This is a genomic window from Nesterenkonia haasae (assembly GCF_010119385.1).
Taxonomy (GTDB): domain Bacteria; phylum Actinomycetota; class Actinomycetes; order Actinomycetales; family Micrococcaceae; genus Nesterenkonia; species Nesterenkonia haasae.
In genome coordinates this window covers 176282-233096 of the sequence record NZ_VFIE01000020.1, presented here as the reverse complement: position 1 = coordinate 233096, position 56815 = coordinate 176282, and the positions used below count along the sequence as shown (strand labels likewise).

Annotated in this window: 58 protein-coding genes (2 of these 58 cut by a window edge); 30 read left to right on the top strand and 28 right to left on the bottom strand. The window is 59.9% G+C overall.

Annotation, left to right across the window (positions count from 1 at the left end):
- The 5 genes from gyrB to dnaA all read right to left on the bottom strand — a co-directional run.
- A protein-coding gene (gene gyrB, locus FH975_RS09665; protein WP_328821849.1) for a DNA topoisomerase (ATP-hydrolyzing) subunit B crosses the window boundary here: on the bottom strand, nt 1-1494 show its 5' portion. The gene continues 591 nt to the left of window position 1, outside the view; 1494 of the gene's 2085 nt are visible here — the first part of the coding sequence; the start codon lies at nt 1492-1494; the stop codon falls past the left edge of the window.
- 244 nt (nt 1495-1738) lie between these two features.
- Complete coding sequence (locus tag FH975_RS16320; RefSeq protein WP_194251027.1) at nt 1739-2287, bottom strand: DUF721 domain-containing protein; 549 nt, start codon at nt 2285-2287, stop codon at nt 1739-1741.
- Nucleotides 2280-3509 carry a DNA replication/repair protein RecF gene (gene recF / locus FH975_RS09655; protein ID WP_162321178.1) on the bottom strand — a complete coding sequence of 410 codons (1230 nt, stop codon included), beginning with the start codon at nt 3507-3509 and terminating at the stop codon, nt 2280-2282. The genes FH975_RS16320 and recF overlap by 8 nt, the downstream gene beginning before the upstream one ends.
- Before the next feature lie 19 nt (nt 3510-3528).
- A complete protein-coding gene (gene dnaN / locus FH975_RS09650) occupies nt 3529-4656 on the bottom strand; it encodes a DNA polymerase III subunit beta (RefSeq protein WP_153077781.1) in 1128 nt (375 codons plus the stop codon).
- A 562-nt stretch (nt 4657-5218) separates the two neighbouring features.
- Nucleotides 5219-6742 carry a chromosomal replication initiator protein DnaA gene (gene dnaA / locus FH975_RS09645; protein WP_153077782.1) on the bottom strand — a complete coding sequence of 508 codons (1524 nt, stop codon included), beginning with the start codon at nt 6740-6742 and terminating at the stop codon, nt 5219-5221.
- A 261-nt stretch (nt 6743-7003) separates the two neighbouring features.
- On the opposite strand from dnaA, the gene rpmH reads away from it, so the two are divergent.
- From rpmH to FH975_RS09605, 8 genes are all read left to right on the top strand, one after another.
- Nucleotides 7004-7141: a 50S ribosomal protein L34 gene (gene rpmH, locus FH975_RS16620; RefSeq protein ID WP_138253553.1), complete on the top strand. Its 138-nt coding sequence runs from the start codon at nt 7004-7006 to the stop codon at nt 7139-7141.
- A gap of 82 nt (nt 7142-7223) precedes the next feature.
- Nucleotides 7224-7598, top strand: coding sequence for a ribonuclease P protein component (gene rnpA / locus FH975_RS09635; protein WP_162321177.1), 375 nt, complete (start codon nt 7224-7226; stop codon nt 7596-7598).
- A gap of 56 nt (nt 7599-7654) precedes the next feature.
- The gene (gene yidD, locus FH975_RS09630; protein ID WP_162321199.1) at nt 7655-8038 is read left to right on the top strand and encodes a membrane protein insertion efficiency factor YidD; all 384 of its coding nucleotides are present in this window, start codon (nt 7655-7657) and stop codon (nt 8036-8038) included.
- 86 nt (nt 8039-8124) lie between these two features.
- Nucleotides 8125-9138, top strand: coding sequence for a membrane protein insertase YidC (gene yidC, locus FH975_RS09625; RefSeq protein ID WP_153077784.1), 1014 nt, complete (start codon nt 8125-8127; stop codon nt 9136-9138).
- Nucleotides 9135-9680 (top strand): Jag family protein, encoded by a 546-nt coding sequence (locus FH975_RS09620; protein WP_153077785.1) that lies wholly within the window; start codon nt 9135-9137, stop codon nt 9678-9680. Before yidC ends, FH975_RS09620 begins: the two co-directional genes overlap by 4 nt.
- A 14-nt stretch (nt 9681-9694) precedes the next feature.
- Nucleotides 9695-10369: a 16S rRNA (guanine(527)-N(7))-methyltransferase RsmG gene (gene rsmG / locus FH975_RS09615; protein ID WP_162321176.1), complete on the top strand. Its 675-nt coding sequence runs from the start codon at nt 9695-9697 to the stop codon at nt 10367-10369.
- Between the two features lie 88 nt (nt 10370-10457).
- Nucleotides 10458-11348: a ParA family protein gene (locus tag FH975_RS09610; RefSeq protein WP_162321175.1), complete on the top strand. Its 891-nt coding sequence runs from the start codon at nt 10458-10460 to the stop codon at nt 11346-11348.
- A gap of 219 nt (nt 11349-11567) precedes the next feature.
- Nucleotides 11568-12824, top strand: a complete 1257-nt coding sequence (locus FH975_RS09605) for a ParB/RepB/Spo0J family partition protein (protein ID WP_162321174.1) — start codon at nt 11568-11570, stop codon at nt 12822-12824.
- Nucleotides 12825-12925: 101 nt separating this feature from the next.
- On the opposite strand, the gene trxA is transcribed toward FH975_RS09605, so the two are convergent.
- From trxA to FH975_RS09580, 5 genes are all read right to left on the bottom strand, one after another.
- Complete coding sequence (gene trxA, locus FH975_RS09600; RefSeq protein ID WP_153077789.1) at nt 12926-13249, bottom strand: thioredoxin; 324 nt, start codon at nt 13247-13249, stop codon at nt 12926-12928.
- A 37-nt stretch (nt 13250-13286) separates the two neighbouring features.
- Nucleotides 13287-14288 carry a thioredoxin-disulfide reductase gene (gene trxB, locus FH975_RS09595; protein ID WP_162321173.1) on the bottom strand — a complete coding sequence of 334 codons (1002 nt, stop codon included), beginning with the start codon at nt 14286-14288 and terminating at the stop codon, nt 13287-13289.
- Nucleotides 14289-14358: 70 nt separating this feature from the next.
- Complete coding sequence (locus tag FH975_RS09590) at nt 14359-15618, bottom strand: hypothetical protein (protein ID WP_162321172.1); 1260 nt, start codon at nt 15616-15618, stop codon at nt 14359-14361.
- A gap of 77 nt (nt 15619-15695) precedes the next feature.
- A complete protein-coding gene (murJ, locus tag FH975_RS09585; protein WP_162321171.1) occupies nt 15696-17495 on the bottom strand; it encodes a murein biosynthesis integral membrane protein MurJ in 1800 nt (599 codons plus the stop codon).
- Nucleotides 17496-17517: 22 nt separating this feature from the next.
- On the bottom strand, nt 17518-18012 hold the full coding sequence (locus tag FH975_RS09580) for an NUDIX hydrolase (protein ID WP_153077937.1): 495 nt from the start codon (nt 18010-18012) through the stop codon (nt 17518-17520).
- A gap of 93 nt (nt 18013-18105) precedes the next feature.
- Here FH975_RS09580 and FH975_RS09575 point away from each other — a divergent pair, with 93 nt between their 5' ends.
- Nucleotides 18106-19530 (top strand): CCA tRNA nucleotidyltransferase, encoded by a 1425-nt coding sequence (locus tag FH975_RS09575; RefSeq protein WP_162321198.1) that lies wholly within the window; start codon nt 18106-18108, stop codon nt 19528-19530.
- 115 nt (nt 19531-19645) lie between these two features.
- Nucleotides 19646-19969, top strand: coding sequence for a DUF4333 domain-containing protein (locus FH975_RS09570; RefSeq protein ID WP_162321170.1), 324 nt, complete (start codon nt 19646-19648; stop codon nt 19967-19969).
- Here FH975_RS09570 and FH975_RS09565 read toward each other — a convergent pair.
- On the bottom strand, nt 19939-21297 hold the full coding sequence (locus FH975_RS09565; protein ID WP_235928646.1) for a glycosyltransferase family 87 protein: 1359 nt from the start codon (nt 21295-21297) through the stop codon (nt 19939-19941). The genes FH975_RS09570 and FH975_RS09565 overlap by 31 nt on opposite strands.
- A 101-nt stretch (nt 21298-21398) precedes the next feature.
- On the opposite strand from FH975_RS09565, the gene FH975_RS09560 reads away from it, so the two are divergent.
- The 11 genes from FH975_RS09560 (at nt 21399) to rplI (ending at nt 31052) form a co-directional block, all read left to right on the top strand.
- Entirely contained in the window at nt 21399-22484 is a 1086-nt protein-coding gene (locus tag FH975_RS09560) for an inositol-3-phosphate synthase (protein WP_162321168.1), read from the top strand.
- An 11-nt stretch (nt 22485-22495) separates the two neighbouring features.
- Nucleotides 22496-23665 carry a DUF418 domain-containing protein gene (locus FH975_RS16950; RefSeq protein WP_162321167.1) on the top strand — a complete coding sequence of 390 codons (1170 nt, stop codon included), beginning with the start codon at nt 22496-22498 and terminating at the stop codon, nt 23663-23665.
- A gap of 110 nt (nt 23666-23775) precedes the next feature.
- Complete coding sequence (locus FH975_RS09550) at nt 23776-24699, top strand: ABC transporter ATP-binding protein (protein WP_162321166.1); 924 nt, start codon at nt 23776-23778, stop codon at nt 24697-24699.
- Entirely contained in the window at nt 24696-25565 is an 870-nt protein-coding gene (locus FH975_RS09545) for an ABC transporter permease subunit (protein WP_162321165.1), read from the top strand. The genes FH975_RS09550 and FH975_RS09545 overlap by 4 nt, the downstream gene beginning before the upstream one ends.
- A 12-nt stretch (nt 25566-25577) precedes the next feature.
- Nucleotides 25578-27038 carry a sensor histidine kinase gene (locus tag FH975_RS09540; protein ID WP_162321164.1) on the top strand — a complete coding sequence of 487 codons (1461 nt, stop codon included), beginning with the start codon at nt 25578-25580 and terminating at the stop codon, nt 27036-27038.
- A complete protein-coding gene (locus FH975_RS09535) occupies nt 27035-27859 on the top strand; it encodes a response regulator transcription factor (protein ID WP_162321163.1) in 825 nt (274 codons plus the stop codon). The genes FH975_RS09540 and FH975_RS09535 overlap by 4 nt, the downstream gene beginning before the upstream one ends.
- Before the next feature lie 22 nt (nt 27860-27881).
- On the top strand, nt 27882-29195 hold the full coding sequence (locus FH975_RS09530) for a M18 family aminopeptidase (protein WP_407938630.1): 1314 nt from the start codon (nt 27882-27884) through the stop codon (nt 29193-29195).
- Between the two features lie 138 nt (nt 29196-29333).
- Complete coding sequence (gene rpsF, locus FH975_RS09525; RefSeq protein WP_138253535.1) at nt 29334-29633, top strand: 30S ribosomal protein S6; 300 nt, start codon at nt 29334-29336, stop codon at nt 29631-29633.
- 58 nt (nt 29634-29691) lie between these two features.
- Nucleotides 29692-30255 carry a single-stranded DNA-binding protein gene (locus FH975_RS09520; protein WP_153077802.1) on the top strand — a complete coding sequence of 188 codons (564 nt, stop codon included), beginning with the start codon at nt 29692-29694 and terminating at the stop codon, nt 30253-30255.
- 73 nt (nt 30256-30328) lie between these two features.
- Entirely contained in the window at nt 30329-30571 is a 243-nt protein-coding gene (gene rpsR, locus FH975_RS09515) for a 30S ribosomal protein S18 (RefSeq protein WP_119901469.1), read from the top strand.
- A 28-nt stretch (nt 30572-30599) separates the two neighbouring features.
- A complete protein-coding gene (gene rplI / locus FH975_RS09510; protein WP_153077803.1) occupies nt 30600-31052 on the top strand; it encodes a 50S ribosomal protein L9 in 453 nt (150 codons plus the stop codon).
- Between the two features lie 213 nt (nt 31053-31265).
- Here rplI and FH975_RS09505 read toward each other — a convergent pair whose 3' ends face one another.
- Together FH975_RS09505 and FH975_RS09500 are read right to left on the bottom strand one after the other, a co-directional pair.
- Nucleotides 31266-32399, bottom strand: a complete 1134-nt coding sequence (locus FH975_RS09505; protein ID WP_162321162.1) for an LLM class flavin-dependent oxidoreductase — start codon at nt 32397-32399, stop codon at nt 31266-31268.
- Nucleotides 32400-33174: 775 nt separating this feature from the next.
- A complete protein-coding gene (locus FH975_RS09500) occupies nt 33175-33978 on the bottom strand; it encodes an alpha/beta fold hydrolase (protein ID WP_328821848.1) in 804 nt (267 codons plus the stop codon).
- Nucleotides 33979-34089: 111 nt separating this feature from the next.
- Here FH975_RS09500 and FH975_RS09495 point away from each other — a divergent pair, with 111 nt between their 5' ends.
- Together FH975_RS09495 and dnaB are read left to right on the top strand one after the other, a co-directional pair.
- Nucleotides 34090-35466 carry a condensation domain-containing protein gene (locus tag FH975_RS09495; RefSeq protein ID WP_153077805.1) on the top strand — a complete coding sequence of 459 codons (1377 nt, stop codon included), beginning with the start codon at nt 34090-34092 and terminating at the stop codon, nt 35464-35466.
- Between the two features lie 93 nt (nt 35467-35559).
- Nucleotides 35560-36924: a replicative DNA helicase gene (gene dnaB, locus FH975_RS09490; protein ID WP_407938629.1), complete on the top strand. Its 1365-nt coding sequence runs from the start codon at nt 35560-35562 to the stop codon at nt 36922-36924.
- Between the two features lie 55 nt (nt 36925-36979).
- On the opposite strand, the gene FH975_RS09485 is transcribed toward dnaB, so the two are convergent.
- The 3 genes from FH975_RS09485 to FH975_RS09475 all read right to left on the bottom strand — a co-directional run bounded on the left by FH975_RS09485 (nt 36980) and on the right by FH975_RS09475 (nt 38501).
- On the bottom strand, nt 36980-37426 hold the full coding sequence (locus tag FH975_RS09485; protein ID WP_162321161.1) for a hypothetical protein: 447 nt from the start codon (nt 37424-37426) through the stop codon (nt 36980-36982).
- A 55-nt stretch (nt 37427-37481) separates the two neighbouring features.
- The gene (locus FH975_RS09480) at nt 37482-37691 is read right to left on the bottom strand and encodes a hypothetical protein (protein ID WP_162321160.1); all 210 of its coding nucleotides are present in this window, start codon (nt 37689-37691) and stop codon (nt 37482-37484) included.
- Between the two features lie 132 nt (nt 37692-37823).
- Nucleotides 37824-38501 (bottom strand): pyroglutamyl-peptidase I family protein, encoded by a 678-nt coding sequence (locus tag FH975_RS09475; protein WP_162321159.1) that lies wholly within the window; start codon nt 38499-38501, stop codon nt 37824-37826.
- 124 nt (nt 38502-38625) lie between these two features.
- Between FH975_RS09475 and FH975_RS09470 the strand changes: the two genes are divergently transcribed.
- Entirely contained in the window at nt 38626-39438 is an 813-nt protein-coding gene (locus tag FH975_RS09470; RefSeq protein WP_162321158.1) for a transglutaminase-like domain-containing protein, read from the top strand.
- Between the two features lie 24 nt (nt 39439-39462).
- Here FH975_RS09470 and FH975_RS09465 read toward each other — a convergent pair whose 3' ends face one another.
- A complete protein-coding gene (locus FH975_RS09465) occupies nt 39463-40794 on the bottom strand; it encodes a galactokinase (protein WP_162321157.1) in 1332 nt (443 codons plus the stop codon).
- Nucleotides 40795-40944: 150 nt separating this feature from the next.
- Here FH975_RS09465 and FH975_RS09460 point away from each other — a divergent pair, with 150 nt between their 5' ends.
- Both FH975_RS09460 and FH975_RS09455 read left to right on the top strand, forming a co-directional pair.
- Nucleotides 40945-41373 carry an organic hydroperoxide resistance protein gene (locus tag FH975_RS09460; RefSeq protein WP_162321156.1) on the top strand — a complete coding sequence of 143 codons (429 nt, stop codon included), beginning with the start codon at nt 40945-40947 and terminating at the stop codon, nt 41371-41373.
- Between the two features lie 88 nt (nt 41374-41461).
- Complete coding sequence (locus FH975_RS09455) at nt 41462-42715, top strand: pirin family protein (protein ID WP_162321155.1); 1254 nt, start codon at nt 41462-41464, stop codon at nt 42713-42715.
- 29 nt (nt 42716-42744) lie between these two features.
- Here the strand turns inward: FH975_RS09455 and pcaC are convergent, their stop codons facing one another.
- The 6 genes from pcaC to FH975_RS09425 form a co-directional block, all read right to left on the bottom strand.
- Nucleotides 42745-43149 (bottom strand): 4-carboxymuconolactone decarboxylase, encoded by a 405-nt coding sequence (pcaC, locus tag FH975_RS09450; RefSeq protein ID WP_162321154.1) that lies wholly within the window; start codon nt 43147-43149, stop codon nt 42745-42747.
- On the bottom strand, nt 43142-43969 hold the full coding sequence (locus FH975_RS09445) for an alpha/beta fold hydrolase (RefSeq protein ID WP_162321153.1): 828 nt from the start codon (nt 43967-43969) through the stop codon (nt 43142-43144). Before FH975_RS09445 ends, pcaC begins: the two co-directional genes overlap by 8 nt.
- Nucleotides 43966-45381 (bottom strand): lyase family protein, encoded by a 1416-nt coding sequence (locus FH975_RS09440; protein WP_162321152.1) that lies wholly within the window; start codon nt 45379-45381, stop codon nt 43966-43968. The genes FH975_RS09445 and FH975_RS09440 overlap by 4 nt, the downstream gene beginning before the upstream one ends.
- A 36-nt stretch (nt 45382-45417) precedes the next feature.
- A complete protein-coding gene (gene pcaG, locus FH975_RS09435; protein WP_235928627.1) occupies nt 45418-46002 on the bottom strand; it encodes a protocatechuate 3,4-dioxygenase subunit alpha in 585 nt (194 codons plus the stop codon).
- Between the two features lie 2 nt (nt 46003-46004).
- A complete protein-coding gene (gene pcaH, locus FH975_RS09430) occupies nt 46005-46790 on the bottom strand; it encodes a protocatechuate 3,4-dioxygenase subunit beta (protein WP_202923155.1) in 786 nt (261 codons plus the stop codon).
- A 164-nt stretch (nt 46791-46954) separates the two neighbouring features.
- A complete protein-coding gene (locus FH975_RS09425; protein WP_162321149.1) occupies nt 46955-47692 on the bottom strand; it encodes an IclR family transcriptional regulator in 738 nt (245 codons plus the stop codon).
- An 83-nt stretch (nt 47693-47775) separates the two neighbouring features.
- Between FH975_RS09425 and FH975_RS09420 the strand changes: the two genes are divergently transcribed.
- Both FH975_RS09420 and FH975_RS09415 read left to right on the top strand, forming a co-directional pair.
- Entirely contained in the window at nt 47776-48534 is a 759-nt protein-coding gene (locus tag FH975_RS09420) for an IclR family transcriptional regulator (protein ID WP_162321148.1), read from the top strand.
- A gap of 95 nt (nt 48535-48629) precedes the next feature.
- Complete coding sequence (locus tag FH975_RS09415; RefSeq protein ID WP_235928626.1) at nt 48630-49856, top strand: 4-hydroxybenzoate 3-monooxygenase; 1227 nt, start codon at nt 48630-48632, stop codon at nt 49854-49856.
- Here the strand turns inward: FH975_RS09415 and FH975_RS09410 are convergent.
- The 5 genes from FH975_RS09410 to FH975_RS09390 all read right to left on the bottom strand — a co-directional run bounded on the left by FH975_RS09410 (nt 49851) and on the right by FH975_RS09390 (nt 54551).
- Nucleotides 49851-50777: an alpha/beta hydrolase gene (locus FH975_RS09410; protein WP_268896710.1), complete on the bottom strand. Its 927-nt coding sequence runs from the start codon at nt 50775-50777 to the stop codon at nt 49851-49853. The two genes, FH975_RS09415 and FH975_RS09410, sit on opposite strands and share 6 nt — an antisense overlap.
- Nucleotides 50756-52018: an amidohydrolase family protein gene (locus FH975_RS09405; RefSeq protein WP_162321145.1), complete on the bottom strand. Its 1263-nt coding sequence runs from the start codon at nt 52016-52018 to the stop codon at nt 50756-50758. Before FH975_RS09405 ends, FH975_RS09410 begins: the two co-directional genes overlap by 22 nt.
- A 6-nt stretch (nt 52019-52024) precedes the next feature.
- Nucleotides 52025-52393, bottom strand: coding sequence for a Rieske (2Fe-2S) protein (locus tag FH975_RS09400; RefSeq protein WP_162321144.1), 369 nt, complete (start codon nt 52391-52393; stop codon nt 52025-52027).
- Nucleotides 52390-53523, bottom strand: coding sequence for an amidohydrolase family protein (locus FH975_RS09395; protein ID WP_162321143.1), 1134 nt, complete (start codon nt 53521-53523; stop codon nt 52390-52392). Before FH975_RS09395 ends, FH975_RS09400 begins: the two co-directional genes overlap by 4 nt.
- A gap of 74 nt (nt 53524-53597) precedes the next feature.
- Complete coding sequence (locus FH975_RS09390) at nt 53598-54551, bottom strand: PDR/VanB family oxidoreductase (RefSeq protein ID WP_162321142.1); 954 nt, start codon at nt 54549-54551, stop codon at nt 53598-53600.
- Nucleotides 54552-54836: 285 nt separating this feature from the next.
- On the opposite strand from FH975_RS09390, the gene FH975_RS09385 reads away from it, so the two are divergent.
- On the top strand, nt 54837-55754 hold the full coding sequence (locus FH975_RS09385) for a LysR family transcriptional regulator (RefSeq protein WP_162321141.1): 918 nt from the start codon (nt 54837-54839) through the stop codon (nt 55752-55754).
- Between the two features lie 306 nt (nt 55755-56060).
- A protein-coding gene (locus FH975_RS09380) for an ABC transporter substrate-binding protein (RefSeq protein WP_162321140.1) crosses the window boundary here: on the top strand, nt 56061-56815 show its start. 904 nt of this gene lie beyond the right edge of the window; only the first 755 of its 1659 coding nucleotides appear in the window; it begins with the start codon at nt 56061-56063; its stop codon lies beyond the right edge, outside the window.

Sequence of the window (56815 nt, the reverse complement as noted above, 5' to 3'; positions counted from 1 at the left end):
CAGGATGGCCTGCGTACGCGGGTTGCGGCCCCGTTTGGCGGAGCCGCCGGCGGAGTCACCCTCCACCAGATAGACCTCTGACTCACTGGGGTCCTTCGACGAGCAGTCGGCGAGCTTCCCAGGCATCCCGAAGGTCTCAAGCGGAGATTTACGGCGGGCCTGCTCCCGTGCTTTACGGGCCGCCAGCCGCGCTTGGGCAGCTGACTGGGCTTTGCGAATAATGTCCCGCGCTGGACCTGGGTTGCGTTCGAGCCAATCCCCGAGCTGGGTGTGAACAACACCCTGGACGAAGCCGCGAGCCTCGGAGTTGCCCAATTTTGTCTTGGTCTGACCTTCGAACTGTGGTTCAGAAAGTTTCACCGAGATGACCGCAGTAAGCCCTTCGCGGATGTCCTCACCGGTGAGATTGTCTTCCTTTTCCTTGATGTAGTTCTTTTCCCGGGCGTAGCGATTGACCAGTGTTGTCATCGCTGACCGGAAGCCCTCCTCATGAGTGCCACCTTCATGAGTGTTAATCGTGTTGGCGTAGGTGTGCACCGACTCCGAGTAGGTCAGTGTCCACTGCATCGCAATTTCAGCAGCGATCCCGCGTTCGGTGTCTTCAGACTCGAAGGCGATGACATCTTCATGGACGGTTTCGGTCTTCTTGGCAGAATTGAGGTGCTTGACGTAGTCCAGCAGGCCGTCGTCGTATTGGTAGACGACGACTCGGCCCTTGGGCGTTTCCGCGAAAGCCTCTTCGTGCTCTCCCGGTTCAGCAGGTGAGGGCTCTTCGCCCTCGGAGAGTGGTTCTTCCGGGGCGCGGTGCTGCTCGACAATTTCATCGGCGACGATGACATTGCCATCGATTTCTCGCTCGTCCCGGAGTGTGATGCGCAGGCCCTTGTTGAGGAACGCCATCTGCTGGAAACGTGCCCGCAGGGTTTCAAAGCTGAACTCGACGCTGTCAAAGATTCCCGCATCTGGATAGAAGACTTGAGTGGTCCCGGTTTCCGAAGCTTCCTTGCCGCGACTCAGCGGCACGATCGTATCGCCGCCTCCGCCGAAGACAATGGACCATTCATAGCCTTGGCGGCGGACAGTGGTCTCTACCTTGGAGGACAGCGCATTGACCACTGAGATGCCAACTCCGTGAAGACCCCCGGAGACGGCGTAACCTCCACCGCCGAACTTTCCTCCGGCATGCAGCACGGTCATGACGACCTCTACGGTGGGCTTACCCTCCGTGGGGTGCATATCCACAGGGATGCCGCGTCCGTCATCTTCGACTCGTACGCCGCCATCGTTTTGCAGAGTGATCTCTATGTGAGAGCAGTATCCGGCCAATGCCTCATCGACGGAGTTGTCGACCACCTCGTAGACTAAGTGGTGCAGGCCTCGCTCTCCAGTGGAGCCGATGTACATACCTGGACGCTTGCGAACTGCCTCGAGCCCTTCCAGGACAGTAATGTCAGATGCGCCGTAATTCCCGTAGGGGATGTCCTGTTCACTCACTTGCAACATTCTACCGCGAAACATGCTGATTCCCGCATTTCTGTCCCGGTTTCGCGGCACCAATATGCCGCTAGGAGACTCTCGAGGGCCTCTGGAACCGGAGGTGGGATGCTCGCACGGGGCCGTGGTCGTCTCTTAGGCGTCGATGCGGCATATCGTCATAGAGGCGTTTTTCTCTGCTACGGCTAGGTCCATATCCTCGCAAAGGCTGGGAAAGCCCTCTCCGCAGCGGGCTCAGATCGTGTCATCCGTAGGTGTCGCGGGGCCCTCTGCCGCGGACTGAATACCGGCCCTTCTTCCAGCTTGGTGCCTGCGGGCCACGGATATCGATCTCGGTGACAATTCCCTGACCGAGCTCACTTTCAAAGACATCCATAATCTTGGGCTTCATCAGTTTCAAGTTGGTCGCCCACGCTGTGGAGTCACAGCTGACGGTCACCACCCCGTCTTCGAAGGTCTCCGGGCGGCAGTGTTCGGCAATCGCCGCACCCACCAACTGATCCCACCTGCTGATCACCGAACCGACCGCCACTGGCGCTGTCCATCCGCGGCTTCTCACTAGTGTGGTCAGTGCTTCACCCAACAGTTTCGGATCCCGCAGGTCGGCACGCTGTTGAGGGGACTGACGATCAGTCCCGCTCGCAGCAGCTCGTGATACTGCTCTGGGATCCGAATTGAGCGAGAGATTCTTAGGCGGTCTGCGGAGCCGCTGCTGGCCACGATCCTCGGCCGCTTTGCGGAACCTATTGAAGAGGGTGGTGGCTGCATCCGGAACCTGTTCCTCTTCACTCATGGTCAACCTGTTCAGCTTCGGTGCGGGTTGTATGGCTGATTTGGTCAACAGATGTGACTCGATACGCATTGCTGAGCAGAGATTCAGGAACGTCGTCGTCCACGGCTGCGGTGACTATGACTTGTTCGGCACCTGTGGTGAGGTCCGCCAATCGGCGCCTGCGCCGGGCATCGAGTTCGGCGAATACGTCATCCAAAATCAGGATCGGTTCTGCACCGGGCTGCGGGTCATCGTCGATCATCACGCGGTAGCTTGCTAGACGCAGACTCAGGGCGTACGACCATGTTTCGCCATGGGATGCATACCCCTTGACCGGTGTCGCATCGAGGCTGAAGTGAATGTCATCACGGTGGGGGCCAATCAGAGTGATGCCTCGTTCCCGCTCTTTTTTCCGCACGGATTGCAGGCCCTCAAGGATCTGCTGCATGAGCTGCTCCGCAGAGGCATTTTCAAGCGCGGAGATATCAGTTTCTGGGTGTGAAGAGTGTGCTGCGGCGCGTTCTTCACTGTCTTCGTCATGCCCAGTCAGGGACGATAGGTATCGCATACGTGCGGTGCGGACTGAGTGGGAAAGATCCTCATAGGCCTGGCTCAGATGAGGCCTAAGGGCGGCGATCACGTCAAGGCGGGCTCGCAACAGACGTCCGCCCACCTGGGCCAGTTGGGTGTCCCACACGTCCAGAGTGGATTCATGGGTGGGTGTAAACCCCTGGTGTCGAATGGACTTCAATAACGCGTTGCGCTGCCGCAGCACTTTTCCATAATCCTGACCGATTTGGCCCAATGATGGGTGCAGCTGAACGGCCAAGCTGTCGAAGAGTCGACGCCGGACTGTTGGCGACCCCTTCACCACCTCAAGATCCTCGGGGGCAAAGAGGACCGTGCGGAGAATCCCTAAGGCTTCGGTGGCCCGCACTGGAGATCCGCGGTTGATCCTTGCTCGATTGGTCTTCCCTGGATTGATCTCGACTTCCAGGAATGCCTCCCGCGAGCCGCGATGAGCTTGAGCTCGAATGATGGCCTGGGCCTCACCGTGGCGAATCAAGGGAGCATCGTGACTCACGCGGTGGGAGGAATGGCTCGCTAGGTATCCGACAGCTTCCGCGATATTGGTTTTTCCTACCCCGTTGAACCCCAAGAGCACGTTGGGGCCCGGGTGCAGGGTCAGGTCAGTGTCCGCGTAGCTGCGGAAATTGTGCAGAATGAGTTGAGAAAGCCGCACAGCGCCAGTGACTCGTCGATCAGCGGTCCTGCAGGCGTACCGGCATCAGCAGGTAGCGGAAATCTGTTGAGTTCTCACCCTCACCGTCCTGCTGACCGGTAATCATGGCGGGCTTAGGAGCTGAGACGAAGCTGAAGCGCAGGAATTCAGTGTCAAAGACACCAAGTCCTTCGTTGAGATAACTCGGATTGAACCCTACGGTGATGGGCTCTCCGCTGAGGTGGGCCCCCACAGCTTCCGAGGCTGACGCGTTGTCATCGACTCCTGCGTCCAATGTCACCTGGTTGTCCTCGGTGAACTGGAGCCGGATGTACCCGTTGCGTTCTGAGACCAGGGAGACTCGGCGGGCCGCTTCAATGAGTTCAGCGGTGTTGACGACAGCATGGATGGGGGTTTCTTCCGGGAAGAGCTGCCGAATCTTCGGATAGTCTCCGTCGACCAGAGTGCTGGTGGTGCGGCGGCCCCCTGAGGAAAAGCCAACAAGGGCGTCGTCGTCAGAAATGGCCAGTGCCAGGTCTCCCGCTCCGGCCAAGGACTTCGCTACTTCATTGAGCGTCTTCGCCTTGATCTGCAAGGAGGTGGAGATGGAGGGGTCAGTCGGACGCCAGGTGATCTCACGCATCGCCAGACGATATCTGTCCGTGGCGAAGAAGGTGATGGTTTCACCCTCGATTTCGAGTTTGACGGCTGTCAGCAGCGGCAAGGTGTCGTCTCTGGCAGCTGCAGTGATCACTTGAGAGACCGCCCGGGCGAAAGCTGAGCCGTCAACGACCCCTGCAACCTCAGGTTGAGCAGGAAGATCAGGGTATTCATCCACCGGCATTGTGGTCAGCGTGAACGTTGAGGACTTACACGTCACAATCACTTTGGTCTCTTCCAGGGAGACCGTGACTGAAGCATGAGGCAGGGACTTCACAATGTCGTTCAGAAGCCGACCGGAGACCAGGACTGTGCCCTCATCCGAAACATCGGCGTCGATGCTCAGCTGAGCTGAGACCTCGTAGTCGAAGCTGGAAATGACAACCTGTTGTTCCTTCGCTGTGATGAGCAATCCCGAGAGCACAGGAGCCGGCGGCCTCGGTGAGAGTGAACGGGCAGCCCAAGACACCGCCTCGGACAGTACGTCTCGGTCTACGGTGAACTGCACTGTGGTGCTCCCTCACAAGTCAAGCATTCGGCCAGGTGTGTCTGAGGGACGAGCTTACAGTCTCTACCAGATATGCCGAAAGTCTAGGTTTTCACCACAACATCTAGGACCCGGCGGCAGAACAGTTGCTTGTTGAAGGAATTTTTAAGTTTAAAGATCAGAGGTGGTAGTAACTGTTGTGGATTCTGTGGATAACCGGCTCTCACGGCCTGCTGGGCCTGATCGGCCTGTGCACTGCATCGTGTGGTGTTTGGGTCTGGTGTGTGAACTACACGGGGAGGATTTACTGGGCCCAAAAGGCCTCCTCCCCAGATGAAGTGCCGTTATCCACAGTTTTGCCGGATTGGTCCACCGAATCTCCACTGGGTTATCCACAGCTGTGCAGCCAAAGGCCCCAACACTCCACCTACACCTGTGGATATGTGAGGAAAACTGTGGAATACGATTCTGTCAATTGGAGCTGGGGCCGCTCATCCTGCGGAACTACACGAGTGTGAGATGTGCACGACGCCGAACTCGACACCTGTGACTCACGCTGGGTCCTGCTCCTTAGAGCGAGCGTTTATCTACCGTGTTTGATTTTGTTGGTGAGCTCAGTCACCTGGTTGAAAACAGCCCGGCGCTCAGCCATCAGCTCGCGAATCTTGCGCTCTGCGTATATGACTGTCGTATGGTCACGGCCGCCCAACTCCTGGCCGATCTTTGGCAGCGACATCTCTGTCAGCTCACGCAACAGGTACATGGCGATCTGCCGGGCGGTGACGAGGTTGCGGCTGCGGGACTTGGACATGAGGTCTTCTACAGTGAAGGTGTAGTACTCAGCGGTGGCGTTGATGATCTGCTGGGCAGTGATCTCTTTGGCGTGATCGTCAGAAATCAGGTCTCGCATCACCTGTTCGGCCAAAGACAGATCCACCTCCTGTTTGTTCAGCGCGGAGTATGCCGTGACGCGAATCAGAGCGCCCTCGAGTTCACGGATATTGGTCGAGATTTTCGAACCGATGTATTCGAGTACATCGTCAGGACACGAGAAGTTCTCAGCATTGGCCTTCTTGCGCAGGATCGCAATGCGGGTTTCGAGGTCCGGGGGCTGAATGTCGGTGATCAGTCCCCATTCAAACCGAGACCGCAGACGCTCTTCGAATCCAGAGAGCCGCTTCGGCGGCTCATCGGAGGTGATGACGACTTGCTTATTGTTGTTGTAGAGCGTGTTGAAGGTGTGGAAGAACTCTTCAACAGTGCGCTCTTTGTCCGCGAGAAACTGGATGTCATCGAGGAGCAGGATGTCCACATTTCGGTACAGATGCTTGAAGCTGGCGCCTTCATCATCACGGATCGAGTTGATGAAGTCGTTGGTGAATTCCTCTGAGTTCACGTACCGAACGCGGATCCCAGAGTAGAGACGCTGGGCGTAGTGGCCGATGGCATGCAATAGGTGAGTCTTTCCCAGTCCTGAGTCACCGTATATAAACAATGGGTTGTACGCCTTGGCCGGTGCCTCTGCCACCGCGTTCGCCGCAGCATGGGCGAATCTGTTCGAAGATCCGATGACGAACGTGTCGAAGGTATAGCGCGGGTTCAATCGAGACGTCTCGTAGCTGCCCGTATAGGCCGTGTCTGCGGGCGCAGGAACCGGCCGCGAGTGTGCAGCTGTTTCTGGTGTTCCTGCCGTATAGGCTCTCTGCGACCGTTCCGGGGGACGGAAGGGAGCAGTCTCGGACCGAGAGACCGGCCGGTGTGCCGGTGGCGAGTCCCCGTGGGGTGTTGCTGCGATGGGGGCGGGATCTTCTTTTTCTCGCTGCGCCTTGGCGAGTTCAGGGTCAATCACATAGGCGCAGAGAATGTCTTTCCCAAACACCGTGTGCAGCGCATTGGAGAGCTCAGCCTGGAGCGTGGAGTGCAGCAACTGGCGCACTCGTTCATGGGGAACTGCAAGAAGCAGGGTATCTCCGATGAGCTGGTCGGACTGCGGCACTGCGCGGGCAACATCGGCGAGCTTCAACCCGGTGATGCCGTGACTCTCTCGAAGTTCTGTGAGAACTTGCTGCCATTGCGAGGATACGGAGGACTTGGAGTCGGCGGACACGCTACTCCCTCATAACTGACTTGTGGTCGGGCAATCCTGTTCCGGATAGTATTCCACAAGAACTGTGGATAACATCCGGTATCTGTGGAATCGGCGTCACAGGGTCTCTTCGACGGCGCCTGGGCGTGGACGGCTGGGCAATTTGACGACAGGAGCCCTGGCCCCCTACTGTTGACAGATCACCCTGGACTATTTGCGCGCTCTTGCGTAGTCGTTTCGGGGACTGCAAAGACTTCACGTCCATCACATTGGGAGTACAGAGTGACCAAGCGGACTTTCCAGCCGAGCAATCGCCGTCGCAGCCGCAAACACGGCTTCCGGTCCCGTATGCGGACCCGCGCCGGCCGTTCCATCATATCGGCTCGCCGGCGTAGCGGCCGCCAGAAGCTCTCGGCATAAGCGCATAAGAACAGCACGACGACGGCCCATCCCAGTTTCTTGGGGTGGGCCGTTGTCATGTCCATCGGAGTATCTTAGATCTATGCTTCCTGCACCTCATCGACTGACCTCACCGGAGGATTTTTCTGCGGTGATGCGTCGGGGAAGCAGGGCGGGCAGCTCAACCGTCGTGGTGTCTGCCCAGATACAGAAGAAGCCCACTGGCCCGCGGTGGCGGTGCGGGTTCATCGTGTCGAAAGCTGTCGGCAACGCAGTGGTGAGGCACCGCACTACGCGGAGACTGCGGCATATCGTGGCGGAGCTGATGCGGAGTCCGCAGATGGCGCTGCCTGACGACTTAGGCGTTGACTTTGCGATCAGAGCTTTGGCAGATGCTGCTGTGACCGAACATGGGAAGCTGCGCGCTGATGTGGAGTCCAGCCTTCGTCGGGCACTGACAAAGGCTCAGCAACAGTGACGTGGATTCGGCACAGTGACTTTTACGGAGAGGCTCACACCATCTCTGACGCGGAAATGATTCTCTCTCAGCAGCGAGAGGGGTCAGCGCCGCCGGTTCCGACTGAGGAGGAGATCGAGCGCCACTACTGGCGCCGGTGGCGACGTGCCGCGGCGTACCCGGCGATCGTGTTCATCATGATCTGGCGAAAACTGGTTTCTCCGCTCTACGGACAGGTCTGCGGCTTCTATCCGAGCTGTTCAGCCTACGGACTGGAAGCAGTGACCGTGCACGGACTGTTTCGAGGCAGCGCTCTTACTGCATGGAGAATCCTTCGGTGTAATCCATTCACTGGCGGTGGGATCAATCATGTGCCGGCCTCGCCGAGGGTGTGGCCCGAAGAAGAGCTTCCGGAGATTGTCCGACTCAATCACCCACCGATTCCTCGAGATCCAGACTGATCAAGTAGTCTGAAGGTTGGTTTTCTCGCCCCCACGTGTTCGGCTCACAACAGTGCTGCCGCCGAACCTGACACCCTGAGAGAGTAATGGCTTTCCTAGACACTATTATGTGGCCCTTCAGCTGGGCAGTGTCCTTCATCCTGAGTACCTGGCACAGCCTGCTGACAATGGTGGGCTTGCCGGAAGGTTCGGGTTGGAACTGGGCACTGTCGATTCTGCTGCTGGTGCTCGTCATCCGTATCATTTTGATCCCCCTGTTTGTGCGGCAGATCAAGTCGCAGCGCGGGATGCAGATCATTCAGCCTGAGTTGCAGAAGCTCCAGGCCAAGTACAAGGGCAAGAAGGATCCGGTCTCTCGCCAAGCCCAAGTCGCCGAACAGCAGGCACTGTTTAAGCGGAACAAGGTCAATCCGTTTATGACATGTCTGCCGATTCTGGCGCAGATGCCGATCTTCCTGGCACTCTTCTGGTGCCTGAACCGCATCGGTGGGTCTGGACGGATGGGCACAAGCGATGTCGATTACCAGGAAGAAGGCTATTACGCCCTTTCCAGCAGTGAGGTGACAAGCTTCGCCAATTCTCGGATCTTCGAGGTGGGCATGCCTGACACGTTCTTGGGCGCTGTTCAGGGAGACCCAGCCCTCATGGGCGGGACTGTGGCAGTGATCGTGCTGACGACGGTCATGATTGTCATGATGGTCAGCACGCAGTTCTTTACGCAGAAACAGCTCATGCAGAAGAACATGTCCGAAGCAGCGCTGACGGGACAGTTTGCCCAGACCCAGAAGATCATGCTGTATGCGCTTCCTCTGGTATTCATCTTCGGCGGTGTCTACTTCCCGGTCGGCGTCCTCATCTACTGGACCGCTACGAACTTCTGGACCATGGGTCAGCAGTGGTGGGTCATTCGCAACAACCCCACACCCGGTTCTCTTGCCGAGAAGGAACTCAACCTGCGCCGAGCGACCAAAGGACTCCCACCAGTCGGTGAAGATGCCCGCAAGGCACGCGAAGAGGCTGAGAAGCCAAAGGGCCAGCATAAGGGCCCCACGGCCCAGCCTAAGAAGAAGAAAAAGAAGAAGAAAAAGGGACAGCGATGAGCGAACAGACCACCCAAGACCAGCACGTGGACGAAGGTTCGGAGTCAAAGGCCCCTGATGCTGCCGTGACCAGCCAGCAAACTGTCGCTGATGAGGGGGATGTGGCTGCGGACTACCTGGAGGAACTCCTAGACATCGTGGATCTCGATGGTGACATCGAGATCGAAATACGGGGTGAGCGCACCTTCATTTCTATCCAGGCTGAAGATGGCGGCGAAGAGCTGCAAGACTTAGTGGGCAATAAAGGGGAAACCCTTGACGCGCTCCAGGAATTGACTCGCTTGGCTGTACTGACAGCGACAGGCGAGCGCACGCGACTGGTACTGGACATCAATGGTCACCGTGCGGCCCGTAACGACGAGCTGAAGCAGCTCGCTGAAAAGGCAGTCAGCGACGTGAGATCAGGAGCTGCCCAGTCACACATGGAACCAATGAGCGCCTACGAGCGAAAAATAGTTCATGACTTCATTGCGGATGCCGGAATGGTTTCCGAATCCGAAGGCGAAGGCAAACGACGTCACGTCGTTGTCACCGCTGAATAAGAGACCCCGTCCCTATGACTGAACCGATCTCAGAACCTGCAGCAGAGCTAGAACCTGTTCCGGCCCTGACAGCGCGGGAACGTGAGGCCGCAGAGGCGCTCTTCGGAGAACGCCTAGCAGGGGCTGAACGGTATGTTGAGCACTTGTGCACAACGGGAATCTCCCATGGCCTTCTGGGCCCACGGGAAGTACCTCGAATGTGGGGGCGGCACGTCCTGAATTGTGCTGTGCTTGGTTCTGAACTCCCTGAGTCCGGCACCGTTGCTGATGTCGGATCAGGAGCCGGGCTTCCGGGTATTGCCTTAGCCCTGGTTCGTCCGGAGGTGGAGTTCACGCTGATTGAACCTATGGAACGCCGTGTCGATTGGCTGGACATGGTGATCAAAGACTTGAGTTTAGACAATGTGCAGGTTATCCGGGCCCGGGCTGAGGAGGTTGCTGACGAGGTTATGGCAGATGTTGTCACCGCCCGGGCTGTGTCAGCACTGAAGAAACTGATACCTATGACGGTTCCACTTCTGGATGATAAGGGTCAGCTCATTTTCCTCAAAGGACGTTCTGCGGAGGCGGAGATTGAAGCTGCGCAGAAGGCACTGAAGCGGTTCAGGCTTCGCGCTCCAGAGATTCACGTGCTTGGGCGAGACATGTTGGAAGAGCCCACGACGGTTGTGCGTACCAGCCGACGCTAGTGGGGCAGTCGGAGTTGTCTTTCGACTAGCTGTTGTCGGCTGGTAGTCAACTCTTCAGGGCCCTGCTGAAGGCGATAGTCTTGTTCTCATGACCGAATCGCTGTCCGACTCCCCGCTTGCTGCCCAGTTGAAAGACGAACAGGACCGCCGGAGAAAATTGTCAGGACTCGCCTTGGAAAGACCAACAGAGACTCGGATCCTCACTGTGTCGAACCAGAAGGGCGGAGTGGGAAAGACAACATCTACTGTCAACCTTGCGGCCGCCCTGGCGGATCAAGGGTTCAATGTCTTGGTCATCGATATTGACCCCCAAGGCAACGCCTCCACGGCATTGGGCATCCCCCATTCGGCTGACACGGACTCCATTTACGATGTACTCATCGACGACCTGTCCTTGGCGGATGTGGTTGCGGAGTGTCCGGACCTTGATCGATTGTCAGTCGTACCGGCGACGATTCATCTTGCCGGGGCTGAGATTGAACTCGTTTCATTGGTCGCCAGGGAGCAACGGCTGCAACGCGCCTTGGAAGAGTACTTCCGCCACCGGGAGAGCCAAGGCCAAGAGAGATTGGACTATGTGTTCATCGATTGTCCGCCTAGCCTGGGTCTGCTGACAGTAAATGCATTCGTGGCAGCTCAAGAAGTTCTCATACCTATCCAGTGTGAGTACTACGCGCTGGAGGGACTGAGCCAGCTGCTGAACAATATTCACATGATCCAAAAGCATTTGAACCCTGTCTTGCGGGTCTCCACGATACTCCTTACGATGTACGACGGCCGTACTAATTTGGCCTCTCAAGTCGTGAGTGAGGTCAAAGAGCATTTCGCGGATGAGGTACTGTCATCCAAAATTCCACGCAGTGTCCGAATCGCTGAAGCCCCTAGCTATCAGCAGTCAGTCATCTCTTACGATCGGTCATCGACTGGGGCTTTGGCGTACCTTGAGGCTGCCGCCGAGATCGTTGAACGCAGTAAGTAGTGTTCTGCACCTAGGCAACGTTTCACGTGAAACGCCTCCCCTTCCTCTCTCACATCAACCCGACATCAACTATGCGCGTGATCTCTGATCGGCGGGGTGAAAAGCCGTCGTCGTCGTTCTGCTCCGCACAGAATGTTTCACGTGAAACGGCTGATTCAGCTCTGATAGTCCGTTGAGCGCCTCTACAATTGAGGAGATTAATACACGGAGTTGGAGGACATGGTGGCTGAGCGAAAAAAGCGCGGACTGGGACGTGGTCTTGGAGCGCTGATTAATAGTGATGGTGAGAACAATGGAGGTGTCTCGGGTGCCGCAGTTCATGCCGTGCCTGCCCTGGAACCGGAGATTCAACCGGAACCACTCGACACCTCCGAGGTCCCCCGGACCAATGGTGCACCTGAACGTCCCATTGACGTCTTCTTTTCAGCCAAGTCTCACCTAGAGACTCAGCGCGTTTCACGTGAAACTCCATCGGAGTCGCCCAGGCGGTCCCAGTCTTCACCGCGGAACCTCACAACCCCGCGCCGCAAGCAGGGCACCAAGCGTGCAGAGATGCCCGATGTATTAGGAACGCATCCACCGGCAAGTAGCATCGATCACGGAGTCGCCGAACCAGAGCCGGTTGTTGTTTCACGTGAAACGGAACCGGACACCACTGCGGAAGCCATCTTCATGGATGTCAGTGTGGAACGCATCCGTCCCAATCCCCGCCAACCACGTGAAGTGTTCGATGAAGAAGACATGGCGGAACTGATTCATTCGGTTCGAGAAGTCGGTGTGCTGCAACCGATTGTCGTCCGACCGGTAGAGGATGGTCATTTTGAACTGATTATGGGTGAGCGCCGTTGGCGTGCCTCGCAGTCAGCCGGTAAGGAGACTATTCCGGCGGTCGTGCGGCAGACGGCTGATGAAGATCTGCTGCGGGATGCTCTGTTGGAGAATATTCACCGCTCAGAGTTGAATCCCCTGGAGGAAGCGGCTGCTTACCGGCAGCTTCTCGATGACTTCAACATTAGTCAGGAGGAGCTGTCACGGAGGATTGGACGCTCTCGGCCGCAGATATCCAATACCCTCCGGCTCATGAGGCTTCCAGCAGGCGTTCAACGCAGAGTTGCAGCAGGTGTGCTGTCCTCCGGACATGCGAGGGCGCTCTTGAGCCTGGAAGACGATGACCATATGGAAGAGCTCGCCCAGCGGATCGTCTCCGAGGGGCTGTCCGTCCGCAGTGCAGAGGAGGAGGCTCTTCTTGTAAAGGGACGTCGGGAGAGGGGTGACGTTTCACGTGAAACACACCGACTCCCCACAGCAACGCGCGTCCAAGAACTGGATGAGTACGCAGAAGCCCTTACTGATCGGTTGGACACTCAAGTGAAGATCAGCTTGGGAGCGAAGAAGGGGCGCATTGCTATCGACTTTGCTTCTCTTGACGATCTCGAGCGGATTCTGCAGCACATGGGAGCTTACGTTCAGCGGTAGACAGGACAGAGAGTACTTTTCGATACAGAAACGCCCCCCTGACGCATACTCAGGGGGGCGTTTCACGTGAAACGGCTACAGCCGTTGATCAGGGCGTGCGACTAGAGCCACTCGGCGAACTCCTGCTCAAGGGCTGGCTTTGGTTTAGCGCCGATGGAGGCGTGCACCTTCTCCCCTTCGTTGAAAGCGAAGACCGCAGGAATAGAGGTGATGCCGTACTTGGCGGCAGTTCCTGGATTCTCATCGACGTTCAGTTTGACCACCTCGATCTTTGAGGCGTGCTCATCAGCGAGCTTCTCAAGCTCGGGTCCCAGGGCGCGGCACGGACCGCACCATTCAGCCCAGAAGTCGACCAGGATAGTCTTGTCGGCCTTGAGCACATCGTCCTCAAAGCTAGCGTCGGTAACGGCTTTGATCTCAGCCATGATGTTGTCCTTTCATTCAGGGGTCATTAATTCAGGCTCAGCCGGCGGCGACATTAACCTTGTGTGACTGGTCTGCTTCTGCGGCGTCGGTGTCGGCGGTGTCAGCCAGATATTCTTCAACATCCAGGGCAGCTACGCAGCCTGAGCCAGCTGCGGTGATGGCTTGACGGTAGTGGGGATCGAGGACATCGCCTGCGGCGAAGACTCCGGGCAATGACGTCCGTGAGGTTCGTCCGTCTACTTGGACAGTGCCTTCTGGGGTGAGGTCGACTTGGTCTGCGAACAACTGGACTCGTGGGTCATGACCAATTGCAACAAAGAGACCTGTCACGTCAAGCGTTGACTCTTGACGGGTGACAAGGTTGCGTACCCCGAGTTGGTTGACCTTACCGTCTCCGCGAACCTCGGTGACTTCGGTGTCCCAGATGAATTCGATCTTTTCATTGGCCTTCGCCCGATCGGCCATGATTTGGGAGGCCCGGAGAGAGTCTCTGCGGTGGATGACGTACACCTTGGAGGCGAACTTGGTGAGGAAGAGAGCTTCCTCCATCGCCGAATCTCCACCCCCGACGACGGCAATCACCTGATCACGGAAGAAGAACCCATCACAGGTCGCGCACCAACTAACCCCGTGGCCTGAAAGTTGCTTCTCTCCCGGAACGCCGAGCTCTCGGTAGGCGGAACCTGTCGCGAGAATGACAGAGCGTGCGTGGAGGGTTCCTCCGGAGCCAAGTGTGATCTCCTTGATAGGAGCGTCCAGCCGCAGTGCAGTGGCGTCTTCGTGGCGGATGTCGGCTCCGAATCGGCGGGCCTGGGCTTCCATGTTCATCATGAGGTCAGGCCCCATGACTCCCTCAGGGAAACCGGGGAAGTTCTCCACATCGGTGGTATTCATGAGCTCACCGCCAGCTGTGACTGAGCCAGCCAGCATGATGGGGCTCAGATTGGCACGGGCCGTGTAGACAGCAGCAGTGTATCCGGCGGGCCCTGAGCCAATAATGATGACGTCGTGTACCTGGTCGGGGGTTTGGTGAGTCACAATAAGTACGTCCTTGATGTATCGAAAGGTGTCGATGTAGCCAACAGGTGTCTGCGGCGGGATATTCCAATCAGCTCGTGAGAGTTATGAACACGATGATGGCAGCTACCAGGATAAGAATGCCAAGAACCCCGGCGGCGATCCAGCGGCTGAGCTGTGGGGAGGTCTGCTCATCCCTCTGAGCGTCTGTCTTTGAACCAGCTGAGGGAAACGCTGTGGGGGAGTTTGTCCTCACGGCACTGATCAGACTTGTGAAGCTTGCCGGATCCTGCGAAGCCCCTGCGCCTTCTGTGGGGTCCATGGAACCGGAAGGTCCGGTTCTCGAGTTCTCCGCAGCGCTCGTCTGGGTGAGCCGGTCAAGGTTGTGCCGGTCATACTCTTCAAGTGGCTCTGCGGGCGGGTCATCGACTACCTCTTCGCCCTCGGCAATGAGCTCGCCCACGCCTGGCTGCGGAGAGTCTGAGCGCGCGTCGACGTGCACGGACTGATGCTCAGCTGGTTGTGACGGCTCAACGACGGAGTCCTGCGGGGCAGAGACGTCGAACGGCGCATCTGCGGACACCGACTCGCCCGCGTGGGTATTGCCAGGTTCAGCGGCGGGGGAATGCTCCCGCTGCGCAGCTCCCTGCCGTACGGCTGAAATGATGTCCTCAACGGAATCACCTGAGGAATCCACACTCACTTCACTCAGATCGGATCGTAACGAAAACTCAATTCGGCTGATCTCTTGAGAGATGCTCAGGCCATGAGCATCGCCGGCCGACTCGAGCGCTGATTCCAACTCGGCTTGCGTGTGCTGCGGCTCAGGAACACGAGAGGTCCGATGAGCGGGGGTCACTTTGTCCAAGAACGCGGGCCTGCGGTCGCGCCTGCGCTGTTCCCTTTCGCCAGTGGCCCGTCCGGCGTGGAGACGCGCGTAGTACTCGGCGTCGTCCTCATAGGTCTGGGGCTGCATCTCCCGCGAACGTCCGAAGAGCTCTGAGCCCAGTGAGTCGGTGTAGTAAGGCTCCACGAAGGGAGCACTGTCAGGCACCACCAGGTCCAGGAGGTTATTCGGGTCGACCAGTGTGGAGATCAGGAAGGTGCGATCCTCAGCAAGACCGAGGTCCAAAACCTCTACCTCGGAGTGGCGGTCGCCAGTGGCAAGCTCCTTCGCCGAGGTGGCGACCTGCTTAGCGTTTGCGCGGGAAGCCAGCAGGACAGAGACCTCGCGGCCGAGGACCTGGTCGGTCGCCTGGAAGACTATGTCCTGGTCGGCCGAGGTCACCACATGGCGGGTGATGCGGTAGCGACCGCCCACCACATCGCCGATGCCTAACGGCTGGGGCACGAGCTGTTCCTCCCGGTGTGCTTATCAGAATCGTCGATGGCTAAGCCTACCGGGGATACCTGTGTACTCAGAGTTGATTATGGTGCCAGGCGCGCCAGTGCCGGTACGCGCCGAGCCACAGGTTCGAGAAACTCACCGAACTCGCGCACTTTGGCTGCCCTGAGCACCACGAAGTACACCAGGCCCATGACAGCGACGACGACGCCGCACGTCACTGCCGCTGTGGCAATGGAGTTCCATGCAAAGCCCCAGGTGAAACCACCGAAGGGTGTCAGGACTAAGAAGCCCGCACACCCTGCTGCAAGAGCGGCAAAGCCTGCACTGATGTAGGCCTGCAGCACACTGCCCAGGCCGTATGGACCCCACCGAGCCACCGCGATCCGGTGGAATATCAGTGTCCGAGCAATATTGAGGGTACTGAACAGGGTCACCACCACATACGGAAGATATTGGGTCGGTATCAGCGCGGCGCATGTGTACGTGATGATCAGACCCACCGGAGCAAGGATGCACGTCACGATCATCGGTGTCTTGGCATCCTCAGCGGCGTAGAAGGCTCGCATCAGGTAGAACTGAGCCGAACGGAAGGGCAGTCCTACGGCGTAGATCAGCAGGAGCTGCCCAATGGCGGCCCCCGCCAGAATCGAATCCGCATCATTGCCCCCAAAAAGCCGACCGATGGGGCCCGCCAGCACCACAAAAACCACTGTGGAGAACATCACCGGAATAGCGAAGATCCGCAGACCTCGGTTGAGAGTCGCTCGTGCGGAGGAGAAGTCCGAGTCCTGCATTGAGGCAGTCATCTGGTTGAACAGCACTGTGGCAATGGAGAGCACGAACACTGAATGGGGCAGCAGGACAATCAGCTCGGCGATATTCGCCGCGTACTCACCAGGTAGCCCAGCCCCGTCCTCCAATCCTTCGCGGACAGCGGTGGCACCGGATACCAGGCGCATATGCAGCAGGGTGGAGAAGTTACCCACCATCATCGTGATCAGAGTCCACAGGGCGATCTTGCCAGTCTGCTCTAGGCCGAGGCCACGGATTCCGAATTTAGGTTTCAGCGGGATGCCCAGTTTGGACAGTGGCCAGAGCAGCAACGCTGCCTGCATGATGACCCCGAGGGTGTGACCACCGGCGAGAACGACTGTTTGGGAGGTGGTCCACTCCGCAGCTTGGTTGCCCTCAGCGGAGTAGCTGCCGAAGCTGACGATGAACACGACGACGAACCCAATGGCTATCACGTTGTTCAACACCGGGGCCCACATGTACCAGCCGAACTTGGCGTTGGCGTTGAGGATCTGACCGACTACCGCATACAGCCCGTAGAAGAAGATCTGCGGCAGGGTCCACAGCGCGAAGGCGGCTCCGAGGGCCAGCTGCGCATCAGTCCATTCGTAGGTCAACGCGGCGATGATCGGGTAGGCCGCCAAGGTGATGATCAGGGCGGCAGCCCCAAGGACCACCACAGTGAGCGTAAGGAGCCGTGAAGTGTAGTCCGCCCCCTTATCGGGAGCCTTCGCAGCCTTGATGAGCTGCGGGACGAGCACCACATTGAACATGCCACCAGCCAGCAGCACGTAAATGATGTTGGGAATCGAGTTGGCCTTTTCGAACACATCGGCCATCGTGGTGGTCGCGCCGATGGCAATGCCCAGCAGAGCGGTCCGAACGAACCCCAGCACGCGCGAGACGGTGGTACCTGCGGCCATCAGTGTTGAAGCTGCTGCCATCCCTGACCGGGGAACGTGGGCGGGGGCGTCGTCGTTGCTGGCCTGCTCAGCGGGCTCCGCTGAGGCGGCCTCCTGGGTGGGCCGCCTGGGAGTCTGCGCCGCGCCCCGGTGGCGTGGACGGTAGGAAGAAGGTGTGGGGGTCATCGGTGGTGACTATAGCTGGTACTCACAACGAGTCCTGGATGACCTGCCTGGCGAGCTTGACGATGCGCCGCTCATTCGGGAAGGAAAGGACTCGGTCCAGGTCCTCAAGGTTCACCCATGCAACGTCGACCGCCTCATGGTCGGGGTCCTTCTCAATGGTCAGTTCACCGCCCACTGCCTCGAGAAGAAAGTGATGGACAGTTTTATGCACCCGGTGGGTGGGCACGGTGAACCAGTATTCGATGCTGCCGAGGTTCGTCAGGATCGAACCGGCAATTCCGGTCTCCTCCTCCACCTCACGGACCGCCGCTTCCTCGTAATTCTCATCACCCTCTGGGTGTCCCTTCGGCAGGCACCATTCCAACCGGCCCCCACGGTTGTAACGGGCGATGATCGCCACATCAAAACCGTGGGCCGCCGGGGTGATGACGACGCCGCCGGCACTGACTTCTTCGATCGTGGGCAGGTGACGGCTGGAGCGTCCCAGGGCCGAACCGTTGGCACGGCGAGCACCCATCGACACTGTCAGGGGGGTGCGCCGTTCACCTCCGGTTTCCGCGTTGGTCATGTACCTACTTTAACTGGGGCATGTGCAAAACTGTTCAGCGTGATGGTTTCCCTCCCCCAAGGCTTCCCTACCGGTGCCGAAATACCCGACGTCGTCGTCGAGCTTGGAGAGGTGTTCGCCCGCGCCGGTCATGACCTGTCTCTGGTGGGAGGCCCGGTGCGCGATCTCTTCCTGGGCCGTGTGTCTCCGGATCTTGATTTCACCACGGATGCGACCCCTGACCAGATTATTGCTGCTGTACGCGGATGGGCAGATGCCCACTGGGACATCGGCCGGGCCTTCGGCACCATCGGAATTCGGCGCGGTGGCCACACTCTGGAGGTGACCACTTACCGCTCTGAGGCCTATGACCCGGCCTCCCGCAAACCCACAGTGCAGTTCGGCGAGTCGCTGGCTGAGGACCTGGTTCGCCGGGACTTCACGGTGAATTCCATGGCGTTGCGTCTGCCCAGCTTTGAACTCGTTGACCCGCATGGCGGTGTACGAGACCTTGCCAGCGGAGTGCTGCGCACTCCAGCTACGGCGCAGGAGAGCTTCAGTGACGATCCGCTGCGCATGATGCGCGCAGCCCGGTTCGCCTCGCAGCTCGGCCTGCAGGTGGCGGAGCCAGTGCTTGAGGCGATGACTGATATGGCCGACCGCCTGAGCATTGTCTCCGCGGAGCGGATCCAGGCTGAGCTGGTGAAGCTGATCTGCGGCAAGCATCCACGGGCGGGAATCGACACCATGGTCGAGACCGGGTTGGCCGATATTGTGCTGCCTGAGATCCCCGCGCTGAAGCTCACCGATGACGAGCACCGGCGGCATAAGGACGTCTACCAACACTCCCTTCAGGTAATGGAGCAGGCTGTTGAGCTGGAGACCGGCCCAGACGGCCCAGTTCCGCAGCCCGACTTCGTGCTGCGGTTCGCCGCCCTGATGCATGACATCGGCAAACCCAAGACACGGCGTTTCGAACCCGGTGGCGGAGTGAGCTTCCGGCACCACGATGTGGTTGGGGCCAAGCTCGCACGCAAACGGATGCAGGCGCTGAAATTCGACAAAGAGAGCATCCGGGCTGTGTCGCAGCTAGTGGAACTGCATATGCGGTTCTACGGCTACGGAGACCAGGGATGGACCGACTCCGCCGTGCGCCGGTATGTCACTGATGCTGGCGATCAGTTGGAGCGTCTGCACCGGCTGACCCGATCCGATGTCACCACCAGGAACCGGAAGAAGTCTGCCCGGCTGGCCCATGCGTACGACGATCTCGAGGCCCGGATCAGTGAGCTGCAGCAGGACGAGGAACTGGCCAAGATCCGCCCTCACCTGAACGGAGAGCAGATCATGGAGATTCTAGACATTCCGCCCGGACCTCAGGTGGGTAAGGCATATAAATTTCTGCTCGATCACCGTATGGAGAACGGGCCGGTGGCCCATGACTCCGCGGTAGCGCTGCTCAAACAGTGGGCTGCCGAACAGCCTTAGTCCATTGGGGCAGCATCCAGCCCACGGACAGGTTTTGAACATTGTAATGTGGGGTAGTCACACGATTCGCCTCATCGCCCTCTGCAATCGAGGCCCCACTTCTAAGGAGCACGTAATGCACAGCGTCAACCGAGCGCTAGTCGCACTGATGGCAGTCGCCACCCTCGGCCTGACGGGTTGTGGAGGACAGTGGTCTGAGTCAGAGATGGAGTCTGAGCTGGAATCCAAGTTCGACGCTGACTACCCTGAAGATGCTCCCCATGAAGTGGACTGTCCCGGTGACTTGGAGGTCGAAGAGGGCGAGACCGTGACCTGTGATTTCACTGACGCCCACGGCGCAGGGTCGTTCACCGTTGAGGTCGTCTCCACAGACGGCAGCGATTTTGAGTACGAGGCTATCGTTGATGATTACCAGGGAACCGATGCCGGCTCGGACTGAGCCCGGTACATCCTACGAATGACCATGGCGCAGATGTAGACCGTTGACAGTACGTGGCCGAACACTGCGGCCACGTAGATGTTTTCGTCGAAGAGGTGCTGCGGCTCGGCCTCGCTGACCTGCGCCGCCAGGTGCATCCAGATGGCCCAGAAGTGCAACAGCTGAAATGCGTGCCAGATCAGTACGTCACGCAGTCTCAGACCGGCCAGAGCGATCAACGGAACCAACCACAGCATGAACTGTGGTGAGTAAACCTTATTGAAGATCATGAAGGCTGCCGCGATCAGCAGCAGAAGCTGCACGACGTCGGGACGCTGGCGAGCCGTCACACCGATCACCAGCACTGCAGCGCAGCTGGCGGCGAACAGACCGAAGCTCCAACCCGAGACAGCCTCCGCCGGCAGCGGCGAGCCAGACATCACTCCCCAGACCTGCCAGATGGACGACCAACCGGCGCCACGCTCAGCGGAGAAGACATAGAACTCGCCCCAGGCTCCAAAATTCCCCATCATGACCGGGATGTTGATCAGCGCCCAAGCGAGGACCCCGCCCAGAGCCAACTTGGCACAATCCGCCCACTGGACGGCGTCGTCGTGGCTCTCTCGCCGCAGATAGGTTCGCGCGGCCAAGGTGAAGACAGCACCCAGCAAGAGCAAGGGGTAGAGCTTGAATGACGCGCCAATCCCCAGCAGGACTCCGGCAATCAGCCACTTCCGTCGCAGGCAGAACAGCACCGCCAGGGCCAGGGTTGCCGCAGGGAAAATGTCCCAATTGATCCCGACGCCGAAGATGATGGCCGGCGACAGGGCCACAATGGCTGCCTTCCACGGTCGAGTTCCGGCGGCCTTCAGCACAGCCAGAGTGAGAACGAACCAGGCCAGCGCGCCGGCGAGGAACGTCACATCCCAATACAGTAAACCTGTGCGTTCACCCCAGTAGTCGAGAGCAGTACCCCCCAGCACCGCGTCTATCCCATGCGTAGCGGCAGCCAACACGGAGGCCAGAAACATCGTCAACGCTGGGTATTCGAAGGCGGAGTACGAGCTCAGAAATGGCGCCCAGGGGTGTTGATCGAAGTCCCGGGAGGACCACAGCGCTGAGACATCCGAATAACACCCCCAGTGATACACCCCGGTGCCGCCCCAGCCGTTGATGCGGCAGTACTGGGAGGTCAGCAGGGCCAGAAGGACTCCCAGCGCAGTCAGCGCCGTCAGGATGCGAGCCGCGGTCCAGACTCGGCGGCGCCCGGGGCGTGCTCGGCTGCCGGTGGGACCACCCCAGCGGTCTGACAGGTGGACCACCAAAGGGTCTGACATAGGCTGGAGCATCTTGGTCACATACCCCAGCCTATGATGAGCAGGGACTAGCGACTACGGGAGTGGGGCAGTCCTGCGCCCTCCGACCTGCAGCAATTGAAAGGAATGGTTTCGTGTCAGAAAATCCGGTCCGGGTAGCTCTTGTGGGCATCGGCAACTGCGCAGCATCACTGGTTCAGGGAGTTGAGTACTACAAGGACGCCCAGGACGATCAGGACGTGCCGGGACTGATGCACGTGCGCTTCGGTGATTACCACATCAGCGATGTGAAGTTCGTGGCAGCGTTCGATGTCGATGACAAGAAGGTCGGCAAAGACCTCTCCGAAGCGATCACCGCCAGTGAGAACAACACGATCAAGCTCGCCGATGTGCCCTACAGCAGCGTCAACGTTCAGCGCGGTCCAACCATGGACGGTCTCGGTGATTATTACCGGAAGACGATCGACGAGTCAGCATTCGACCCGGTCGACGTCGTCGCAGCTCTCAAAGATGCCCGGGCAGAAGTCGTGGTCTGCTACCTGCCGGTCGGTTCAGAAGATGCCGCCCGATTCTATGCTCAGGCCGCCATTGACGCTGGCTGTGCATTCGTCAACGCCCTACCCGTATTCATCGCAGGCACACCGGAATGGGCACAGAAGTTCACCGACGCAGGGCTGCCGATCGTCGGCGATGACATCAAATCTCAGGTCGGAGCCACCATCACCCACCGTGAGCTCGCCCATCTGTTGGAGGATCGCGGGGTGCATCTGGACCGCACCTACCAGTTGAACTTCGGCGGCAATATGGACTTTATGAACATGCTGCAACCAGACCGGCTGACGTCAAAGAAGGTCTCCAAAACCCAGGCGGTCACCTCGAACACCTCAGCGAAACTAGCGGATCGGGATGTTCATATTGGCCCCAGTGACTACGTACCGTGGTTGGACGACCGCAAATGGGCCTATATCCGGTTAGAGGGCCGCAATTTCGGTGATGCGCCTCTGTCGATAGAGCTGAAGCTTGAAGTATGGGATTCCCCGAACTCGGCGGGCGTCATCATTGATGCTGTCCGGGCCGCCAAGATCGGCCTGGACCGAGGCATTGGCGGGCCGCTGCTCTCTGCTTCAAGTTACTTCATGAAGTCCCCGCCTGAGCAGTTCCACGACTCTGTAGCGCACGAAAAGGTCGAAGCGTTCATCCGCGGTGAAGTCGACCGCTGATGAGCCCCAGGGTGAACGCAGTTGACGCGCTGCGAACACTTGCGCTGCTGGGAATCCTCAGTGTGAACATCTGGTTCTTCGCGCATCCGGACATGCTCACCACGGGGATGCGTGGAAACCCTGACGAGTCAGCAGCCGATCAGCTGGTGCGGTTCGGCGCGTCGCTGATCTTCGAGGGAAAGTCCTACGTCCTGTTCAGTTTCCTGTTTGGGCTGAGCTTTGTGTTCGCCTGGGCTCGCGCGTTTGAGTCCGGCTCCAGTGAGACACGACGTTCGGTCCGCCGCTTCACGGCGCTGATCGTGCTGGGCCTGCTGCACGGACTGTTCCTGTTCGCCGGGGACATCCTCCTCGCGTACGGCATCCTCGGTTTCCTACTGCTGGGGATGCGCAGGATCTCCACTAGGGCAGCTCTGCTGACCGCCGGGGTGATCTACACACTCATGGTGCTCGTGCTGGTGGTCCTGGGGATGGTCACGATGGCCCTGGAGGACACCATGGGACAGGCCATGCTGACCCTCGGAGAGTCTCAGGATGCGGTGGCCGCCTACACCGGGTCAGTCACCCAATGGTTCGCTTTCCAGGTGGCTGCCTATCCTGTGGCGTTGGTCTCGGTGCTGTTCGTCCAGGGACCGTTGGCGTTCGCTGCTTTCTTGGCAGGTCTCGTGGTCGGCCGGGCTCGATTGGTGGAGCGCATCGTCGCCGGAGAGTTCAGCACCAGAAGGCTGCTAAGCATCGGGCTGCCGACCCTCGGTGTGGGGTTAGCACTGAGCAGCATTGCCGCGCTCCTGACGTGGGGACAGCCCGGCAGGACCGATTACGAGCCCGGCCAGGGGGCTCAGCTGCTCGGTACCGCGGTGAACCTCGCTGCAGGTCCCATCCAGACCTTCGGATACATCGTTCTCCTCCTCGTACTCTTCCGGTCAGCCGAGAAACTCACGGTAGTCCTGGCCCCGGCCGGCCGTATGTCGTTGACCAACTATTTGGGTCAGTCGCTGATCATGCTCGTGCTGTTCTCTGGGGTGGGTTTCGGCCTCGGCGGCCAACTGTCCGAGGTGGCTGTGGGCGGCGTCGTTCTCGGAATATGGCTCACCCAGCTGGCACTGTCCCATCTGTGGTTCATGCGGTTCCAGCGCGGACCGGTGGAGATGCCTTTTCGTACATGGTCCTACAGGGGTACGTGAAGATCAGTCTGTGGGGTGATGTGCTCAGCCTGCCGGTGGAGAACACTGGTAGTCACCGGCCGGAAAACCGGTTGAGGTGAAAGACGCACGCCGGGAAGTGAGCGCGAAACATGATCACCGCAGAGAATCTGCACAAGAGGTACGGCTCGAAGACCGCAGTCGACGGCATCAGCTTTCAGCTGCAGCCCGGCAAGGTGACCGGGTTCCTGGGGCCCAATGGTTCCGGGAAGTCCACCACGATGCGCATGGCAGTTGGTTTGGACAGGCCGACCTCCGGTTCTGTCACCATCGATGGCAAGCCGTTCTCCCAGCACAAGGCACCGATGCGCACCGTGGGGGCAGTTCTGGACGCCGGTGCCACACACCCTGGCCGGACCGGGCGCGCCCATCTGAAGGTCCTGGCAGCCACGCACGGCATCAGCGCATCGCGCGTCCAACACGTCATCGAGTTGACCGGGCTAGGTGAGGCAGCCGGCAAACGCATTAAGGGCTACTCCCTGGGCATGAACCAGCGTCTCGGCATAGCCGCCGCGCTGCTGGGGGACCCAGCAGTACTCATATTTGATGAGCCGGTCAACGGACTCGACCCTGAGGGCGTGCGATGGGTACGCAGCCTGGCCCGCCAGATGGCTTCCGAGGGGCGCACAGTCTTTGTCTCATCCCATTTGATGAGCGAAATGTCCCAGACGGCGGATCACCTCATTGTGCTGGGCCGCGGCCGAATCATCGCTGATGCGCCCATCCATGAGCTCCTTGACTCCGGGGAGAAGCGTGTACTGGTCCGCACCGAACAGGCGGCAGACTTGGCGAACGCGCTGGTCGCCGAAGATGTGACTATCAGCCACATTGACGCAGAGACCCTGCAGGTCAGCGGGATGGATCCGCGCAGCATCGGCCGCCGCGCCCTGGAAGCTCGTGTGGTCGTTCATGAGCTCACCCCGCAGCTGACCACCTTGGAAGATCAATACATGAAACTCACCGGCGAACACGTCGAATACCGCTCCGGCGGAACCCTCGAGGAGGCTGCCCAGTGAACCCCCCACATGTGAATACAGCTACGGCGACCCCGCAGACCTTCACGATCGACGCCACCCTACCTGGGGTCAGCTTTCTTGGGGCGGCCCGTTCGGAGTTCGCCAAGCTCAAAGCGTTGCGCACCAGCTGGTGGCTCTCCATCATCACCGTCGGTCTGGGCGGCTTCATCGCCGGCGCCGTCGCTTTTTCATTCCAGCACTTCCTGGCCGATGATCCCTACTTCGGGGGCGGTGCCCTGCAGTTGGCAATGCAGGGCCAGACGGGCAGCTATTTCGCCATGATCTTCTTGGGGTCCCTGGGTGTCATTGCGATCACCACTGAGTACTCCAGTGGTGCCATCCGCTCCAGCCTCACCGCCGTCCCGCAGCGTACTCTGCTGCTCTCCGCTAAGGCATTGGCCCTGGCGGTATGGACTGCGGTGGTATCAGCCGTCCTGATTCTGCTCAGCCACCTGCTGACCAGTTTGATCGCCGAACCACTGAGCGTGGGAGACATCTTCGACGCCGAGATCGCCGGAGTCTACGCCGCGACGTGGGCCACGGTGGTGCTGACTTCACTGCTCGGGTTCGGCCTCGGTGCTCTGCTGCGCAGTTCGGCTGGCGGCATCGTGGTGCTGGCGGTCATCATGTTCGTGCTCCAGATCGTGCTCTCCATCCTCTACGGTGTCACCGACGGCGCAGCATGGGTGGAGACCTTGATGCAGGCCGAATACATGAGCTTGGTGGATAGCTTCACGAACCCAGAGGCTGGCGAATTCAGCATGGTTCCTGCCATAGAGACATGGCAGGCAGGTCTGGGCCTGTTGGCCTGGGTTGCGGTGCCCCTGACACTGGGCGCGCTGAGGTTCACTCGTCGCGACGCATGATGAGATAGGAGCATGACGACGTCGCCGCCTCCGGAGAACACCGTGTCAGGCGGCGGTGTTGTGCTCCCCTCCGCCACCGGGCCAGGGATGGAACCTGGGGGGCGCCCAGAACAGATTCCGGAAGTCTTCGATCGTTGGGACGAGCTCGGCCTGGTCCGTCGGCCGGGACTGCGAGGGTGGTTCCGACGACACCCGTGGTGCATGAATGCTGTGGTCGTGGGGGTGTACATCGTGTCTGCCCTATGGTTCTTCCCGATCACATTCGTCGATATGGGAGCAGATGCCTGGTGGCTGCTGCTCGGCTTCGGAGTCATTTCGGTGGCCCTGTGCTTCCGTCGGGCTCGCCCGATGACCGTATTGGTCCTGGTGGCGCTCTTCGAAGCCGCGATGCTGTTTCACTACCCCTGGCAGGGCTCCCAGATGGTGGGGCTCTGTTTCGCCACCTACGCGGTGGGCTACCACTATGGACTGAAATGGAGTTTGTTAGCTGCGCTGCCAGCGTGCGCCCTGGGGTACAGCACACTCTTAGTCGCTGATGTCTGGCTGACCCGCTACGGTGGCGGATTCTGGGCGGACTACTACTCAACGCAAGGACTCGGGTCCTTTGAGGCCCTGGTAGTGATCGCAGTGATGATGTTCTTCTTCGTGGGGATTTCCGCCGGGATCGGCGCGGCGGTGCGGCGCGGGCATCGCCACGAGCGCGAAATCCTCGATTGGGCCAGAAAGTCCCATCAGTTGGCTCAGTTGGGCGAGCGTAACCGGATCGCACGGGAGATGCATGACGTAGTGGCTCATTCGCTCTCCGTCATGGTTTCGTTGGCTGATGGCGCCCGGGTGGTTGCCAAAAAGAACCCCGAACGCGCCGCTGAAGTCATAGGAGAAGTCTCCGCGACCGGGCGCGGCGCTTTGGCCGATATGCGCCGAGTCATTGGTGTGCTGCGCAAAGGTGAGGCGCCAGATACGGCCCGCCGTCCGATCACCGAGTCTCTGGATAGCCTGTATGAGAGTTTTCGGCAGGCCGGGCTGCCGCTCCACGTGGAGCAGTCAGGTCCTCCGCTGCCGGATGACGCGGCATTTGGGTTGACTGTCCACCGCATCATCCAAGAGTCGCTGACGAACGTTCTGAGGTATGCCCGCGGGGTCAACCGGGTGGGGGTCGCTATCGAACATGTCATGGCCACGGAGGATGAGGACTGTGACCGCCTGAGTGAACAGGGTTTCTCCGCTAAGGAGCAGCGGGCGTTGGGGTTGATCGGGGAGGAGCAGGTGATCATCACGATCACCGATGATGGTATTCCGCCAGCTCCGGGGACCAGACGTGAGTCGATAGGGTCCCAACTGGGTATCCAGGGAATGCAGGAGCGGGCAAGCTTTTACAACGGTTCGGTCTATGCCGGGCCAGGCAAGCACCGGGGTTGGATGGTGCGCGCGGTGCTGGAACCTCCAGCGGCCGGGAAGAAGGGGACGGGATGAGCGAGACGATCAAGGTCATGCTGGTGGACGATCAGCACCTGCTGCGTATGGGCTTCAAGCTCATCCTGGAGGGAGAGGATGATCTCCAGATAGTGGCTGAAGCGGGGGACGGGCAGGAAGCTCTAGAGGCCCTCGACGCCCTGGGTCAGGAGCGTCCGGACGTAGTGCTGATGGATGTGCGGATGCCACGTATGGACGGCATTGAGGCCACGGAGCGGATCGTGGAGCGCTTCGGTGAGGTCAGAGTCATCATCCTGACGACCTTCGACCTCGACGAGTACGCCTTCTCCGGACTGCAGGCGGGTGCCAGTGCGTTCTTGCTGAAGGATGTGGAGCCGGAGGACCTGGTGGACGCGGTCCGTGTGGTCGCCTCCGGGGATGCCGTGGTCGCTCCACGCATTACGCGGCGCCTATTGGAAATGTACGTGCGTCAGTCACAATCTCCGTCCCAGACCGGCCCCTCCTCTGAGCACGGCAGGACATCCACTGATCCGGCGCATCGCCCCGCCGGTCAACGTCCCACGGCGAGTGCTGACATAACCCGTTCAGGCTCAGCCTCCGCAGGTGTCAGCGGTTCACCCACGGGGCACCAGATCGCCACTGCGCTGGACGACGGCGTGATCCGCGAACCGCTGACTGCCCGCGAAGCCGAAATGCTCTTCGCCGTGGCCGAAGGTCTGTCGAATGCGGAGATCGCTGAGCGCTTTTTCCTGTCCGAAGCGACAGTGAAGACCCATGTGCGCCGCATCCTCAACAAACTTCAGCTGCGCGACCGAGTCCAGGCCGTGGTCTACGTCTACCAATCTGGTCTTATCGGATGAGCTCAGCCGTAGGATGGGAAGAATGATGTCAGCACCCTCAGTACTGAGCACCGATGAGCTCATCGAAGACCTCAGCAGTTTCGTCACAGAGTCACCCTCGTCGTACCACGCCGCAGCGGTGACCGCCCAGCGGCTGGTAGAGGCGGGATTCACCCACCTTGGTGAGCACCAGGATTGGCCTGTTGAGCCCGGAAAATACGTCGTGGTTCGCGACGGTGCGGTCTTGGCCTGGATCCTGCCAGCGGGAGCAGGTCCGACGACGCCGCTGCGCGTGCTCGGTGCCCACACCGACTCACCTGGGTTCAAACTCAAGCCAAAGTCCACAGTCGTCAGACAGGGTTGGGTTCAAGCAGGGGTGGAGATCTACGGCGGACCATTGCTGAACTCGTGGCTGGACCGTGAGTTGCGACTAGCAGGCCGAATCGTCACCCGGGACGGAGCTACCCACCTGGTTGCCACCGGACCAGTGGCGCGCATTCCTCAGCTGGCTATCCATCTGGACCGCCAAGTCAACAATGATGGCGTGAAGTTAGGTAAGCAACAGCAGACCATGCCGATCCTGGCCGTAGCTGGATCCCCGGACGCCGCCGCCGAAGCCGACGTGCTGAATGTTGTCAGCCGTTCCGCCGGGGTCGGGGCAGAGCAGGTGGACGGTTACGACGTCGTCATCGCTGATGCACAGGCCCCAGCCCGTTTCGGGCCCAAGAGGGAGTTCCTAGCCTCAGGCAGGCTGGACAACCTCTCCTCGGTCCATGCCGGCCTCCAGGCACTGCTGGCTGCTGACTCCTCAGCCGGGATGATTCCGATGCTGGCCGCTTTTGATCATGAGGAGCTAGGCTCAGCCTCCCGGTCAGGGGCTGCTGGGCCATTTTTGGAGGAAGTCCTGGACCGCATTTATGAAGGCTTAGAGGCGACAGTGTCCCAGCGCGCCCAGGCATACGCGGGTTCTTGGCATCTGAGCGTCGACGCCGGGCATGCGGTGCACCCCAACTATTCCGAGCGCCACGATCCGGCGAACCGGCCGCTACCCAATGCCGGTCCGTTGCTGAAGATCAACGCCAATCAGCGCTACACCACGGACGCGCCGGGGGCGGCCATGTGGGCACAGGTGTGCCGAGCCGCAGGGGTGCCCAGCCAGGAGTTCGTGTCCAATAACGACATTCCCTGCGGCTCAACAATCGGACCCATCACCGCCACCCGGCTGGGTATACGAACTGTGGACGTTGGTATCCCGCTGCTGAGTATGCATTCAGCACGAGAGATGTGTGGAGTTGAAGACATCGCACACCTCCGGGACGCCGCCACAGCTTTCTTCACCCAGGACCTCAGCGTCTGAACAGCTCGTTCGTACTCGCCCTGGATCTGGGGTAATATGGGCCAGTCTGTGCTGACTACTGTCGGCGCGGCACACCACGCAAAGAACCTCCTGTTACGGAAATCCCGTGACCGCAAGACCGAAGGAGGTGGGTTCATAATGCGTCATTACGAATTAATGGTGCTGGTCGACCCTGAGGTCGACGAGCGCACCGTAGAGCCCACACTGGGCAAGTACATGGAACTGATCAAGAAAGATGGCGGAACCGTCGACGAAGTCGACATCTGGGGACGCCGTCAGCTGACTTTCGAGATTCAGAAGAAGACCGAGGCAATCTACGCCGTCGTGAACTTCCACTCCACTCCCGACTCAGCCAAAGAGCTGGACCGTCTGCTGCGGTTGAATGAGACCATTCTGCGCACCAAGATCATCCGCCCGGAAGAGTTCAAGGTCGCCTAATACAGGCATTTGGGCCCAGAATATTTGGTACACGAACTACTGAGAAGAGGTACACCACATGGCCTATAACGAAACTGTCATCACCGTCGTCGGAAACCTGACAGCTGATCCAGAACTCCGGTTCACCCCATCCGGGGCACCGGTGACGAACTTTGTCATCGCTTCCACACCCCGCTACTTCGACCGCCAGGCCAATGAGTACAAGGACGCAGAAACACTCTTCGTTCGCTGCTCACTCTGGCGTGAAGCCGCGGAAAACGTGTGCGAATCGCTGACAAAAGGCACTCGCGTTGTTGCTCAAGGCCGTCTCAAAGCTCGCAGCTTTGAGGACAAAGAGGGTAACAACCGGACCAGCTGGGAACTCGACGTCGACGAGATCGGCGCTTCGTTGCGATATGCCACTGCCAAGATCGAACGTCAGGCGCCCCGTCAGGGCGGTGGCGGTTTCGGTGGCAACCAGGGCGGTGGCAATCCGGGCGGTGGATTCGGAGGCGGCCAGCAACCTGGCGGATTCGGCGGAGGCGCGCCCAACAGCGGCGGCCAACACTCGGATCCCTGGGGCGGACAGCCCTCTCAGGGCGGCGGCTGGGATGCCGGCGGCAACGACGAACCCCCGTTCTAACGCTTCACTACTGACAACTATTCACCATCCCGCGTAAGAGCGCGGGCTCCCCATCATGAAAAGGAGCACCACGATGGCAAAGGCTGAAATCACCAAGAAGCCAAAGCCCAAGGCGAACCCGCTGAAGGCTGCTGACATCAAGGTCATTGACTACAAGGACACCGCACTGCTTCGGAAGTTCATTTCCGACCGTGGCAAGATCCGCGCCCGCCGTGTGACCGGAGTTTCGGTCCAGGAGCAGCGCAAGATCGCCCAGGCGATCAAGAATGCCCGCGAAATGGCTCTGTTGCCGTACTCCGGCGCTGGCCGCGGCTGATTACTGAGGAAGGAAAGGAACTACTGATATGTCGAAGCTCATCCTGACTCAGGAAGTCACCGGCCTCGGTGCCCCCGGCGATGTCGTCGAGGTCAAAGACGGTTATGCCCGCAACTACCTGTTGCCCCGTGGCTACGCGCTGACGTGGACAAAAGGCGGCGAAAAGGACGTAGAGCGCATTCGTCAGGCCCGTAAGGCCCGCGAAATCGCAACTGTCGAAGAGGCTCAGTCCATCGCTGAGAAACTGCAGGCACAGACCGTACAGGTCGGTGTGAAGACCGGCGAGTCCGGCCGCCTGTTCGGTACGGTCGGCGCAGCCCAGATTGCAGAGGCCGTTCAGGCCGCAGGTCTGGGAAGCATCGACCGGCGCACTGTCGAGCTGCCTGAGCGAATCAAAGCTGTAGGTCACTACACCGCGACTGTAAAGCTGCACGCCGAGGTCTCAGCGACCATCGACCTGCAGGTGGTCCCGGCCAAGTAAGCACCACAGGCCGAGAGAAAGGGCCGCGTTGCATCCCCTCAAGGATGCAACGCGGCCCTTTCTTATGCCCGGATCAGAACGAGTGCGGCGAACGTCTGCGTTAATCGCCGCGACGCTAATGACGCAGTGCGATGCACAGACGACCAGAACCAGGTGACACGCCTTGACCCGTCTACCGCCTATACGTCCCTTGAAGAGGCATCCACGGGCTCGTTAGGAGGCAAGGGTGTCCTGTGCTTCCACGTTGCCGCCGGGAACGGGGTCCAAGCCCGCCTTACGGCGATCACAGAGAAGTTGGTGGGTGGGTGCCGCAGGGGTGCCCTCGGGAGCGCGGGCGGCGACTTCCTTGCGCAGGACGGGAACGACCTCCTCACCCAGTATCTCAATCTGCTCGAGCACGGTCTCCAGTGGTAGTCCCGCATGATCGATCAGGAACAGCTGACGCTGATAGTCCCCGGCATAATCTCGGAAGCTCAGCGTCTTCTCAATGACCTGCTCAGGACTGCCCACTGTCAGCGGGGTCATGTCCGTAAAGTCCTCTAGTGAAGGGCCGCCGCCGTAAACCGGGGCGCGATCGAAATACGGTCTGAATTCGCGCACTGCATCCTGGGAATTCGGGCGCATGAACACCTGACCACCCAAGCCTACGATGGCCTGCTCAGGGCTGCCATGGCCGTAGTGGGCGTAGCGCTCGCGGTAGATATCCACCATGCGGCCGGTGTGCTCTTTGTTCCAGAAAATGTTGTTGTGGAAGAACCCATCACCGTAGTAGGCAGCTTGTTCCGCGATCTCCGGTGACCGGATCGATCCATGCCAGATGAACGGTGGTGTGCCGTCGAGGGGCCGAGGAGTTGCTGTGAAGTTTTGCAGTGGCGTGCGAAACCGGCCTTTCCACTCCACCTCTTCTTCTCTCCAGAGTCGGTGGAGCAGGGCGTAATTCTCCACGGCTAAGGGGACTCCGGTGCGAATGTCCTTACCGAACCAGGGATAGACCGGGCCAGTGTTCCCACGCCCAAGCGTGAGATCGATCCGGCCGTCACTGAGGTGTTGGACATAGGCGTAGTCCTCAGCGATACGCACTGGATCCGTTGTGGTGATGAGAGTGGTGGCGGTGGAGAGCAGCAGACGCTCAGTCTGCGCGGCGATGTGTGCCATGAAGATCGGGGGGTTGGCCGGTGCCACAAACGGGGGGTTGTGGTGTTGGCCAATGGCGAAGACATCGAGTCCTACTTCTTCGGCCTTCCTAGCGATGGCCACAGTGGACTTGATGCGTTGGTTTTCGGTAGGTACGCGTCCGGTGGTGGGATCCGGAGTGATGTCACCGATGGAGAAGATGCCGAACTGCATAGCGCTCCTGCACAAAGTAGGGAGAAAAAGACGACGAAAAACGTGTACATTCCAAGAGTACTTCAAATTTGAAAGAATATGGTCACGGATGACAGGACCCATGGTCGAGTGGGTCGATACATGCCAAACAGCCTGTGGAGATTCTGTGGAAAACAACACACTCGGGGTGGCTATACACCCAACTTGGGGTGAACGGCAAGTGCCCGGCGCGGCAAAAAAAGAGCCCAGAAAAACTTTTAACTCACAGCGTGTCGCTACATCACGCCTAGTCAGCGGGATATGTGACAGATGTCTACAGCTTTATCCACAGCTTTCCCTCAGGTTGTACACACGACACGCCGCGCAGTCCACATTCTATCCACAGGCTCCTGTCTATGACCTATTGCCCGGGGGCGTTTGTGGGCCTACAGTGTCAATCGTCCCTCTTCGCCTTTTTGAAGACCTCAGGCCCCTTCCAGAGGATAGTTTTGAGGTTTTCAGGTAGCGCGTGGGCTTGTGTGTACTGGCACATGGCGTGGATATTGGCCGATAGAAGTCGGCGTGCATCCGCGCGGGAGCTCTCCCCGCTTCTTTTGTGGCGGACGGAGTGAACAGGACAAGCGCGCCCCAGAGCGGGGGCGTTCGCGGTTGGCCTGGGATCTCTCAGGGGACGAACTGCAGATCGGATCGCCGAATCTAGGCAAAGGGAAGGGGATCACGGCCCTGTTGCCGTGATCCTGCCGAGGACCCCAAGCGGGCCGATTCGGCGATCCGGTCACTCTCCGCAGCTGCTTAGTCAGCGCCGATGACGCTCTACGAAAGCTGCGACGCGGTTGGGCCAGGTTGCTAGGTCTTCCGGGGTTTCCGCAATCGACAACTGTGACTGGCCGTGCAGTCGGTTCAGCTTTTCGGCCGTCGATACCGGATGTGCGTGGTCGTCTACCCACGCCAGAATCTGAATCGGTACCTCCAGCTGGGCTACCTCCTCCGCACCCGGCAGATCCGTCATAGCGGCTCCGCGGAGAATAGAGGGCAGGAGTTCCTGGCTCACGGCTGGAACGCGCTCGCGTGGGCGGTCCGCCAAGGCAGGGGGTGGAAGCATGGACTCGCCCATACGCACGAAAGCCCCAATGCCATGTTCTTCGACGAGTTCGGCCGAGCGCAGGTACTGGTCGGTCTGCGCCATGCGGGTCGCCCAGGCGGTGGGGGGCACCAGGAGGCTGAGTGAGGCGAACCTCTGTGGATCCTTCAACGCCGCACAGATCTGGGTGGCGGCACCCATTGAGGGCCCGCCCGTATGTACTTGCTCTCCCGGGGCAATGGCATCGAGCAGTTCCAGCAAGTCGTCTGCCAGCTGGGACCAAAGATAGTCCTGCGGGACGGCTCTGCCTGTGGAGGAACCATGGCCGCGGGAGTCATAGCGCAGTATTCGGAAGCCATCTAGCTGACCTGTGACATCTAGGCCAGCACGATGCTCCCGCCACGCTGAGGAGGTCAGCCCGTGCATTTGGACGAAGAGCGGACCAGAGTCCGGACCCTCCACCTCATAGGCGAGTTTGGCTCCTGCTGTTTGGAACATAGCCACTGCGGTGTTCGTCACCTTCTTGTGCTGGTACCGGTTGTCCCGGCACGTCTAAGTCTCCAGATGAATATTAACTGAGAGTTTCCGCAGCGACACACCGGCGATGCCGCACCCGTCTACACTACGCGTATGAGGCTGACCAATGTCTCGCAGATGCAGGTGCAGCCCGGCAGGGTCTACAGCTACTCCATCCGCGCAGAGATGACTGAATCCCCAGATGCTGAACGCCTTCCGGTGTCTTTTGACCAGGACCGGCATGTCAGTTTCGGTTCACGCCCCGGTTCGTGGATGGCAGTGAGCTTCTCCCTTCCTGTTCAGGCAGATCGCGAGATCATCGCGCAGGCGTGGATTGAAGTCATCCAGCGCCATGGAACCCTGTGCAGCGTGTTCGCCTGGGAGGAGGATGGCCAAGGCGGTGACACGGACCTGACTCTTAACGCAGTAACGGTGTCTCCGGGGGAGTGGGAACAGCTGGGTGAGGGCTCCGTCCTCACTCCACCTGCGGTGCGGACGGTGTTGCGCGAACACTTTGACCTCGTGTGCCGATCCTTGGAGGCGCCCTCCTACCGGTTGTGCGTGATTGAGGATGAGGCCGGGACGGAAACTCCGCAGGTGATCATCGGTTCCGATCATGCTCACGTGGATGCGTGGAGTCTGCTGGTGGTGACCCGGGATCTCGCCACATGTGTCCAGGATTTGCTCAACGAACGCGAACCAGGCGCAGATCTGCCGGTTGCTGAGTCCTTCGCGGCCCATACACAGGCCCTAGAGGAGCAACCGGCTCCGCCGAAGGAAGTGGTTCAGCGGTGGAGTGACATTCTGGACGCCGGGGGCAATTCAATGCCGCGGTTCCCGCTGGATCTGGGTGATGTATCTGAGCCGGTGGGGGAGTTTGTTGAGATTCGTGATGTGTTCGACGCCGACGAGCTCGCACAGGTCGAGGCCCACGCCGCAGCGCATAAGGTACGTCTCATTGCAGTGGCAGTCTCGGTGATGACCCGGCTGGCTGCGGAGCTCTCCGGAGGTCCGCTGCGTGCGGTGTTCCCTGTCCATTCCCGGCATGAGGCTCGCTGGTTCAACTCTGTCGGCTGGTTCATCACCAATTCTGTGCTCGAAAGCCACGACGACGACTACCTGGCCTGTTACGGCGCGGTGAAGGAAGCGATCCGGCTCGGTTCCTATCCACTGGCTCCGATTATGCGCCCCTACGGCGGTATGCCTCAGGATCCGGGGATGTTCGCCATGTCATGGTTGGATCATCGGAAGCTGCCGGTCAACGTCGATGACGAACTCAACCCACAGCATGTTTCGGCCGTGATCCGAACAGACGGGGTGATGATCTGGTTCGTCATCAACCACACCGGCATGCATTTGCGCTGCCGATACCCGGATACTCGTCAGGCGAGGCGTTCTATGCGCACCTGGCTTGCCGGTTTGGTCTATGGGCTGCGAACCCCCTTAGAGCATGAGGCGCTGCGGGCAATCAATGCCGGATCGGGGCACTGAGAACGCAGTACGGCGTCGTAGTGTGTTGTCCGCTTCAGCCGGTAGAGTGGGAGCTCGCGTCAATCCCACAAGGTGTCTGAGGAGTGTGTCTGCGTGAGTGTGGAGACCTACAACCCCAGCACTGGTGCTGGTGCTGAATCACGCACTCCCCCACAGGATATGGTGGCTGAGCAGTCGGTGCTGGGCGGCATGATGCTGTCCAAGGACGCGATCGCCGATGTGGTGGAAGTCGTCCGCGGAGGTGACTTCTACCGGCCGGCGCACGAGATGATCTTTGAGGCAATCATCGATCTCTATGGCCGCGGTGAACCGGCAGATGTGGTCACCATCTCTGATCAGCTCACCAAGACCCAGCAGCTGCAGCGGATTGGCGGCCCCGCATATCTGCACAATCTGGCTCAGGCTGTTCCGACTGCGGCCAACGCCGCCTTCTACGCTGACATCGTTCGTGAACGTGCGATTCTGCGCCGCTTGGTTGAAGCGGGCACCAAGATCGTGCAGTTGGGGCACACCTCCGACGGCGAGGTCGATGCCATTGTCAACGAGGCCCAGGCAGAGATCTACAATGTGGCGGAAAACCGGCAGACTGCTGACTACTCGCGACTTTCTGAGGTCCTGGCCCCGACTATTGAAGAGATCGAGGTCAATGCTGCCAACGATGGCACACTGTCCGGCATCCCGACTGGCTTCCGTGACTTGGACGAACTTACGCACGGCTTCCACGGTGGCCAGCTAATTGTCATCGCTGCCCGTCCCGCGATGGGGAAATCGGTTTTGGCGTTGGACTTTTCCCGTTCTGCGGCTGTCAATCACCGGATGACGACGGCGTTTTTCTCACTGGAGATGAGCAAAGTTGAGTTGACAATGCGTTTGTTGGCGGCAGAGTCTCAAGTGCTCTTCGGGGATTTGCGTAAGGGCTCAAGCTTGAAGGACCAGGATTGGGAGAAGATGGCCCGAGCTATGGACAAACTGGAGCAGGCTCCGTTGTTCATTGACGATGCGCCGAACCTGACGCTGATGGAAATCCGGGCCAAGTGCCGCCGGTTGAAGCAGCGCGAAAATCTGAAACTGGTGGTGGTGGACTACTTGCAGCTGCTGATGTCTGGAAAACGCGTAGAGTCCCGCCAACAGGAGGTCAGTGAGTTCTCCCGCACGTTGAAGCTGCTGGCCAAGGAGCTCGACGTGCCGATCATTGCGTTGTCACAGCTGAACCGTGGATCTGAGCAGCGACCCGATAAGAAACCACAGGTTTCTGATCTGCGCGAATCCGGTGCCATTGAGCAGGATGCCGATATGGTCATGTTGCTGCACCGGCCCGAGGTCTACGACAAAGAGACGGAGCGGGCTGGTGAGGCCGACATTATCGTCGCGAAGAACCGTAACGGCCCCACCAGAGATCTCACTGTGGCGTTCCAAGGCCACTTCCAGCGGTTCCGCGATATGGCCCGGGATTTCTGAGCTGTGACCCCTGATTTGGGTATGTGTCGCCACCAGAGCGCAGCGTGAGTCTGCGCTAGCTGATTCCGTAGGGGGTAAGAACCCCGATGATCTGTTCCAGGAAGAAGAACCCCGCGACTGAGTAGAGCGCCCCTGTCCACAGCCCTTGTGTGAGGCTGAACCAGAAGCGCCCGGTGGCGACCAACAGACCGAACGTCACAGGCAGGCAGGCCATCCCGAACCCAGCGACAAGGAGCCAGAGGCCGATGAACTCGGCATTGGCGATCATGAAGACACCCACTCCGATCGTCCAGACCATCGTGGGTTCGAACAGGAGGGCCGCAATCACTAACCCCGTGATCACAGCCCAGAGATAGCGGGCCGCCTGAAGAGAGTAGCGCGTAACCGTCCGCGGCTTGGAACCGGATGCGGGGGCAGTGGTTCTCTTGGGATGAGTCTTTCGGCTGCGGGCGGCTGTGGATTTGCCCGAACGCAAGGTGGAGGGCTTCTTTTTCCTACTCATTCTCCGATAAGACTATCGGGAGGTGGGGAGGTCTCGATCCTCAGCTCGGGCCGACTCAGAGTTCGTTGAGGTAGGGAAGCATGAGGATCAGTAGCATCAGAGAGATTCCGATGATGAGTGTGCCAGTGACTACCCTGTTGGATGCGGCGTGCCCGAGATTATCGGAATCATCGCGATGCGGACCCCGGTCTTCGCTGGACTTTTCGCGGCGGACAAGCCGGAGTCCGAAGCCCGTATGGCCTTCATCCTGCTGTTGTGACGTCATGGTCACCTCGCTGCATGCGAATAGGCGGAAAGTGCTTAGTACGTTCTATAACGTTAGGCACTCACTCTGAAAGCGACCTGGGCGCAACGTCAATCCTGGCGTCGAATTTTGCGCTTAGCTGTACGCATCATTTCAGTGCAGGTTTCCGACTGGTGAGTGGGTGTCGGCCTCACATTTTAGCGACTCAGAGATGAGCAGGTCCAGAGCTGTGCAGGCCTGGTCCACGGTCGGCGGTGGGTTGGACGCATGAAGGTCAGGCACATGGACGAACGCAGCCCTGGTCCCGGAATTCTGATTGCGCAGGTGATGCAGAACCGAATACAGCACGTCATTGCACACATAGCTGCCTGCGGAGAGAGACAGCGATGCGGGTATATCGGCCGCGGTGATCCGCTCGAAGGCGGCCTTTTGGCGCAGAGTGCTGAACAGGGCAGGTTCGCCTTCTTCAGCGATCGCCTGGTCCACCGGTTGGGCACCGGCATTGTCCGGAATTCGCGCATCGCGCAGATTCAGGCCCACCCGTTCCAATCTGATGGTGTCGGTTCCTGCAGCCAACCCCACCGAGATCACCAGGTGCGGGGAGTGTTCAGAGGTGGCGTGTGTGAGGATCTGCGCTGCGGTGGCGAACTCCACCGGCAGCAGCAGCGGTATCAGCACGACGTCGCGGTGCTCTTTCTGCGCGGTGAGCTGCCTTCGCTCCGCCCGCTTCACAAGTGCGTGAATGACGTCTTGGGAGGAGTTCCGGGTCGCTCCGCCGAAAGGTTCGAAGGCGGAGATGAGCACCCGATGTAACGTTCTCGCTTCACCCATGGTTCAAGCCTCTGCGCGAACTTCCAGGAAGTCAAAGACACCCCGCTGTGCGTGGACATGTCAGTCCAAGGCACTATGAGCACCGTATTGTCATCCTGCGGGTAAGCGCGCCTAGACTGACACCATGCTGATGATGCCCCGGGATGTGTCCTCAACCCTCGAGGTTGAGGTGACCGCCAGGACCGAACTTGAGTTCCAGATTGCTGTGGCGCAACTGCCTGGGCTGACCATTGACGAATCGCTGCATATGGTGCTGGGCGACCAGAGGCTCACACCGGATGAGATCCCCGCTGGTTGTGGTGGCCGTATTCACCGTCTGCAGGTGGGCCCTGGGCGGCTTACTGTCCAGTATCGTGCTCGTATCGAGGGTCAGGCCGAACCGCTCAAGGCCCAGGAATACGACCGCTCTCGTTTCCTGCGGCCCAGCCGATATGCCGAATGCGACAAGTTCTATGGATTTGTAGCCGGTCAGTTCGATCTCTCCCGGTCCATCGAGCAGAAAATCATGGATGTCAGTGACTTCGTTGCCGCGCGGCTGAGCTACGTCCCTGGGTCCAGTGACCCCATCGACGGCGCTACGGATACCTTGCTCGCCGGCGCCGGGGTCTGCCGCGATTACGCTCACCTGGTGGTCGCACTCTTGCGGGCGATGCACATCCCGGCGCGGCTGGTGGCCGTCTACGCCCCAGGATGTGACCCCATGGATTTCCACGCTGTGGCCGAGGCCATTGTGGATGGAGAGTGGGTTGCGGTTGACCCCACCTGGTTGGCGCCGCGTCAGTCGCTGGTGCGGATCGCAACCGGCCGAGACGCTGCTGATACGGCGTTCCTCGACAACCATGATGGGGGCATCATTCTGGAGTCAGCGGTGGTTACCGCGACTGTTGACGGTGACCTCCCCATAGACCAGAACGCCGATCTCATTCCAATTCGCTAAAGCAGCCCGGGGCTCCCGATTCGGCTATACCGCACGTGCAGCAGGTGAGGGTACGACCTCCAGAAAACGGACGTCAGGAGACAGCCGGGAAGCTGCGGAGGTGATGTCCTCCATCCGGCTGCGGGGGACCAGTACCAATACGGAGCCGCCGAACCCGCCACCGATCAGTCGGGCGCCGGATGCCCCAGCCTGCACCACGGTATCCACTACCTGGTCGGCCAGAGCGAAACTGACCTCGGCGTTCTCCTTCATGGACGCGTGACCGGCTGACATGAGGTCACCGACGAGGTCTGCAGTGTTATCCACACCATGGGCATCACCATTGAGGATCCTGTGGATCTTCTCGCTGCGCAGCATTTCGGTCAGCGCATGCTTCAGCCGCCGCCGGCATGATCCCGCATCCAGTCCACCGAGATCGGCCCCGGCCTCGAGCGCGCGGTCAAACTCGTCCAGAGTCAGTTCCACGTCCGACTTCTTAGGTTTCTCTGGCAGAGCATCGCGCAGCCGGTTCACTCCAAGGGCCGATGCGGCAGCCTCAGCCTCAGCCCTGCGTGCAGAGAAACGCCCGTCGGCCAGCTGATGCGGATGCCCTGTATCGACAGCCAGGAAGCGGTAGTCCCTGAGCAGGAAGGCGATATCGGTGCGCTTGACCGTGAAGTCCCGACAGTCCAAGGAGACCAACTTGCCTTCTGCCGCCCGCAGTGACGTGGTCTGGTCCAGCCCGCCGGTGCCCGCACCGACTGCCTCCACCTCAGCCTTGACGCACACCTGCGCCAAGACGGCGCGCAGGGAGTCAGTCAGGGCCCGGGTGAGGTCATCTCCATGGTTCTCGGCTCCCAAAGGAGTTCCAATCGCCACAAAGGCCAAAGCGGCGGCACACTCCAAAGAGGCGGAGGAGGACAATCCTCCTCCGATTGGCAGTGTTGAGCGGATGAGCAGGTCAGCGCCCGTTCCGCGGTGCAGCTCAATCTCAGGGTGTTCGTCTTTCAGCTGAGCGAGCGCCCAGAGCACCCCCGAGACATACGTCGTCCAGGAGGGCGTCCCGGCGGGAGTAGGTTGGGCGGCGGCGTCGTGAATCTCCACAATGCCGGAGTCGAGTGAGGGGTCCAGAGTGCGCAGCCGCAGCACACCGTCGGTCCGCGGTGCGGCCGCCACATAGGTGCCGTGCCGTAGCGCCATAGGCAGGCATCGGCCACCGTGGAAGTCGATATGTTCGCCGTTGAGATTGGCTCTACCCGGGGCGAACCACACCCCTTCGGGGTCGTAGTTGTACACCTGTGAGAAGCGGGTAGCCAATGCCACAGAGATGGACTCGGGGTCCCCGGGCGCCAGCCAGCGGGCGGAGTTGTCACGCATAGGCTCCAATTCTGCCACTGACGAGGCGTATCCGCGCACCGCTGAACTCAACCACTAGCCAGTCGGTCCATACTGTGGTGGTGTAGGAGAGTAAGACAGCGACGACGCCACGCGCGGCTCGTCACAGAAATCGTTCGAAAGGAACCACTCATGGCAGTAGACGTTAAGTACACCGCAGAGGCGCTCGCGAGCGGCGATGGCCGCAACGGGCAGGTCAAGACTGCCGACGGGTCACTGGACCTGAAACTGGCTGCTCCCAAGGAACTGGGTGGCTCAGGTGACGGAAACAATCCGGAGGAACTCTTCGCAGCCGGTTACGCCGCCTGCTACCACGGTGCACTGCGCAAGATGGCTGGTGAGGCCGATGTGGACGTCAGTGACTCCTCAGTCGGTGTCAAGATTGGCATCGGTGGCGACGACGCCGGTGGCATGGCGCTGACCGCGACCATTGAAGTCGTCCTGCCCAGTGTGGATAAGGACACAGCTGAAGACCTTGCGCAGAAGGCGCATGACTTCTGCCCCTACTCGAAGGCCACCCGCGGCAACATTGACGTAGAAATCACCGTCTCCGACGACTGATTTCTCCTTCAAGGCGTCGCTGAACGGGACATTTCAAATTTGAAATAGTAGTCTGGGTACCCGTTCAGCGACGCCCCTAGGAGGGCCCATGAGCAACACGGAAGCTCGTCCCACCGAACAGGTGTGCATCAATGGCCCGCACACTTTCGAGCCTGATTCAGATCTACAGCACGACGTAAAATCCCGGACTCTGTCTTCACCCGCTGAGGGACAGCTCAGTCCGGGCATCACCGATACCCCAAGTGGAGTTCAGCTCTTGGAGCCCAGGCAGGTGCCTCTCGGTGGTCCGCGGGCCATGCACGTGCGACGGACTATGCCTCAACGCGCCAGGTCCCTAGTGGGGGCTTGGTGTTTCTTGGACTTCTATGGTCCCGATGACCTCACTGCGGCGACCCCCATGCGGGTCCCTCGGCATCCGCATACGGGTTTGGCCACCTGCTCCTGGTTGTTCTCCGGCCGGATTGACCATATGGATTCCGCCGGAAACTGGGCCACAGTCCGCCCCGGAGAAGTGGCCCTCATGAACGCCGGACGCGGCATCAGCCACTCAGAGTACTCCACCGCAGACACCACGGTGCTCCACGGGGCCCAGCTTTGGTATGCCTTCCCCAATGAGCACCGGTTCGTAGAACCCAGCCTCGAGACTCACAACCCCCAACCGGTCAGTGGCGAGGGCTGGGAGGTGAGGGTCTTCATCGGTGATCTGCTGGGCCACCGCTCACCTGTGAAGACATACATCCCGCTCACCGGCGCAGAAATTCGCATGGAGCCGGGCAGCACCCTCGACATAGCTGTTCCCGAAGGTCATGAACATGCTTTGCTGCGCGTCTCAGGGGCTGTCAGCTTCAATGATTCCGAGGTCCCGGTTGACCACCTGGCGGTGGTGGATCCTGGCCCGGAGGTGCTGAGGCTTCAAGCGCATGATGAGCCGGTACTGGCGCTGCTGATCGGTGGGGAACCGCTGAATGAGCAGATTGTGATGTGGTGGAACTTTGTGGGTCGGTCTCATGAGGAGGTTGCTGCCTACCGGGCGGCCTATCAGTCGGAGATGGGGTTCGAAGCCCCCGCAGATGACTCGCCTATGAAACTGAAGCTGCCCCAGGCGGCGTCGTCTGATTCACGGACTGAGCAGGCCTCGCAGCCCGATGGCACGCAGGAGGAGGTCGACGTCGCCCCCGGTGCTTTGGGTGAGCCGGTCGCCGGAGACCTGCGGGATGCGCTCGCGGGCGCGCGGTACCGCGACGGCACGCCATTCCCGCAGTTCGGGGACTTTCCTCCCGGTCAAGCGGCACCGTTGCCGGCTCCTGCGCTGCCGAACAGTCGGATGAAACCACGAGGCTGAAGCAGAGTGAGTCAGGAAGCGTGAAGGGCTCAGCCGTTGGGCAGTTCTTCAGCTATCACTCGCTGACCGATTCCGAAGGCCACGTTTGCAGCAGGCACTGAGCAGTAGATGGCCGCCTGCAAGAACACTTCCTTGATCTCATCCGAGGCCATGCCGTTGCGTAGGGCCGCCCGGATGTGCATCTCCAGCTCCTCCCAGTAACCCCCAGCGATCATCGCCGTCAGAGTAATAGCTGAGCGAGTCGTCCGTGGCAAGCCCGGGCGGTTCCAAATGCTGCCCCAGGCATAGCGTGTGATGAGTTCCTGGAAGTCCTCAGTGAAACTGTCTTTCTTGGCCTCGGCCCTTTCCACATGGGCATCTGAGAGCACCTCGCGCCGGACGCGCATGCCCTCAGCGTAGGTTTTATCCTGCTGGTTATGGTCTGGCTCAGGCATTGAGGAACTCCACAAGTAGTCGGGCGGTCTCTTCCGGCGCTTCCGCGGGAGCCAAATGCGCCACACTGTCCAATGTCACAGCCCTCACGTCAGCCCCAGCGCTGCAGGTGTTCACGATGGCGTCCGCTTCCGCAGGCGAGCACACTGGGTCTTCGGCACCATGAATGAGCAACAGCGGGCGCGCCAGATTCTTCATCTCCCCGGTGAGGTCATAACCACCCAGGGCATGGCAGGCATGAGCGTAGGAATGACGGTCTGTGTACTGCAGGGAACTGAGAATCGCGGTGCTGACCGCGGGTTTCCGGGACATGAATCCGGGGGCAAACCACCGCGCGGCGGCACCCTCTACCATTGTGGGAGTCCCCGCCCGCTCGACCAGTTCTGCGCGTTCGGCCCATGACTCGGGGGTTCCGATCTTGGCAGCGGTGCACACTGCGGACAACCGGTTGATCCGAGTGTCCTTGCGCAGCGCGAGAGTCAGTGCCACCGCACCGGCGATAGAGACACCTGCGGCCATGATGGGTGTGGTCGCAGGCACGTGATGTTCCTTGATGAGCCGGGCCAATGATGCCTCAACTGCATCGGCGAGCTCCTCCATAGTGAAGGGCGCAACAGTGGGCTCGCTGCGTCCGTGACCTGGGAGGTCCCAACCGATGACCAGAAAATCTCTCTCCAGATGCGCAATGGCGGGGCCCCACACGGCCTCAACACTGGTGCCCAGTGAGGGACCCGCAAGCAGGATTGGCCGGACGCCCGTCGCAAGCTCGGCCGGATCACCTGCCAGCAGAGTGGAAGTGATGTTCAGCGGTTCGGCCGTCATCGGATCATCCTTTCGGAGTTCGTGAGGAAGCTGTTTGCCGCGTTAAGGGAAGCGTCGATGAACTCCTGGGTGCGGCCCAGGTAGAGCTCAGGGTCCAGGAGCTGGTCCAGTTCATCGGCCGCCAGCTCGGCCGTGGTGAAAACTTTCCGAAGGGCACTCCGCAAAGGGGTGCCGGTCACAGCAGACTCAGCGAGCACGGTTTTCAGTGCCGCTGGACCCCCCGGAGTGCGGTGCCCGAGGCGACTCACGATGCGTTCGCTCAGCAGCGCATCACCGCTCTGGGCCAGATTCTGCGCCACGGCCTGCGGGAGGACCTCAAGTCCTTCGAAGAGCTCAGCACCCCGCAATGCCGCGCCGCCAGCAAGCCGGAGAAGTTCCATGAGCTGGGGCCACTCCGCCTGCCAGCCCCCATCGGGACGTTCATCGACAGCAGCTGCCGCGCTGTGGTGCAAAGTGGCGAGCGACCCCGGGGCACTCAGCGCAGCAGACCGAATCAGCGTTGACAGCACCGGGTTGCGCTTCTGCGGCATGGCAGAGGAACCACCGCGTCCGGGGCCCCGAGGTTCTCGCAGCTCACCGATTTCAGGACGCTGCAGGGTCAGCACGTCTGCTGCCGCCTTGCCCAGTGCCGCCACGACCCCTGCAAGCGCTGAGCTGATCTCAAGAATCGATTGCCGCTGAGTGTGCCAAGGCCGGGTCATCGGAGCGAGATTCAGCACCTGCGCCAACTGTTCAGTCAGTTCACCGGCGCTCGCAGTCGTGGATCCGCTCGGTTCAGCCTGTCCTAGAATGTCGACAAGAGCAGCCTGGGTACCTGCAGCTCCGCCCCATTGAAGCCTGAGACCTGCACGGGCTACCTCAAGGCGCTCGGCGCTGCGTACGACGCCGTCCAACCAGCCAGCCATGCGCAACCCCACCGTGGTGGGCAGGGCGTGTTGGGTGAGAGTCCGTGCCACACACACCGTTGCGCGGTGGTCCGCGCTGAGCTGAGAGAGTGCTGCGGCGATGCGGCGAATATCGCCGAGCACGATGTCTGCGCCCTCGCGCAGCACAATCACCAACGCGGTATCAAGAATGTCTTGACTGGTGGCAGAGCGGTGTAGGGCGTCGTCGTCGGCTTTGCGTGCAGCCAGCACCCGACGCACCTCAGCCAACAGAGGGATCACGGGGTTGCCGCCCCCGGAGGCCGCATCAGCCAAGACATCCGAACGCAGACCTGCCCCGTGCGGGTCAATGCTGATGGAGCGCACCTGCTCCGCACTGGCTTCGGAAGCCACACCGGCCTCAGCGAGCACGCCACCCCAGGCTGCCTCCACCCTCAACAGAGCAGACAGTACGGCACCATCCGCGGTGGCCCGAGCGATCTCGGTGCCTGACCACAGCGGATTGAGAATACTGCTGCCAGCTGTCATGGTTCTCCTCTGATGGGGCAGATTCAAGGTGCAGCGTTAGTCGTCGATGGGTCCAGTCACCTGCGGTGTATTCGGATATGTCAGGAACACTGTCTCATTCTCTCCCTGGAGGTGAATGTCGAAGCGCAGATTGCCCTGGTCGTCGCGTTCGCAGATCAAGGTGTCCCTCCGGTCAGCTGGCACGCTGGCCACGAGCGGATCAGCGGTGAGTGCCTGATTGTCATCCGGCAGGTAGGCGCGCGTATACAGCCGGTCCAGCAGGCCGCGGGCAAAGACGGCCACCAGGATGTAGGGGGCCGAGCCTTGACGCAGCGCTGCAGGTTCCACCGTGGTGAAGCTGTAGTGCCCATTATTGTCTACCGAGGTCCGGCCCCACCCGGTGAAGGTGTAACCATCGCGGTTCAGGGAGCCTTCCTCGCGGGGGATCCGGCCAGCCTCGTCTGCCTGCCAGATCTCGATCAGAGCGTCGGGAATTGGCGCGCCCTCACCGTCGAACACGGTCCCATGGAAGCGCACCGCCGCCGGGTGGGACCGGCTCACAAGCTGTTCGCCGCCTTCGAATGGCAGCGCGAATCCGTAGAAGGGTCCGACTGTCTGTGCGGGGGTCGGGGTCAGGTCCATGGTCACTGCTCCTCCTGCTCGGTCCATGTTCTGTTGGTGCCGCTGAGCACAATGTCCCAGCGGTAGCCGGTGTTCCATTCGTGCTGAGACACAGTGTGGTCGTACTGGGCGACCAGGCGGTCGCGGGCTGCCGGATCGGTGATCGACTGATAGATGGGATCAAGGTCGAACAGCGGATCGCCAGGAAAGTACATTTGTGTCACGATCCGCTGGGTGAACGCGGTACCGAACAGTGAGAAGTGTATGTGGGCCGAACGCCACGCATTGTGGTGATTCTTCCACGGGTAGGGCGCCGGCTTGATGGTGGTGAAAGAGTATTCACCGTTGGCGTTGGTGAGGATGCGGCCGACACCAGTGAAGTTGGGGTCTATGGGCGCCGGGTGCTGATCCCGCTTATGGATATAACGCCCAGCGGCGTTGGCCTGCCACACCTCCACCAATTGGTGAGGCACGGGATGCCCGTCAGCGTCGATCACTCGCCCGACGACGACAATCCGCTCTCCGATCGGCTCCCCGCCATGTTGGATCGTCAGGTCCGCCTCCAGCGGAGAGACATCCCGGTCCCCAAAGGCGGGACTGTGCAGCTCGATCTCTTCCGGGTCAGCATGGTGCAGGGACTTAGTGGGGTGGCGGAGCAGTGAACTGCGGTAGGGAGGAAAATTCAGCCGCACATTGGTCTCCTCGGCTCCCCCCTGAGACTTGGAGCGTTCATACTCCTGGTGCAGGGCGGAGATTTCGGCGCTGATTTCCTCCTGGGAGGCTACGGCCGCATCCGGGTTGGTGTTCATCTGACCCAATGGTTCACTCCTTAACGATGGCGCGGCGTGCTACGTCGCCGCCAATGAGATGTTGCTCACACAGTCTGTGTCTTTCAGCGCCCAAGGTCCACCACTGTTCCATTCAATGGGACGGCGAAAAGCAAGGCCAGTGGTGCGAGGGTTGCCTAGGAGGCTCACTTATCTCGAAGTGCCCTGCCGATACCCCGGGCGGCGGTCTGCAGGGCGGCGAGAAACTGCAGAAGGTCGGGCGAATCGCGAGGAACCACCACAGTCAGCGCTGCAATCGTAGTGAGCCGTGGGCCGAGAATCGGTACCGAAAGACCTGCCGTCTCCTCGTTAATGAGCCCTTTGAGAACTGAGTGACCCCGGGACCGGACATCTGTCAGCTCACGGCTCAGCTGCGGCCGTTCAGCGATTGGGTCTTGAGGTTGGCTCTGGTGCCATGCCTCGACCACTTCTGGATCCGAGAAGGCCAGCAGAACATGGCCCATTGACGTCAGGTGCGCGGGCATCGTGTCGGCTACCTCCGCCGGGTTGGCCACTGCGCCATGACGGGAGAGGCGCTCAACGATCAGCACACCCTCCTGGGTGAGGACCGACAGCTGTGTGGTCTGTTGAACTACGGAGTTAACGTCCTGCATGAAAGGCAGCGCTGCCGCCCGGAGCGTGCGACTAATGGGAGCTTGCTGAGCCAGTTCCCACAACCTTGTTCCGACGGAGACCTCACCCTCTGAGGAAATAGTGATGAGTCCGAGTTCGCGCAGGGAACTCACCAGGCGGTACCCCGTTGTTCTTGGAAGCCCCGCAGCCGATACCAGGCCCGCCACTGTGGGCGAAGACAGAGTCTCCACAGCCTCCAGCAGACGCAGGGCACGTTCGAGGACGGCTTCGCCGGAGGCTGAGTTGGCCATGACTTCAGCCTAACGCTCGGCGGTCCAGTGGACCGGATAGCAGACTGGCCCTATGACGACGTCACGACAGTAGGGTGGTCATTATGGCGAACTCACCGACAGGGGAGCCCCTGCTGGAACGTCTAGACAGAGTGCTGGACGCCTTTTCCGCTGCCGATAGTCCGCTCACCGCCGCCGAGATCTCCCGGCGTACGGGTCTTCCGCCGGCTACCGCGCACAGGTTGTGCACGGACATGGCCGCACGCGGGTGGCTTGAGGCACTGCCCGGTGGGTACATGGTGGGCGCACGGCTCTGGGAGATCACGAACCGAGCCTCCACCACTATGAAACTGACAATCCGTGCCCGCCCCTACCTCTCGGATGTGCATGCAGTGGTCGGTCATCATGTGCAGTTGGGCGTGATCGAGGATGACGAGGTGCTCTTCATCGATCGCCTATCCGGCAGAGGGGCACCTGAGATCCACGGCGGAGTGGCAGGCCGGCTCCCTTTGCATCTGTCGGCCACCGGCATCGTCCTGTTGGCATACGCGCCCAGCGACCGCCGGGAGTCGTACCGGCGCCGCCATGCTTCAGCGGTGGCTGAGGACGGTGTCGCTTTGACGGAGGAGCGCCTGGAGGATATTCGACGGCGGCGTTTCTGCGCGCAGACCGGCGCGATCGAACCCGATGTCACGGGCTTGGCAGTGCCGATCAGCCACCGTAACGGGGCGGTGATGGCGGCCCTGGGAGTGGTGACCGATGATCACGACGCGGCGACGCGACCTGGAACGTGGGCTCAAATGCTCTTGGTGGCCGCACGAGGCATTCAACGCGACGTTTCATCCCAATGGATATCTCATTGAATGAGATTCATGTGGCGTGGCTTACAGCCGGTATTCACACTTGGTGAGAGCCGCCGGACAGTGGAGCCACCCAACGACGTGAAATGAGCCAGTCAATGAGTGAGAACAGCAACCGTGTTGATGTCGGCATCGTGGGTGCCGGGCCCGCGGGTTTGATGACCGCCCTCCTGCTGAAGCGTCGCGGCATCAGCGCAGCAGTTGTGGAGCGCAGAAGTCATGCTGAGATTCACCGTACCCAGCGTGCCGGAATCCTTGAAGCCCCCACTGTGGACATGCTCGTGGACGCCGACGTCGACTCCAGAGTTCTCACTGCAGGTCATGAGCATGAGGGTACTGTGCTGAGCTTTGATGGAGTCCAGCATCGCATTGACTTCCAGAAGTTGGTTGGTCGGTCAGTGTGGCTCTATCCGCAAAACGAGGTTTTCCACGACCTGGCAACCGCATGGATTCGGGAAGGTGGGCAGATCCACTGGTCGGTGACGGATGTGGAGGTCCACGGCGTCGACTCCCACGAGCCGCGCATCACGTTCTTCGACGCTGACGGGAAGCCTGGTCAGATCGATGCGGAGCTCATCGTGGGAGCGGATGGCTCGCGCTCGATGTGCCGGAGGCTCATCCCTGAAGATGTCCGCACCGACTACTTCACGTCGTATCCTTTCGCCTGGTTTGGAATACTCTGCGAGGCGCCACCCACCGCTCCAGAATTGATCTACGCCAACTCGGAGGTGGGGTTCGCCCTAATCTCCCAGCGCAACGCGTCGGTGCAACGGATGTACTTCCAATGCGATCCTGACACTGACCCGGAAGACTGGAGCGAGCAGGCCATCTTCGACCATATCCAGCACGTCCTGGGAGGGCCGGAGGCAGTTGCTCTCAAGCGCGGCCCCATTATCGAAAAAACGGTCCTGCCCTTCCGCTCCTATGTATGCGACCCCATGACCTATGGCCGTCTGGCACTGGCCGGCGATGCCGCTCATACTGTCCCGCCCACAGGTGCCAAGGGCCTGAACCTGGCATTCTCCGACGTGCGCGCGCTGGTGCCCCGGGTAGAGGAGTTCATCAACGGGGTGAAAGAGGCCTCCGGCACCATGTCGCCGGTCCCCGTGAGTACCGAGCCGCTGCAACGATACTCACGGACCGCCTTGGACCGGGTATGGAAAGCGCAAAACTTCTCTTACTGGGTGACCAACCTGCTGCACCGGCAGCCGGATGAGGGTGAGTTCGCCCAACGACGACGACGCGGTGAATTCGACGCCATCACCGGTTCCGTCCACGGCCAGGCCTACTTCGCAGACTCCTACACCGGATGGAGCACCTCATGACGTTTTCTCGATTTCCATCATGAAACCCTCCAGGGTCGGCCCCAGATCGTCCAAATCCGTACCAATCGCGTGCACGGCTGTGAAGTGATTTGCAGCGCGAACGCGGGTAATCCTTGGAAACTGACCTCGAAGCTCAGCCATCACCTTCAACACACCCAAAAACTGGGTATGCGCATCCGGTGTGTCAAATTCGCCGACTGAGAAGAGCTGAGGCACCGGCGAATCCGCCAGGCGTTCGGCGATGTTCATCTCGATGAGCAGATCTTGATCGTCACCAAAGTAGGCCCGCACACGATCATGCCCGAATGCCTTCAGGTCATAGACTCCAGACAGGAACGATGCTGACGTAGGAAGTCTTTCTGGCTGATTGAGCCCTGGGCCTCCTACGATGTGTGTGGCGACATGCACCGCCCCAGAGGAGTCACCCACAAGGTGAACTGGTAACTCCGTTCCATCGTAGGCACGCAGGTTCGCGCGGCACCAGTCACTCACCGCTCTGACGTCTTCGGCCCCGGCCGGCCACTGTGCTTCCGGAGCGAGCCGGTGGTCCATCACGACACCAAAGCGTCCCGTCCTGGCAGCCCAAGACCCCACATTGGCATGGTATGGACTGTCCGGCCGCTGCTTTGTGCCTCCCACGAATGCCCCTCCATGAACGAAGACCACGATCCCGCGCGGGGAATTCATCCCTGGTTCGTATAGATCCAACACCTGTTCGTCTGCGCTGCCGTATTTAACGTCCTTTTGGACCTGGAATGTCCTATCGGATGCCGTTGACTTCGCGTGCAGTGGTGCCAGGAGCGTTCCGGAGGTCCTGATGGTCTGGGGGTTAACGTCGGGGCCTATGTTCTGTACAGCCTGCGCCAGCTGCTCCCAAGTCGTCACCTCGGTAGAAATATTCAGTCCCCCGCTGGAACCCATTCGACCTCACGTCCGTCTTCAGTCTCGTATGTGCGGCGGTTCGGGTCTCCCAACTCTCCCGTTTCCGGAATCTCGCCGACTTCTACCGTCGGCTCAACGACTGCTGCGCGCTCTTTTCCTGGCCACCTGAACCATTCCTCAGCATTGTCCTTAAACACAGAATTGTGCCAAGAGGCGGGGATTCGCGAGGCAATGTCCGAGATGGAATCGGTGTTCCAGGAGGGGAATCCGGAGGCAAAACACATCAACTTATCCACTCCACCGAAGGCTTCGAGAGCTCGCACTACGCGCTCGGGGCCGTCCTCTCCAGGGGCCTTGTCGAATGGCCAACTGGATATGCGGAAGCTCTCTCGAAAATATTCGCTGGGCAACTTTCGCACCCACGGCACCTCCCGCCGAAGCCCACGCCAGTTGACGTCGAGACGGAAAAACAACCCAGGTATCCATCCAACGCCCACGCCCGAGACGAAGATACGCAGGGATGGATACTTCTCCAGTACTCCCTGGACGATCATGCTCTGGACGTGCGTCATCATGGGGCTGTACGACAGAGCGGCGATTTCAGCGTAGGTCGAGGGCATTCCGCCGGCGGTGGGATGCGTCAGCGTGTCCGACGATTGGTCACCGCCCGCGTGGAACACAATCGGCAGGTCCATCTCCGCGGCCGCTTCGTAGATGGGATGATAAGCCGGATGTCCGAAAGGCTTATTCAGCCCATTTGCCGCTAGAAGCACTCCCACCATGCGATCATTCAGTCCGGCACGCCGAATCTCTTCCGCCGCCTCGAGTGGAGTTTGGTTCGGCACCATAACCAGTCCATAGAACCGGTCATCCGAAGCCAGCCAGTGATCAATGGTCCAATCGTTCATCGCCCTGGCCAAAGCGACGGCTCGATACGCGTTCGGAACACTGGGTATGAACATCCCGCGATCGAATCCCAATATTGCGCGAGAGACCTGGCCCGACTCGAATACCTGCTTGGCGGTGAACTCCGGATCAGAGGCCGGAGGTGCTGTAGGGCTGCTCGTCGTTTCGGGAAGGTAGTCACCACCTGGACGCCGATAAGGGGTTGCGGGCAATATATGCATCGCCCCTGCACCACCGGGAAGCGTATTCGGAATACCGAGCTGCTCCCGCCAACCAGCGGACATGTGGTCAGTGACCTCGAGTTGGGAGGCCCAATGATGGTGAACCGTTGCGTCGATCACGGATCCTGGCCCGCGGTCATTATTTTCGGACATTGAGACTTACTTCCTTCCGAAGTGGAGCAGAACGCGCCCACTCTCTCGCGTCGCTCGATATGTGCGCATTTTGAAGCCTGGCCACGCTGCCGATCCGTCTTCCAGGTTGAATTCCCAGCGGTGCCAAGGGCAGAGGACGACGGGCACCTCTTCTCTGGTGAGCATCGACACGTCGCCGGCGACCATCTCCGCCGAGACGTTCTGCTGCATGAAGCCCGAACATAGAGGCGCGCCCTGATGTGGACATGCGTTACGAAATGCATAAATCAGCTCTCCCCAGCGACACACGCCGAGCACCGTCCCGCCGACCTCGACACGCACGATCTCCTTATCCGGGAAGTCTTCCCACGCGCCGATATCGATTCCATTTTTCATGCGTGGACCTCCTGTTCGGAGTCAACGGGCAAGAGTCGCAACATTGATCGCGCGTTCTCCGCGAAGAGATTGGGTAGCCACTCCTTAGGCAATCGGCTTGCCACGTAGAACGGGTCGTCTGCATCCCAGTGGGGGTAGTCACTAGAGAAGCACAACAGTTGATCCATACCGCCGAAAGCTTCGAAGAACTCGATTAACTGTTCTTTGCGGGGGGTCAACTCGAAGGGCTGCGTGCTGAATTTGACGTGGTCTCGCAGGTATTCACTGGGAAGCCGACGCACCCAGTCGCTTTCCGCCCGCATTTCTTGGTGGTGAGCATCAAGTCGCCAAAAGAAGTTTGGAATCCAAGCCAACCCAGTCTCAAGCACCAGCACCTTCAGGCCAGGGAATTTTTCGAACGTGCCGTGCACGACGAAACTAGCGAGGTGAGCCAGCGTGGGCTGTTGCAGTAGCGTATGCCATTCGAGCCGCGAGCCAGGGAGGCCGCCGGCCGTGGTCTGGGCGAGACCGCCCTCAGTTTCCCCGGCGGCTCCGTGGATGATGATGGGCAGGCCTTCTTCTTCGGCCGCTCGCCAAATTGGTTCGTAGACGGGGTGGCCAAGCGGTTTGCCGAATGGATTCCACGCGATCAGGACACCGGTCACTTTAGGGTTTGGTGCCATCCGATGAATTTCTGCTGCCGCTCGTTCAGGAAGCTCTGTGGGTACCACGATCGCCGTACGCATTCGTGGGTCATACGTCAACCAAGTGCGCGCCACCCAGTCATTCATTGCAGTTGTCAGGGCAGCACTAAACTCCGGATTCCGTTGAGCGACCTCCTGACCGATGTCGAAGGTGAGATTCACGACTTCCACCGACGGGTAGCGGTCCAGGTATTGCTCCTTCATCAGCGGAAATGAGGTTCCTTTGCCGTCTTCAGGGACGGCCTCGAGGCGTTTGTTGACACCGCGATGGAAGGGGTACGTCAAACCTGCTGGCATGAGCGCTGTGGTTTTCCCCCCGGTACGTCCCGTGGCATACGATCGCCATTTTTCGGGCAGATGATCGACCACCTCTTCAGGACTGCGCCAGCGTTGGTGCACATCGACATCGATGATCGGGTGTTCAAGAGTGTTGGGATTCGCGGGCATCTGATAACCACCATATAAGATTCAATTTGCTATTTATGTAAATTAAAATAAAAGATTCGCTGATAAAGATACTCTTATAGTTCGAGACTAAGTCGTTTATCGCAGCTTCTTGAGACACAGATCATCATCGTGTCCCCCATTTGTTTCTCGAACTCTCCTAGGACGTTGTCCCGATGGTCTGGGTCGCCATCAAGAACTTCTGTTTCGCACGTTCCGCATGTGCCTTCTTCGCACGATGACGGCACATCCACGCCGGCCTCCCGAACCACCTCGAGAATCGATCTGCCCGGGGGCACTTCCAGCTCCAATCCCGATTGGGCGAGGTCGACGGTGAATGTCGAATCGTCAGTATCTGGCTCGATGGCTCGTGCATGAAAGTGCTCAGTACGGAGACGTTCAGCCAAGGCTTCGCCCATCAGTTCGCTCACTTCGTCGAGCAGTCGGTCTGGGCCGCAGGCATACACGAGTGCGCCAGCCGGGAGCTCTGCGGCGATTGTGCCGAGGTTCATTCTTGCGCCTTCGTCTGAGGCGTATAGGTGGACCCGTTGGTCATCCAGGCCGCTGAGTTCTTCGGCGAAGGCCATACCGCGTCGGCTGCGTCCTGCATAGTGCAGCTGCCACGAAACGTTCGCTGCGTGTGCGGCACGGATCATGGGGAGTATCGGCGTGATACCAATTCCGCCGGCGATGAAAACCACCTCTTCGATCTCCTCCTCGAACGCGAAATTGCTGCGAGGCCCGCGGATGTGGAGCGTGTCACCGGGGCTGAGTTCCGAATGCACGAACTTGGATCCTCCGCGACCTTCTTCTTCAAGGAGAACCGCGACTTCAACGCAGTCCGTCTGTTCCGGAGTTCCGCAGAGCGAGTATTGGCGCACGTCGCCTTGGGGCAGAACGACGTCTATGTGTGCACCGGGGGTCCATGGTGGCATAGCGGCCCCGTGTGGACTGACGAGTCGCAAGCGGCGCACACCTGATGCCACCTCCTCGATGTCGTCGACAACTACGGAGAGCTCCTGTTCAGGCATCCGTGCCTCCTAACGGCGTGAGGTCCTCAGCACGCCTTGAGTCTTCGTCTCGATGAATCACAGGTACTCCGTCGGCGGGTACGAGTGGTTCCACTGTCATCATCACCGTCGGAACGCTGGGCGAATGGGCAACGGCTTCCATGTGGCACCTAAACTATGACATCTCTCACATACAAAGTAAACTAACTATGTTCTGTAATTATGTGAACTAAAACTGCACATAGAAAGGCTGCCAGGTGTAGGTGTTCCTTGCCTGATCGGATGGCCGCCAGAGAGAGGAGTGGCGTGACACACGTCAAATTCACACTGAGGCAGCTCGACTACTTCATTGCCGCCAGCGAATTGGGAACCCTGAGTGCGGCGGCTGAACGCTGCAATGTCTCACAAGTAGGTCTGGGTGTTGCCTTGACCGAACTTGAGCGCGCAACGGGTGTTCAACTGTTTCTTCGCAAACGCGCGAAGGGAGTGATACTCACCCCAGAGGGGCGAGGTTTCTTGCCTGCGGCGCGGTCGATCATGACGCAGTCAGCCGAGCTTCAGGCCACGGTGACGTCACATATCGAGAAGGTTGCCGGTCCGCTGCGCATCGGGTGTCTCACCGGTCTCGCATCGATGATCATGCCCGACGTGTGCGAGTTATTCGCCGCCCAATACCCAGCGCTGCGCATTGAATTCAGGGACGGGTCGCAGCGTGAGCTGCAGGAATTACTCGAAAAGGGCGTAATTGACGTGGCCTTCCTCTACGAACGCGAAATCCCTGACACGCTTGATTCCAAGCACCTCATCGAGATGAAGCCCCATGTTCTCATCTCGGCAGACGATCCGCTGGCTGAGCGAACCGACGTGGTTCTCTCTGAACTTGCCCATTTGCCAAGAATTCGACTTAGCGTTTTGCCTTTGGCGCAGCCCCTTGATGGACGGGGTTCAGAACAGGGAAAGAAGAACGAAGTCTTGGAGGCTTCGAGTGTCGAACTCGTGCGGACGCTCGTGGGCCGAGGCCTCGGGTTCGCAATCCTCGCCCAAAGGTCGGCCACAAATTTCACGGCGGAGCAGCGCGAGGTGCGAACTCTCGAATTCAGAGACGACGTCCCGTCGGTTTCGGTAGTGCTTGCCTACCCGCGGGGGATGATTCTACCGAGGCGTATACAGGCGCTCATCGAGTTTGTTCATCACACGTGGTCGCATGACGAGCCCACAGCCTAAAGCCGGTGTTGGGCTGTATCTCTGCCTAGATTACTGAGGAGCAGTCAGGCACCCGACGCCGCTGAAGGTTTGGCGAGCGTCAAAAATTGTCAACTGATATACATACATTTTCTTCGGTAGTACCCAAGTATTTACGACAAATCAGGGGACTTTCGGCGAACGATGGTGCTGAATCGCCAATTTTGCCAATTAAGACGACAAACGCTTGACAACTCAATGTGATCCCAGACACACTCATGGTGCAGTGAGGGAGTAGCGGCAAGCACTCGTTCTGCGGCCGTCTAAAAACACCTAGAGGAGACAACGATGTCATCACCTACATTTGGCCAACCCAAAATTTTCTCAAGCCCAATGGGCCATCGAAAGTACCTCGCACTGTTGGGAGCTCTGACTGTTCCCTTCGCTTTGGCCTCCTGTGGAGGTGATGCGGATGGGGACGACCAGGGCGCGGAGACAGACCAAGATGACAGTGCCAATGGCGAAGACGACGCAAGTAATGGCGAACCGGTCTCGGGTGGTGAAGTCACCCAGGTGATCAGTGTTGACACCAGTACTTGGGACCCCGCTCGGCTTCCGAACATGAATCCGACGCTTAGCGCATCGCCGTTCAGCGCGGTGTACGGTCAGCTGCTGTATTCCAACGTCGAGTCCGGAGAAGTTGAACCTGGTCTTGCCGAATCGATGACCCCCAATGAGGACGGTACCGTCTGGGAATTGACGCTGCGAGACGGAGTAGAGTTCAGCGACGGCACCGCATTCGATGCTGAGGCCGTTAAAACGAACTGGGATCGCTTGGCCGACCCAGAGACGTCGGCGGTCAGCGCGCCCGCTGCTCAGAGCTTCGAATCTGAGGTCATTGATGAACTCACCCTCGAGCTCACCACCGAGGAACCGGACTTCTTCTTGGACCGGGTTGTCGCCAGCCAATTGACGTTCATTGTGTCGCCGACAGCCATGGATGAGAATCCGGACGTGTTCACGGACGACCCAGTGGGCGCCGGACCGTTTGTGCTCTCTGAAGCTGTGTCCGGTTCGCATTATGTATATACCCCTAATGAGAA

Excerpts from the sequence above, each read along its gene's own strand:
- FH975_RS16320 (WP_194251027.1), bottom strand. The coding sequence starts at position 2,287 with ATGAGTGAAGAGGAACAGGTTCCGGATGCAGCCACCACCCTCTTCAAT.
- rnpA (WP_162321177.1), top strand. The coding sequence starts at position 7,224 with ATGCTTCCTGCACCTCATCGACTGACCTCACCGGAGGATTTTTCTGCG.
- yidD (WP_162321199.1), top strand. The coding sequence starts at position 7,655 with ATGATTCTCTCTCAGCAGCGAGAGGGGTCAGCGCCGCCGGTTCCGACT.
- yidC (WP_153077784.1), top strand. The coding sequence starts at position 8,125 with ATGGCTTTCCTAGACACTATTATGTGGCCCTTCAGCTGGGCAGTGTCC.
- FH975_RS09620 (WP_153077785.1), top strand. The coding sequence starts at position 9,135 with ATGAGCGAACAGACCACCCAAGACCAGCACGTGGACGAAGGTTCGGAG.
- rsmG (WP_162321176.1), top strand. The coding sequence starts at position 9,695 with ATGACTGAACCGATCTCAGAACCTGCAGCAGAGCTAGAACCTGTTCCG.
- FH975_RS09610 (WP_162321175.1), top strand. The coding sequence starts at position 10,458 with ATGACCGAATCGCTGTCCGACTCCCCGCTTGCTGCCCAGTTGAAAGAC.
- FH975_RS09605 (WP_162321174.1), top strand. The coding sequence starts at position 11,568 with ATGGTGGCTGAGCGAAAAAAGCGCGGACTGGGACGTGGTCTTGGAGCG.
- trxA (WP_153077789.1), bottom strand. The coding sequence starts at position 13,249 with ATGGCTGAGATCAAAGCCGTTACCGACGCTAGCTTTGAGGACGATGTG.
- murJ (WP_162321171.1), bottom strand. The coding sequence starts at position 17,495 with ATGACCCCCACACCTTCTTCCTACCGTCCACGCCACCGGGGCGCGGCG.
- FH975_RS09580 (WP_153077937.1), bottom strand. The coding sequence starts at position 18,012 with ATGGGTGCTCGCCGTGCCAACGGTTCGGCCCTGGGACGCTCCAGCCGT.
- FH975_RS09575 (WP_162321198.1), top strand. The coding sequence starts at position 18,106 with ATGGTTTCCCTCCCCCAAGGCTTCCCTACCGGTGCCGAAATACCCGAC.
- FH975_RS09570 (WP_162321170.1), top strand. The coding sequence starts at position 19,646 with ATGCACAGCGTCAACCGAGCGCTAGTCGCACTGATGGCAGTCGCCACC.
- FH975_RS09565 (WP_235928646.1), bottom strand. The coding sequence starts at position 21,297 with ATGCTCCAGCCTATGTCAGACCCTTTGGTGGTCCACCTGTCAGACCGC.
- FH975_RS09550 (WP_162321166.1), top strand. The coding sequence starts at position 23,776 with ATGATCACCGCAGAGAATCTGCACAAGAGGTACGGCTCGAAGACCGCA.
- FH975_RS09540 (WP_162321164.1), top strand. The coding sequence starts at position 25,578 with ATGACGACGTCGCCGCCTCCGGAGAACACCGTGTCAGGCGGCGGTGTT.
- FH975_RS09535 (WP_162321163.1), top strand. The coding sequence starts at position 27,035 with ATGAGCGAGACGATCAAGGTCATGCTGGTGGACGATCAGCACCTGCTG.
- FH975_RS09530 (WP_407938630.1), top strand. The coding sequence starts at position 27,882 with ATGATGTCAGCACCCTCAGTACTGAGCACCGATGAGCTCATCGAAGAC.
- rpsF (WP_138253535.1), top strand. The coding sequence starts at position 29,334 with ATGCGTCATTACGAATTAATGGTGCTGGTCGACCCTGAGGTCGACGAG.
- FH975_RS09520 (WP_153077802.1), top strand. The coding sequence starts at position 29,692 with ATGGCCTATAACGAAACTGTCATCACCGTCGTCGGAAACCTGACAGCT.
- rpsR (WP_119901469.1), top strand. The coding sequence starts at position 30,329 with ATGGCAAAGGCTGAAATCACCAAGAAGCCAAAGCCCAAGGCGAACCCG.
- rplI (WP_153077803.1), top strand. The coding sequence starts at position 30,600 with ATGTCGAAGCTCATCCTGACTCAGGAAGTCACCGGCCTCGGTGCCCCC.
- FH975_RS09505 (WP_162321162.1), bottom strand. The coding sequence starts at position 32,399 with ATGCAGTTCGGCATCTTCTCCATCGGTGACATCACTCCGGATCCCACC.
- FH975_RS09495 (WP_153077805.1), top strand. The coding sequence starts at position 34,090 with ATGAGGCTGACCAATGTCTCGCAGATGCAGGTGCAGCCCGGCAGGGTC.
- FH975_RS09485 (WP_162321161.1), bottom strand. The coding sequence starts at position 37,426 with ATGAGTAGGAAAAAGAAGCCCTCCACCTTGCGTTCGGGCAAATCCACA.
- FH975_RS09480 (WP_162321160.1), bottom strand. The coding sequence starts at position 37,691 with ATGACGTCACAACAGCAGGATGAAGGCCATACGGGCTTCGGACTCCGG.
- FH975_RS09475 (WP_162321159.1), bottom strand. The coding sequence starts at position 38,501 with ATGGGTGAAGCGAGAACGTTACATCGGGTGCTCATCTCCGCCTTCGAA.
- FH975_RS09470 (WP_162321158.1), top strand. The coding sequence starts at position 38,626 with ATGCTGATGATGCCCCGGGATGTGTCCTCAACCCTCGAGGTTGAGGTG.
- FH975_RS09465 (WP_162321157.1), bottom strand. The coding sequence starts at position 40,794 with ATGCGTGACAACTCCGCCCGCTGGCTGGCGCCCGGGGACCCCGAGTCC.
- FH975_RS09460 (WP_162321156.1), top strand. The coding sequence starts at position 40,945 with ATGGCAGTAGACGTTAAGTACACCGCAGAGGCGCTCGCGAGCGGCGAT.
- FH975_RS09455 (WP_162321155.1), top strand. The coding sequence starts at position 41,462 with ATGAGCAACACGGAAGCTCGTCCCACCGAACAGGTGTGCATCAATGGC.
- pcaC (WP_162321154.1), bottom strand. The coding sequence starts at position 43,149 with ATGCCTGAGCCAGACCATAACCAGCAGGATAAAACCTACGCTGAGGGC.
- FH975_RS09445 (WP_162321153.1), bottom strand. The coding sequence starts at position 43,969 with ATGACGGCCGAACCGCTGAACATCACTTCCACTCTGCTGGCAGGTGAT.
- FH975_RS09440 (WP_162321152.1), bottom strand. The coding sequence starts at position 45,381 with ATGACAGCTGGCAGCAGTATTCTCAATCCGCTGTGGTCAGGCACCGAG.
- pcaG (WP_235928627.1), bottom strand. The coding sequence starts at position 46,002 with ATGGACCTGACCCCGACCCCCGCACAGACAGTCGGACCCTTCTACGGA.
- pcaH (WP_202923155.1), bottom strand. The coding sequence starts at position 46,790 with ATGAACACCAACCCGGATGCGGCCGTAGCCTCCCAGGAGGAAATCAGC.
- FH975_RS09425 (WP_162321149.1), bottom strand. The coding sequence starts at position 47,692 with ATGGCCAACTCAGCCTCCGGCGAAGCCGTCCTCGAACGTGCCCTGCGT.
- FH975_RS09420 (WP_162321148.1), top strand. The coding sequence starts at position 47,776 with ATGGCGAACTCACCGACAGGGGAGCCCCTGCTGGAACGTCTAGACAGA.
- FH975_RS09415 (WP_235928626.1), top strand. The coding sequence starts at position 48,630 with ATGAGTGAGAACAGCAACCGTGTTGATGTCGGCATCGTGGGTGCCGGG.
- FH975_RS09410 (WP_268896710.1), bottom strand. The coding sequence starts at position 50,777 with ATGGGTTCCAGCGGGGGACTGAATATTTCTACCGAGGTGACGACTTGG.
- FH975_RS09405 (WP_162321145.1), bottom strand. The coding sequence starts at position 52,018 with ATGTCCGAAAATAATGACCGCGGGCCAGGATCCGTGATCGACGCAACG.
- FH975_RS09400 (WP_162321144.1), bottom strand. The coding sequence starts at position 52,393 with ATGAAAAATGGAATCGATATCGGCGCGTGGGAAGACTTCCCGGATAAG.
- FH975_RS09395 (WP_162321143.1), bottom strand. The coding sequence starts at position 53,523 with ATGCCCGCGAATCCCAACACTCTTGAACACCCGATCATCGATGTCGAT.
- FH975_RS09390 (WP_162321142.1), bottom strand. The coding sequence starts at position 54,551 with ATGCCTGAACAGGAGCTCTCCGTAGTTGTCGACGACATCGAGGAGGTG.